Below are 57,671 nucleotides of genomic sequence, written 5' to 3'. Positions count from 1 at the left end.
CTCTGCAACCTTTTTAGTCGTTTGAATGGTTTGTCTGTTTTGCTCCCTGATTTGCTGGCGGTGGATGACTCGCATCATTCTTGCAGCAACGCCCAGGATGACAAGGATGGATACAAGACTGATTTTAGTTTTAGCATTATTTTTCATAGATGAGTCTCCCTATTGTGTCATTGGTCCTATTATACCCTTTGAAAGAAAGGATCGTCAAGTTCATCTTGTGATGACCTAACATGCAGATCTACCTGGGGACAATAGAATTTTATCAGATTTTCATTGACGAAGGTCCCTTTATTTGATAGGCTAGGGGAATAGAACTGATTTCGCAAGAAAAGAAAAAAGGAGCGAGGCAAGTGACACGGATTTTATTAATCGAGGATAATAATGATATCCAAGAAATTTTATACAGTCTCTTAAGTGAAGACCATGAGGTCCTTCAGGCTTTTTCAGGTACAGAAGGGCTGCGGCTCTTCCAGCAAGAAGCTGTTGATTTGGTCCTTCTGGATATCATGCTTCCAGGGAAAAATGGGGACCAGGTCCTTGAGGAGATCCGTTTGCACAGTCAGACACCGGTTATCATGATGACGGCTCTTGGAGACAAACACCTCATTAGCCAGTATCTCCTTGCAGGTGCCAATGATTATATTGTCAAGCCCTTTAATCTGGACGAAGTGGCGGCTCGGGTGACGGTGCAGTTGAGAAATCAACCGACGGTAGCACAGGAACCTCCATCATCGAAAAAGCTGACCTTTAAAAATCTGGTCCTGAACCCAGAAACCTTTGAACTGGAGTCTGGCGAACAGACGCTTCGCTTGGGCAAAAAAGAATTTCAAATTTTTGAGACCTTACTGGCGCATCCAAAGAAGATTTTTACCAAAGAAGAGTTGTATGAAGCGGTCTGGGAAGAAGTCTATCTGCCTGGAGACAATACGCTCAATGCCCAGTTGAGCAACCTCCGAAAGAAAATTGCCCAGCTCGATCCTAATGAGGATTATATTGAAACCGTCTGGGGCTTGGGAGTTCGCTTGAAAGGAGACAAGTAATGTGGGGATTGGTTCTAGTTCTAGTCGTCCTTGTCCTTCTCTTGGGACTGGGTTATGTTCGCTTGCTTTCTGCCTTAAAAGATTTGCAGGAGCAGATTCAACAGAAGCTCCAAAATGGGAGTGGGGTACGGTTAACGTCGCGTGTTTCAAAAAAAGAATTGGTCGCCTTGACCAAGCAGGTCAGTGATCTCTTTGATCAGATCGAGCGGACCAATCGGATTGCCTTTCAAGAGAAGAAAACCTTGGATATGGCCATCAGTAATATTGCTCACGATATCCGGACACCTTTGACCATTGCTTCGGGCTATACCCAACAAATCATCAAAGGAGGGACGCAAGAAGAGGAAAAGCTGAAGAAAATTGCTTCCAATCTTCAAGTCGTCTCAAAACGATTGGAATCTCTCTTGGAGTACAGACGCTTGATGGAGGGAGCCATCCAGCCTCGGCTTTCAGACGTCAATCTTAGTCAAGTCTTGACCCAGCAGTTGTTCCAGTATTACGATAGCTTGTCTGAGGCGGGGATTGCCTTAGAAGTGGAGATAGAGGAGCACCTTCATTATGCTACCGATCCTGAGCTTTGGGAGCGCCTTTTGCAAAATATGCTCAGCAATGTCCTCAAGCATGGGAAGGAGCAGGCCTGTCTGACCCTGATGTCGGACGCGGACACGATTCAGGTTGAGCTGCGCAATATTGTGCAACAACCGATTCAGCACTTAGACCAACTGGCTAGTCGATTCTACTCAGAAAATCTATCGGATACAGAAGAGTCATCTGGCTTGGGTCTCTACATCATTCAAAATTTTGTAGAGATCTTAGGGGGAGACTTGCAACTGGCTACTGAGGCAGACTGGTTTATCTTAACCATTACACTAAGAAAAAAGGCTTGAGCAGTGCTTAAGCCTTTTTGTTATAAATCTTTGTGTTTAAACGTAGTTAGTCCTAGGAAGCCGAAAACAAGGATGAAACCAAGGGCGATCGAGAGGGTGTTATTTGTTGCTGTCGTACTTTGGACCATGGAATATTGGAATTCCAAGTTTAGATAGTGGAGAAGATCAATATCTTTAAAGAAGAGCGCAGGAAGGCTTAAGAAGATATTTCCAATGAAGTAGCCAACGAAGGCCAAGGTGATGGATTGGCTGGCATAAAGGAGGAAGGAAATAATGCTTACCCAAGCCAGGGTGGAGAGGAACTGAATCAGCACGGTCAGTCCAAAATGAGCGAGGAAGTGCTCAGGCATGGTCCCGATTCCATTGTAGAAGGTCGCGAGCAAGAAGACAAGACCATAAGAAACAAGGAATTGGAAGAGAGCAATGGTCAGGACAACTGCACTTTTGGCAAAGTAGTAGCTGGTGCGCGAAACGCCGTAGGCCAGACTATTCTTGTATAAGTTTTGTGTTAAGTCTGTTCCTAGGACCAAGGTGATGACAATAATGGTAAAGAGGATAGTCACACTGATGCTGGAAGAGTAGTTGGTGAAGGCTTTAAAGCCTGTCCAAACTTCGGTCGCTTGGGGCAATTTGGATTCCGTATTGACGCCGACGTGGCCAGTAGCTCCAAAGATGACTCCAGACAGGATGTTGAGAACGAGAATGGCTTCTGTAATCCAAAAACCTTTGGAGCGAAAAAGTCTGTAAAAATCTGCTTGAATGGTATGCAACATGATAAATCTCCTAAATGAAATATGTGGGATAGGTAATAGAGGAAGACGGTGATTGGACTAGTCTACCAAGTCCGTAAAGAATTTTTCTAGATCTTGGCGGGCATAGTAGATTTCGTCCACATCAATATCCGCTTGAACGAGGGCTTTGACAATGACTTTAATATCATGAGTCTGTCCGAAGATATGGATTTCTCCATCCTTATCGATGACCTTGATACGGTGATGGAGTTGATCCTGAATCAGTTGACTCGCAAGGGCTAGCTGGCTAGTCTTGAGGATGATGTAATCTTCTCCTTGCTCTTCGAATTCAGCCTTGCTAATTTCTTTGATCAGGCGTCCTTGGTCGACAATACCAAAGCGGTTGGCAACCAGATAAAGTTCAGAGAGGATGTGACTGGAAATGAGGATGGTCATGCCGAGTTCATCGTTGAGGCGCTTGATCATCTGACGGAATTCCTTGATTCCGACAGGATCGAGACCATTGATGGGTTCGTCCAAAATGAGGAAGTCGGGTTTGGCAATGAGCGCAATCGCAATTCCCAACCGTTGTTTCATCCCCAGTGAAAAATCACGGAATTTCTTCTTACCCGTATTATTCAGGCCAACATAGTTCAAGGTTTCTTTGATGACCTGGTCGGGATTGGGGATATGGCGTGCCTTGCAATAGTAGATTAGGTTTTGATAAGCGGTCATATGCTTGTGAGCCACAGGACTCTCGATGACAGATCCGACCCGTTTCAGGGCTTGTGTCCACTGAGAGCGATTCGTGGAAGAAAAGAGGGAGACGCTTCCGTCAGTTTCTTGAATCAGCTGGGTGATGACCTTGATGAGGGTGGTTTTCCCTGCGCCATTTTTACCGATCAGGCCATAGACGTCGCCTTTGCGAATGGTGAGATTCACATCATTTAAGGCGTATTGATGACCAAATTTTTTACTCAAATGGGAAATTTCTAATACTTTTTCCATGGTTTTCTCCTTCGTCCAAATGACTAGTTATTTTCTTTACACTCTTAGTATACAGCTTGCTTTTCAAATAACTATCAAGCAATTCTCAAATATTTCTAAAAAATTGCGGTAAAGACTTCTTATAAAATAAAAATGTTGAATAGGTGACTCTACAAAGAAATAAAAAGAATTTCTAATGTTGAAATTCAATCCAAAATATATTAAAACTTTCCGCTGTGAGAAAAGTGCTAGAAACGATCATGTTTCTAGCACTCGGGAGTTTTGGAACCTTAGGTCCAAAACTAAGTCATGGAACTTCTTTGAAGTTCGCTGACGTCCGTCCTCACCTAAGGAAAGTTTTAAAAATGACTTTATATATATTAAGAGCAACTGTTCTAAAAGTTAGCCTCTTCATTTTAAAACCCAGCGACAAACTCCTTGATGGCTTGCGCGAGTTCATAGGGTTTCTCTGTATTGAGTAGATGGCCTCCGTCTGCGATTTCTTGATAGCGACCTTTGGGCAGGAGTTTTGCCAACTTCTTAGAAGAAGACTGATTGGCCCAATCTTTGCTGCCACAAATCACCAAGCTAGGGAGAGAGCAAGCTTTAGCAGTATCGGTTAGATTGAGTCCTTTTAATTCGGTCAAGATTTGAAGCATCTGTTGTTTATTGGCATCTTGCTTTTCAAAGACATGCTTGGGAAGCAGACGAAAAAGGAGAATCTGGAGCCGATAGAGGGGATTGGTGTTGAGTTTGTATTGAGTTCCCGCAAGGACCAAGCCCTTGAGTTGCGGGAAGTCTTGTCTGGAGAGATCAAGAGCAAGCACACCACCTAGTGAAAGTCCTACCAGAATAAAGGGTTCGCTCTCTTGCTGGAGGCGCTCCATCAACCTTTCTTTGACTTCCTGATAGCTTTCTTTTGGATGGGAGAAAATATCAAAAGTTTTGGAGTGCAAGGGTGAAAGTGCAAATTGGACTCCTTGCCAAGAGAGGACATCTTGCCCTAGTCCATGTAAAAAAATAAGTTTCATCAGGAATCCTTTCTTTGAAAATCAAGTTCGTAGAGACCACGAATAGCATTGCAGGCATAAATACGATCGGCGTCTGTTAAATCGTTCAGAGTTAAGAGTTTTTCTTCAACCTGCTGGGTCTCAAGAAGATGGCGGCGGTAAATCCCGTCGAGTAAGGGGAGGTGAGCCGGTGGGGTATAGAGTTGTCCCTCTATCTCCAGCACCAGATTGCCAATCGTCGTCTCTAGCAAGCTTCCATCTGGCAGATGGAAAATTTGCTCGTGATCTGACTGGCTGAGATGGTCTCTCTGACTCGTTTTGAAATAAGTAAATGGCGTCGCTAAATCAAGCTTTTGCTCGGTCAGTTGGGCCTGTAGATAGCTAGCGGGCAAGTCTGTCAGCTCCGTGATTACTAGGTGAAAGGTCCCGTTTTTTTGCAAGGCGATCCGACAACGGTAGTCAAGGCTAGGATCTACATGGGCGAGCTCTTCTTGAAGTTCGTTCAGGAGTTTTGGCTCATTAAAAGGATAGGCAAAGTAGCGGCTGGCCTCTCTCAAACGGGTCAGGTGTTGCTCTAGGAAGGTCAGTTCTCCTTGATGGATGCGACCGGTCGTCAAAAGCTCAAATCGAGGCTCTTGCCGGTAAAGGACAGCTGATTTTTGCTTGGTTTCCTGGTATTCACTTTCCCATTTACTGTCCCAAGTGATGCCTCCTCCCACGCCATAGATGGCTTGATCCCCCTGCATTTGAAGGGTCCGGATGGCTACATTAAAAATCCGTTTCCCTTTTGGAAGAAGGATGCCGATCGTTCCACAGTAGACACCTCGAGGAGACTTCTCCGTCTTTTGGATGATTTCCATAGTGGAGATCTTCGGTGCTCCTGTAATCGAGCCACAAGGAAAGAGAGCTCGGAAGGTTTGGATCAGGTCGATTTCAGCTCGTAAGCGACTTTCAATGGTCGAGGTCATCTGCCAAACAGTGGAGTATTGCTCGACTTGGCAGAGATGGGTCACCTGCTCACTTCCAATCTCCGAAATCCGGTTCATGTCATTGCGGAGGAGGTCGACGATCATCATGTTTTCTGCTCGATTTTTCGGGTCGGCTTCTAGCCAAGCAGCCTCTTGAAGATCCTCTTGGTTGGTGAGACCACGGTGCGTCGTTCCTTTCATGGGGCGCGTGGTCAGTAGCCGGTCGTCTTGCTCAAAAAAGAGCTCAGGACTGATGGAGAGGATGGAGACATCATCGTGCTGGATGAAGGCATTGTAATGGGCTTTCTGCTCTACCACCAAGCGATTGTATATAGCCAAAGGATCTGCTTTTAGCTCTTGAGAAAGCTGGACAGTGTAGTTGACCTGGTAGGTATCTCCCTGGCGGATATGGTGATGGATGGTCTCGATGGCTTCTTGATAAGCAGGTGCCTCTACCTCTTCCTTCCAATTGGCTGGAAGATCCACAGCTTCATAGTGCTCTGGGAAAGGAAGGGTTTCGACCTCCTCGTGGATCGTAAAATAGAGGAGATACTCTCCCATAAGAGGTGCTGGATGGACAGCAAACTTCTTCTCAAAAGCAGGAGCAGCCTCATAGCTGACATAGCCAACCGCATAAAAGCCTTGCTCCTGGTAGGCTTCGACTTCTCTAAGAAGATCCTCTACCTGGTCGAGGTTTCTAGTTTTTAATTCCTTTATGGACTTGGTGAAAAGGTAGCGCAAACCAAGCTCTTTAAAATCAATAATCGTTTGTTTATGCATGCTTTTAGTATATCAAAAATAGAGGAAAAAAGGTAGATAAGGATGCAAGATTCCTTGCTTGGCCTTCTCTTTCATGCTAAAATAACCATAGAAACTGCTTTGGGCAAGGAGTAGGACCATGCAAAAGAATCCCCTCTATAACACCTCTAGTATCAGCTTTTTTCAATACCTCTTTGCGATTGCAGTGATTTTGGTGCATAGTGGTCGCTTGACCTCCTATGAGCCACTGCATTTTGGTCTCAAGAGTATGCTCGGCCGGCTAGCGGTTCCATTTTTTATCGTCTGTGCCAGCTTTTTCCTCAAATAATCCCTAGGGAATTCTCAGAAAATGAAGGCCTATCTGGTCAAAATCGTAAAAACCTATTTGTTTTGGAGTTTCGTTTACCTCCCTTATGCCTGGCTCTTTTTCTCCTTCCTGTTTATCTCTTTCCAGCAGGAATCTTGATTGCTCTGGTCTACTTGGGAATGTGCTACCAACTCTGGTATATTCCTGCTTTTTTACTGGGCTTGTTTTTGGTCAATCAATTGGTCAAACGCCTAGGTATGGTTTGGACGGGGGTGATCACTTTTCTTCTTTACTGCTGGGGCTTGATCGAGACCTATTCGGCTTATCTGGACACCACAAGTCTTCTTAAGGGTTACCAGCTCTACAGCAATTTATTTTTTACAGCGCGAAATGGTCTCTTTTACACGCCCATTTTTATCTATATGGGTTATTATCTATATGACCATTTTCATGCACAAACTTTTAGAATTCACCGTTGGCAAAAGCTAGCACTTGCCTTTGGTTTGCTCTGCCTCGAAGGCATCATCATTTTTCAACACGAAGGAATTGATAAGAACTTTTTCTTTCTTCTTCCTTTTGTGACCGTTTATTTGGTCAATGCCTGCCTGCGATCGTCCTTTTTGAAAAGCTATGATTTACAGTATTTAAAGCAAATGAGTATAGCTCTTTACTTTTCGCATCCGATCTTTATCGAGTGGGCTCGCTATGGCTTTAGGACTCTCCCTCCTTCTTATCCAGACAGGGGCAAGCTGATTTTTGTGACTGCCTTGTTTGGTAGTCACCTTTTTGGACTAGCTATGCTGTGGGTACGAGAGAGAAGGGAAAAACAAAAGATTCCTTCAAATGGTGAAGAGTTAGATAAAATAATCAACCAATAGTAGGGTGTACAAAACTCAAGCAGATGTGTTTGAGTTTTTTTGTATGAAGAAAATCAAGGAAGAATAAGAATTGGCAGACTGCTCCTCCTTGTTTATAAATGTTTTATTTTCTTGCCCTTGGATAGAAGAAAGGGGAAATCAGTACCAGATAGTGATTTATAATATAGACATCATTGCAAATAATGTCTATATTATTGAATAGTGATGATTTAATTTGAAAAGCAAAGGATATTTTAAAAAATAAGTGATAAAATTAAAGGGAGGGCCTTTTGTAAGGCTAACAAAAGTAAAGGAGATAAGACATGAAAAAGCTTCGTTCATTATGGAAAGACTTTTTGAAAAAAGGTTTTGCCATTTTAACAATTTTCATGATGCTAGGTCAGCTTGGTCAAGGGGCGATCACAGCCTTTGCCAATGAGCTAGCAGTCGGGGATAATGGGGCCTTGGATGTTACCCTTATGTATGGGGATAAACAGAACCATCCAGATGGGATGTCCTATTACACAGGGGATACCATGTCTGGTTATATCCAGATCACCCCTAAGAATTTGACAACGGATATTAATGAAGTAACGGTGACCTTGAAGGTTCCTGGAAAGTACTTACGAGAAGTTAGTTTCCCTGACTTCAATAGTGCTTCAGAGCATGACAAACCAACGGTTACAAAAGTTGGAGATGATTATCAAGTCACCCTTCACTTTAACAATTACCAAAAGTCAGAGGTCCTGACTTTACCATTTATTGGAAAATTTAAAGTCGGTTATGCACCGACCAATTATTCATTGGATATTACGGGTACCTTGAATATCAATGGTCAAGAAGCAAAACTCAATGATATCATTTGGAAACCCAAGTACAATGACTATCGCTTAACCAAGTATATCAACCAAAACTTGAACGAAGCCATGTCCAAGGACTATGCGGAAGCCATGCCTGGTGTTGTCAAAGGGGCTGACGGAAAAAATTATATTGAAACCCCATCATCTGTTCCATTTGCATTTCAATTGGAGGGAATGCAAGGACAGTATGGGGGACAATATCGTCAATTAGAATCAGTAACGCTTACCGATAAGTTGCCAACCTATACAGATAAAAATGGCAATACCCGGACAGCAGTTTTAGATACAGCTAAGTCTGAAGGTTGGGTAGATAATGGAGATGGCACCGTTTCTAAGACGTTTACAGCAGATGCAAACGGTAATCCAGCAGCTTATCACCAAGAATTCATGGCAAAAATCAAGAATACAAGTTACCTTTACTTGAAGTTTCCTGATTTAGTTTTGGAAAAGGACCAGACTCTCAAAGACGTCCTTAGTAAGGATTTGACAAACTCAGGAAGTATTGTGGGAATTCCTGCCAATCGTGGAGAGGGAGAACCGGATATTACAGCTGAAGATTCTCTTATTTTCCGCTTGACCTCTCGTGACCTGGAAGGGGCTGGAAGTTTTGCCAAAAAAGCAGATGGTGATGTCTATGATTCAACTGAATACAAGGCAGCAAACTATAAATGGATCATCGCTTTTGATAATAAAACTCCTTCGACACAAAAGAATTTTGTTTTCTATGATGAGACAGTGGACTCTCGGTTAAAATTCACCAAGATTGATTACGCTCGTCTTATGCAAGGAAATTACGGTATTGGTGAGTATATTAGCAAATATGTGAAACGCATCATCCTTACTTTAGAAGATGGTAGTCAAAAAGAAGTTCAGCCAGAAACCGATAAAGACGGCAATGGTTTTATCGACTTAACCAAGTATGGAACCGTTGTCGGTTGGCGGATGGAAATGAAGGATGATTTTGTCCTAAAATCTGGTCAAGGAATTCGCTTCAATACCTATACAAGCTTCAAAGATCCAGAGAAGACTCGTTACGATGAAAATGATGCGACCAAGAATGAATTCAAGAATACAGGTCGTGTCACTTATCAAACACAATCAAACCTTGCTAAAGACCAAACATCAGATTGGACCTTTAAGCTGATTCCTTTGAAGGAAAGCTTTGAGATTTCAAAAACGACAGATTACAATGATGTTCGTTATACTGATGGAGAAAATATTCGTTTTGGTTTGATGGCAACCAAAGTGGTCTTGGATCCTGATAAGGATTATGGAGACCTGCGAATCATTGATCTGTATGATCCAAATACCCTTAAAGTCGACTATAAAGATTTTGAAAGAAACCTTGCCTCTAATGAAAAAGGTATGAAATTCTTAAAGAGCTACGATGTCATTGAAAACTACCACAATTCTGGACGGACAGCTCTCATCATGCATTTGGATCAAAAAGAGTTTATTAAGGCTTCTCTTCAAGATCTTAATCGCGTGCGTCTACCATTTATCGTGGCCGATCTGAAAGGGAAAGACGATGGTGGGACCTTCACCAATAAGGTTTATGTCGCTGGAAATGGGATCCACGATCTTGAAAATGCCAACCCTGATCGGGTCACGGAAGATGTGTATGATCTGAACGGAAATGGTTCAACAACGGATAAAATTCCATATGCTCAATCAAACTATACGATTGTTGCTGCTGAAGGAATCTATGCACGCAAATATATCGCTAAAAATGATGACCTGTCAGACGCTTCGATTGTGACACGTACCTTCAAACCAGGTGAAACCTTTAACTACAAACTCACCATTAAAAATAATACGGATAAGGCAGTAGAAGACGGAGTCGTCTATGATGTCCTGCCAAAAGTAAAAGACGTTAACACACTAGACGGATCTGGTCGGATGACAGAATACACGGTCAGCCTTCGTGGACCAGTGACAGCTCCAGAAGGATGGACGGTCTACTATACAACTGATACAGGCGTTACGACAGATACCATGGCGCAAGCTGCTGACAAAGATATCTGGACGACAGCTGTGGCTGATTACAGTCAAGTAACAGGAATCAAGTTAGTTGCAAATGCTGGTACTACGATTCCTGCGCGTGGAGAAGCAAGCTTTGGTGTCCCAGTTGTAAATCCAAGTGAATTGACTGATGAAGTCAAGGCTTTGATGCAAAAACGCACCAAAGATAATGAAGATAACGGCGGTCGTTCTGGTCTTGTTCAAGCCCATAACCAGTTTGGTTACAAGGCGAAAGGTCATGAAGGAAATCGTGAGTCTAATACCGTAACTGCACAAATCTTCTCGGCTGCTTTCCACGTCAAGAAGGTGGACAAGGATGATCCTAAGAAAGTTCTTGAAGGTGCTGAATTTACCTTAACTGATGCAAATGGCGCGGTTGTTGCGACGGCAACTTCTGATAAAAAAGGGGAACTTTCCTTTAACACCTTAACAGAAGGAATCTATACGCTCAAAGAAACCAAAGCACCTGAAAACTACAAGTTGGATGAAACAGAACATGCCGTGGTTGTGACCTATGATGCGGACAAACAAATCTACCACGTGACTGTGGATGGAAAATCAGTCGGATCAAAAGCAGTCCCAGTTGAGATCGCTAATGAAGCAGATATCAAGTATATCGATCTTGAAGCTTCAAAAGTTTGGGATGACCAAGACAACCAAGAAGGGCTTCGCCCAGCAAGTGTGGACTTCCAACTCTATAAGAATGGCAAAGCTCAAGGAAAACCGGTCACGGTTTCAGCCGCAACAGACTGGAAAGCTCACTTTACGAATCTTCCAGATAAAGACGGTGATGGCAAGCTCATCACCTACACTATCAAAGAAGTGAAAGTTCCGACTCATTATACGGTCGATACAGAAGAAGCCAGCTTCACTGATGGAAAAGCAACCATCACCAATAAACGCACTCCTGAGACAACGACAGTTACCGTCAAGAAAGTCTGGGATGATGCCGATAACCAAGATGGTCTTCGTCCTACAACTATCAAAGTTCACCTCTTAGCCAATGGAAAAGAAGTGCAATCAATCGATCTTGCTGGTCAAGGAAATGAATGGAACTATACCTTCACAGACCTCCCCGTCTATAAAGATGGTCAAAAAGTTGTCTACACAGTGACTGAGGACAAAGTGGACAATTATACCACTAAGATTGATGGAACTACGATTACCAATAGCTACAAACCTGGTAAGACAAGCCTCACCGTTACCAAAAACTGGGAAGATGTCAATAACCAAGATGGCCTCCGTCCAAAAACGATTAAGGTTCAATTGTATGCTGGGGATGAAAAAGTTGGTCAAGCTGTTGAATTGTCAGCAGATAACAAATGGACCCATACCTTCTCAAACCTAGACGAGAAGAAAGCTGGCCAAGTTATCAACTATACCGTCAAAGAAATCGATGTCCCAGAAGGCTACACCCAAGCAGTCGAAGCAACGAATCCAGGCCAAGTAGTCGTGACCAATACGCACGCTCCAGAAAAGACCAAGGTAGAAGTGAGCAAGAAGTGGGAAGATGCTGATAACCAAGATGGTCTACGCCCAGCCAGCATTCAAGTTCAATTGTACAAAGATGGTCTTGCGACCGATCAAGTATTAGAACTTTCAGCTGCGAATGACTGGAAAGGTGCATTTGAAAACCTTGATGCCAAGGCAGCTGGAAAAGCAATTGCATATACAGTCAAAGAAGTAACTGTCCCAGATGGTTACAAAGTAACGGTAAATGATAAGGACAAGGCCAATGTTGTCTTGACCAATACGCATGAACCAGCTTTGACAGAGATGAAAGTCACGAAGAAATGGGAAGATGCCAACAACCAAGATGGTCTTCGTCCAAAATCCATTAAGGTTCAACTCTATGCTGGGGATGAAAAAGTAGGAGACCCAGTTGAATTGTCAGCGGACAATCAATGGACTCATACCTTTAGCAAATTAGCTGAAAAGAAAGCTGGTCAAGCTATCAGCTACCGTGTGGAAGAAGTCTCTGTTCCTGAAGGCTACCAAGTCACTGCCGATACCTCTGACGCTGCTCATACGATCTTGACCAATACGCATACGCCAGCGGTGATCGATATTCCAGTGACCAAGATTTGGAATGACCAAGACAATCAAGATGGTCTTCGTCCAGCAAGTATCGTTGTGAATCTTCTTGCCAATGGTGAAAAAGTTGCTCAAAAAGAACTCACGAATGCGACAGATTGGAAAGAAAGTTTCACAGGTCTACCAAAATTCAAGGATGGAAAAGAAATCGTCTATACTCTTCAAGAAGAGAAGGTAGCTGAATATACGACTACAATTGATCAGGCTGCTTATACCATTACCAATACCCATGCACCTGGTAAGACAAGCGTCACGGTCACTAAGAAGTGGGATGATGAGAATGACAAGGATGGAATTCGTCCGAAGAGTATTCGCATTCAACTCTATGCCAATGATCAAAAAGTCGGTCAAGAAGTAGAATTGTCAGCTGAAAACAAGTGGACCCATACCTTTGCAGATTTAGATGAAAAAGCAAATGGAAACACCATCACTTATACAGTGAGAGAAGTCAGTGTTCCAAAGGGCTATGAAGCTCGTAACGACGAGGATGGTAAAGGAAATGTTGTGATTACTAACAAGCATGTTCCAAAAGAAACTCCAAAACAACCAACTCCTCCAAGTTCATCTGAACCGAAAAAGCCGGGTCAACCTGAGCCTAAAAAACCAAGCCAACCTGAGCCAAAAAAACCAGGCAAAATCTTAGGATTCTTACCAAATACGGGTACGACGATCTCCATTATTAGCCTTGTTTTAGCCTTTGTCTTGGCAAGCATTGCAGCTTATATTTTGAAGAAAAAGAAAAAATAAGCTAGTGCTTCCTTTATAAAATGAAACAAACACCAGAGATGGTGTTTGTTCATATTAAAGACAAAGTCATCTTAGAAACTTTCCATAGGTGAGTGCGGACGTCAGCGAACTTCGAAGAAGTTCCATGACTAATTATTGAGCCTAAGGTCTCAATAATTCCGAGTGCTAGAAACATTATTGTTTCTAGCACTTTTCTCACAGAGGAAAGTTTCAGAAGATGGTCGAATAACACTAATAAATAAAACTTTAAAGAAGTTATTAGATTTATATAAAAGAACAATTTTTCTCTGTTCACAACAAACACCAGAAATGGTGTTTGTTTTTTTATAGTAGCCTCTTTTAATCGTCTAGCGATCATTCTCATGGGCGCTTGCTCTATTTTTCAATTCCCGAACGTTTCCAAAAAAATTTCAGGAAATTCTTGACTTCTATGAAAATCGGAGTATGATTAGTTGTGAACTGTTGAACAATCATTTTCAAGAAAATCCCTGATGTCGACTAAGGGATCTGTGAAAGGAGAAGCGGTTCAAATCGAAAATCTATAGAGCGTTGCGTCCGAAAGTCTAAACAGACACGGCTCTTTAAAAACAAAAGGAGAAGATTATGAAAACAGAACCGATTCATCGTACCAGTATGTGGAAATTTAAGTTAAGTGCTGCCACCATGACTTTGATTCCCGCTGCCGTGGGGATTAACTATGTTGCCAAAGCCTTGGCGGAGGGGTTAAAGTTGCCCGTTTGGCTGGGGTCTTTGGGAACCTTTCTTGCCAGCATGTTGGCTGGGCCGGTTGCCGGTGCCATCAGTGGTTTCATCAACAACGTGATCTATGGGCTGACCTTATCGCCAATTTCAACCGTGTATGCGATTACCAGCATCGGAATTGGGATTGCTGTCGGAGTTTTGCACGCCAATGGGTGGTTCTCGTCAGCGCGACGAGTATTTGTTTCTGCTATTATTATTGCCATCGTTTCAGCTGTCATTTCAACGCCACTCAACGTCATCTTTTGGGGTGGTCAGACCGGTATCGCTTGGGGTGACTCATTGTTTGCGGTAATGGTCGCCAATCATGCACCAGTGTGGCTGGCCTCATTTACCGATGAGTTTGTCTTGGATATTTTGGATAAAGTCTGCGTGGCCTACCTGGCATTCTTCATCTATCGTCAGCTACCGAAGCGGATGGTGCACTTCTTTAGCGGTGATAAATGATGACTGATCAAACATTGATTTCTGGAGCGCCACGGGTCAAGCTCAAGTGGTACCAGGTGATCGATCCGATTACTAAGCTCTTGTTCATCTTGGACATGACGTTGTTGAGCTTTGCCAGTATGAATTTATTGCTTCAGGCCGGATTAATTCTTGTCGCAACACTGCTATTGTTATTTTCCAAATTGAGTTCTACCATCTTTAAGGCGCTGGGATTCAGCCTGTTTCTGATTTGCACCATGCTGATCATCCAAGGATTATTTTACAGTCGGAATCAAACTGTGCTGTTTTCTGTGCTTGGGGTGTCGTTCTACAAAGAAGGCCTGATTTACGCCACCACTCTGGGTTGTCGAGTATTGGTGATTATTTTGACCAGTGGCTTTTTTATGGTGACCACGAGTATTTCAGAAAACGCGGCCTATTTGGAACTGTCCGGATTGTCTTATAAAACCGTCTACGTTCTGATGTCGGTGTGTTATATTTTGCCGGAAATGATGCGCAATATGCGGAAAATCCAGCAGGCACAAAAAGTTCGCGGAACCAATCCGCAAAAAACGTTGATTCAGAAATTAAAGTCAGTCCTGCCGGTTCTAATTCCATTGGTGATTAAGACCTTGGATCAATCGATGGCGCGGTCGATTTCTCTCCAACTGAGAGGTTTTGATAATCCCAACCGGACTGTCAGAACCTCCCAGCGCGTGTATCGCCTGTCGCGGACGCTGCACATTGGTCTGACTGGATTGGCAATTTTATTGATTGGGTGGAAGATATGGACGAAGATAAACGGATTGTAATTGAAAATTTGACCACCCGTTATCCGGGTACTGAGCAACCACAACTGCGTCAGATTAACGCGGAGGTTCATACCGGCCAGGTGGTTGGGATTATCGGGAATAGCCACTCCGGCAAATCGACTTTGTGCCGTGTGCTGGCAGGGGTCATTCCCAAAATGGTGTCTGCTGAGATTGAGGGCGACTGGCACATGTTTGGCCAGCGAGTGTCCGACAATTGGCCCGTTTATAATGCCATGAATGGAGTTGTACTGCAAAATCCAGCTGGCCAACTAAGCGGGTTGGCAGACACGGTTGCCGATGAAATTGCCTTTGACTTGATTAATCAGGGAATGGCTGAAGGACTGATTCAAAAACGGGTTGAAGAAGTTGCGACGCAAATGGGGCTGATTGAACAGCTGAATTTTCGTCCCGAGAGCCTTTCCGGTGGTCAGAGCCAGCGGTTGGCAATTGCCACGGCGATTGCGGCTAACCCGGCTGTTTTGATTATGGATGATCCGACCAGTCAGATGGATCCCCTTGGTCGCCGACAATTTTTCCAATGGCTGGCCCAAGTCAAAGAGACGACTGTCTTCATTGTCACCAGTGAAATTGACGATTTGTGCGAAGTCGCCGACGTTGTGTGGGTGCTGCACGAGGGTCAAATGGTAGCCCAGGGCAGGCCGGGTGAGGTGTTTAATCATTTGGAAGCTGACTGGCAGATTCCAGCCCCGACAATCCAGCAACTTGCTCAAAAAATGGATTGGCGCTTGGCTGATGGCCGGTATCCGGTGAATGACGCTGAACTGAAGGAGGTTTGTTATGTCCACAATTGAACTGAACCACCTGACGTTCACTTATCCGGAACGGTCCTTTAGCTTGGATGTTGAAGACAAACTCTTCGCCGATCCGATGGTGGCGATTGTCGGCCAAAATGGTGCCGGCAAATCAACGCTCTTCAAATTGTTGACGGGCTTGCTGACACCACAAACCGGTGTGATTAAGATCGATGGAGAAAATTTTAATGATCTTAAACCAGTCGAAAAGTTACTGAAGGTTGGGATTACTTTTCAGAATCCTGACGATCAGCTTTTCAACCCGACCGTTCAACGAGAGGTGGAGTGGAGTGTCGCGCAGGTCATGGATGACCACGACACGATTACGAGGCGGGCTTTAGCGGCTCTAAAAAGAGTTGGCTTGGATGATAAAACAGCTGAAAGTCCATATGACCTGTCATTGTCGGAACGCAAGCTGTTGAGCGTTGCCACAGTTTTGGCAGTGGATCCGGCGATTTATTTATTTGATGAGCCGATGATGTCGCTTGATTGGGAAAGCCGGCGCAAGTTGACCGCAATTTTCCATCAGTTGGCTGATTCGGGCCACCAAGTTGTGACCATCACCCATGACATGGATTGGGTCGCCGCCGAGTTTGAGTCGGTGTATGTTATGGAACACGGGAAGTTTGGCTTCGCCGGCAGTCCACGGGAATTGTTCAGCGATCACGAACTTGTCCAGCGAGTGGGATTACTACCACCGCGGATTATGGACATAGCGGAGTCGCTGGGTGATTCACAGACATATTTATCGGTTAATGATTATTACCAGAAAAATCGAGATGTATAGAAAAAGTCACCTCTGCGGGTTTTCCAGGTTGAAGGATTAACTTCAGCTTCTGGCAAGAACTCACATGGGTGACTTTTGTGTTTAATAACGTTTCATGATCATCGGGTGCTTCCTCAGATCACTCGGTTTGATGTTACTTTGTTTCATGGTCATAATCATATACCATTTCTTTTGGATCTTTTGTTTGACTAATACAAAATAGGTCTTCATAGGTCTTCGCATTTTTTGCGCCCATTAGGATCATCAGTATAATTTTCTGAATTAGGAGACTGTCCCGTCACTATTCGAATTTCGTCTCCCAACTTACGCTGTTCCCATTCATCCGCGAATCCTTTAAATCGCAATTCTGGAACTTTCTTTTTAACTGAATCATCTATTTTCGACATAGTCCCCACCATTTTATTGGTTTTTCTTGATTTACCTTATCAACAGTCTGGTTGGTTGGTACCAATGGAGTAAGGCAGCTAAGAAAGGCTACTAGTAACAATCAATAAAATACAAGAGGTGGGCATGTTGCCCCACCTCTTTTTGTGATATACTAGAGTAGTTTTTGAGACCTTGTGGAAAAACTCTCATTTCAAAGAAGTAAAAGGAGAAAACATGGAGATCTTTTTGAGGAGCATATCGGGGATTCTCGTCATCCTGGGCATGATTTTAGTGGGCTTCGTCATAGGTGAGAAAGGCTGGTTTGATGACAAGTCACGTGGCCTACTTGCTAAATTGGTCACTCAAGTTGCTCTTCCCTGCTATATGCTCTACACCATCACGCAGCGCTTCACAGCAGCAGATCTGCTTAAAATGTTGCCAGCCTTGCGGTTTCCTGCCTTGTCTATGGTTATTTTGCTTGGCATCGCGACAGCAGTAGCCAAGATCTTTGCAGTAAGACAGGACCGTCGTGGCCTCTTTATTTCCATGTTTTTTAATTCCAATACGATTTTCGTAGGGCTTCCCATCAACCAGGCCCTCTTTGGGGATGCCAGCATTCCCTATGTTTTGATCTATTACATGTGTAATACGACCTTTTTCTGGACTTTGGGAACTTATCTCATCCAGCGGGATGGTGAGGGAGAAGCGCAGTTTGATCTCAAAACCAGTCTGAAAAAAGTCTTTTCTCCGCCCCTCATGGGCTTTCTCTTAGGTCTAGTCATGGTGATGCTACAGATCAAGTTGCCAGCTTTTCTAGCCAGTGATTTGCAGTATCTGGGCAATTTAACGACCCCCTTATCCATGATATTCATCGGTTTGTCAGTGTCTCATGTAGGCGTGAAGCAGTTGGTTCTGGGAAAAGATCAGCTATTGATTCTACTAGGTCGCTTCCTGGTTGCCCCTCTCTTGATGGCCTCCATCGTCTACTGGGTGCCTCTTCCAAGCTTGATGAAGCAAGTCTTTATCATCCAGTCCGCCATGCCTGTGATGACCAATGCGCCAGTTGTTGCCAGACTTTACGGAGCTGATAGTGATTATGCAGCGGTCATGGTGACAGAGACGCCCCTTGCAACCATGGTGGTGATCCCTATTCTCATGCTGTTGATGGCTTAATAAATAAAAAGAGCTCAAGTTTTCATTGAAAAAACCTGAGCTTTTCTTATATGAGAGATAATAAAATTGTAATCACCAGAGCGATGCCTGTTCGAATCAGGTGGTGGGCTGGATGGAAGTTTCCTTTGTGTTTCCCATTCCAATAGGCTCCGTAGCAAATCAAACCACAGCCGATCAACCAAAGGACTAGAGAGACAATCGGTAAAAAGAAGTAGAGGGTGAGAGATAAGGTCGCAAGACTACTTCCGATGAGGAGAAATGTATTTCCTAGAGTGTGATTTCCTTTTTTAACTTCAGAAAGAGAAGCCAATAAGTGAAGAAGAACAAAAGCAAGGGCAAAGATGGCTGTCAAAAAGCCGAGAAGAATGGAGAAGAACATAGGGTTTCCTTTCTAAGATATGATTGCCTGAGTGCTATTTTTTATGACTGATTTTATGAAGAATCATAAATGATACTACAAGATTTAAAATAATAACCAATAAGGTAAAAAGAGAGTAACCATAAAGTTTAATTGGAAATTCATTTTTGAGATTGCAAAGAGCAAACAAACTCGTTAAAATGCCCGTCAACAATCCAGGCACATATTTTCGTATAACGATTGTTTGAATCAGATGTCCGAATACATGGTAGATATAAGCGATTATGATGCTTGCGTAAATGCTATAGTTATTAAACTGGTAACTAAGATATAGCGACGTCATTAGGATCAGAAATTGTTCCAAGACAATAAAGTTGAAAGCAAAAGGAGTGTAATAAGTTAGGATTCGATTGTTTGGATACTGGATTGATATTTTTTTGACAAAGGATGGCATCCAAACGATTTCTTCGAGTTCGTGAAGCATGAAGAGTGATGGAAATAGAAAGTAAAATTGCACGCTGGTCATTGAAAATACTCCCTTCTAGTTCGAGCCCACTTTTAGAATCTCCAAATAAAACTGAACGGCTTCTTGTTCTGTGTAAGATTTGCCTTTTTTCAACCACCAGCTGAGGGTTTCGATGAAATGGCTGACGACCAGGTGTTTGAGATAGGAGTGGGGAATGTTAGGGTACGATTGGATGAGTTCGTCGGCTACCATTGGGTAGACATCGTGTTCTAGTTCTTTTCGCAGTTGCCGGATGAAATAATCGTTTTTAGAGAGCAAGAGACTGGTCACATGATCTTGATTTTTCTTGAAATGCTGAAAGATATGAGCTAGATAGTCTTGTGGTGAGAGGTGTTCAGCACGCTCAAAGAGATGGTGAAAGAGCTTTTGACAGAGTTCATCTAGCAATAATTCCTTACTCTCGTAATGGCTGTAAAAGGTCGAGCGCCCCACATCAGCAAGGTCTATGATTTCTTGAACCGTGATGGCCTCGTAGTCTTTTTGGTTGAGTAAGTGTAAGAAAGCTTGATAGATAGCTTTTCGAGTTTTGGTGATGCGACGATCCTGTGCAGTCATATGGACACTTTGAACAAACTGTTCAGTAACGTACACCCTAAACAGTTTGCCCCTATCCTTTCTGTTGTGGTTGTTAGATAATGATAATGAACATGATGTTCATGAATCTATTATATCAGAGGATTTAGAATTATGAAGACAAAACATGCGGTCTGGATCGCTTTTTTCTTGAATTTGAGTTATGCCATTGTTGAGTTTATTGCAGGAGGGATTTTTGGATCCAGCGCTGTCCTTGCGGATTCGGTCCATGACTTGGGGGATGCGATCGCTATTGGGATCTCCGCCTTTTTGGAGAGCATTTCTAACCGTGAAGAAGACAGCCACTATACCTTGGGCTACAAGCGCTTTAGCCTTTTAGGGGCCATGGTAACGGCAGTGATTCTCATGACAGGGTCCGTTCTGGTTATTTTAGAAAATATAACGAAAATATTTCACCCACAACCTGTCAACGATGAGGGCATTCTCTGGCTTGGAATCATAGCCGTCAGCATCAATGTGCTAGCGAGTCTCGTCATTCGCAAGGGGCAAACCAAGAACGAATCCATTCTCAGCCTGCATTTTCTGGAAGATACTCTGGGCTGGGTGGCTGTCATCCTAATGGCCATTGTCCTCCGATTTACCGACTGGTATATTCTGGATCCGCTCTTATCTCTTGCCATTTCCATCTTTATTCTGTCAAAAGCCATTCCACGTTTTTGGAGCACGCTCAAGATTTTCTTGGATGCCGTGCCAGAAGGAGTAGATATCCAGCAAGTCAAGAGTGATTTGGAGCGGTTGGACCATGTCGCTAGTATCAATCAGCTCAATCTTTGGACCATGGATGGTTTGGAAAAAAACGCCATTGTCCATGTTTGTCTGGAGCATGTCAAGCATATGGAGGTCTGTAAAGAGTCTATCCGCACCTTGCTCAAAGAGAGTGGATTTCAAAATGTTACCATCGAAGTGGATGAAGACTTGGCGACCCACCGCGCCCACAAGCGAAATATCGAAGAGCTGGAAGCCAGTCAAAGTCATGGGCATGATCATTCATAAGAAGTTGATTATCCATTTGTTGAATTGTAAATTTAACATATTTACTCCAGTATGAAATTATGATAGACTACTTATAACACTGAAAGGATAGAACCCGTGTTACAGCTACAACATATTTCAAAAGTTTATCATACAGCTAGTCAAGAGTTTCACGCGCTCAAAGACATCTCGATTCGCTTCCGTGAAAATGAGTTTGTCTCCATTCTCGGACAATCGGGTTCTGGGAAAACCACCCTATTAAATATCATCGGTGGACTCGACCAATACACATCGGGTGATTTACTCATCCAAGGAAAATCAACAAAGCAATTTAAAGACCGCGATTGGGATAGCTACAGAAACCACACGATTGGTTTCGTCTTCCAGTCCGATAATCTCATCGGCCATCAAACGGCACTCTCAAACGTCGAGATTGCGATGACGCTCTCTGGTGTTTTTGTTTGGAGAAAGCAAGCAGATTTTGGCTGTGTGTAGTATAATAATGTATGAGAGTTTGAACGTTGGAGGAAGAAAATGAAGACATGGATGAAACTAGCGCTGATGTCACTGGTTTCCGTTGCGCTTGTAGCTTGCGGTGGCGGTGGTTTGCAAAAAATCTCACTGCCAGAAGCGTTGCAAACGACGGATACAGTATGGATGGATGTGCATCACGGAGAGAGTGTAGTGCTGGATCAATATAACACGGTGACGGCGGTCTATCATTTTGATGGAAAAGGGAATGTGCTTGCCTATACAGGATTGGATTTGAACCTCGGGGATTTAGGAGGAAAGAATGAAAAACAAATTTTAGAACTAGCCCAAAAACAGTTTGAACGCAATTTCTATCGCCAAAAACAACAACTCAGAGAAAAGTTGGAAGTTCAAATAAAGTCATTGAAAAAGGAAAACATCAAGCTATGGCTGAGTGCAAAGGCTTCTTCGGAAACAGACAAGAAATTTGAACAATTAGATAAACAAATCAAAGACGTGCAAGAAAAATTCAATGCAGTGGATGCAGCAGAATATGAGTCTCCAAAGGCGATGCCAGTTAGTTACTCTTTTGGTACTTACGACGAAGACGAGTATAGAAAAGACAAAACGCAGCTGGTTGTAACGTTTTCGGTGCAACAGCTTGCTAAAGAGTCTATGGATTTTCAAACCGTGACTGTTCAAAAAATCTTGAGAGAAGGGTTCTTTGATTCAAACGCAAGTGAGGTTAAAGGTTCTTACTATGTAGGCCTCACAGAAGCAGGACTAGAAGGTGATGAGCCTGGAGATTACCATGACTTTATGATGCTAGTGAAAAAAGGACATAAAGGAATTGAATTGAAACAATAATATTTAAAAGTCAAAGAAGTAGCGAAAGCTGCTTCTTTCTGTGTTGAAAAGCAAAAAATATATAAAATATAGTTTTTTGATATAATAAATGTAATAAAAATCCGAGGTGATTATATGAAATCAGCGATTTATACGGAAGCGGGAACCATTGGGTTAACAACAATGGACCGTCCAAAGATTATGGATGCTAAAGATGTCATTCTCCGCATCGTTCGTACCTGTGTCTGTGGATCCGATCTATGGAGCTACCGCAATCCTGATATTGAAGCAGGTCATCAAAATAGTGGTCACGAAGCTATTGGTATCGTCGAAGAAATCGGAGAAGCCATTACAACGGTTAAACCAGGAGACTTTGTTATCGCGCCTTTCACCCATGGTTGTGGGGAGTGTGATGCCTGTCGTGCTGGTTATGATGGGACTTGTGACCGCCATATCGGCACCAACTGGTCTGACGGGGTGCAAGCAGAGTACATCCGTTTCCACTTTGCCAATTGGGCCCTTGTCAAAATTCCAGGGCAACCATCTGATTATACAGAAGCCATGCTCAAATCCTTCTTGACGCTGGCTGATGTCATGCCGACGGGCTATCATGCAGCGCGTGTAGCTAATGTGCAAAAAGGTGACAAGGTTGTCGTTATTGGTGACGGTGCTGTTGGCCAATGTGCTGTCATTGCAGCTAAGATGCGTGGTGCATCGCAAATCGTCCTTATGAGTCGCCACCAAGACCGTCAACAAATGGCCTTGGAGTCAGGTGCGACAGCTGTTGTGGCTGAGCGTGGTGAAGAAGGGATTGCCAAGGTCCGTGAAATCCTTGGAGGCGGAGCAGATGCAGCTCTCGAATGTGTCGGTACAGAAGCAGCTGTTGAGCAAGCTCTCGGAGTCCTCCATAATGGAGGACGCATGGGATTTGTGGGCGTTCCTCATTACAATAACCGTGCCCTTGGTTCGACCTTTGCTCAAAATATCTCAGTGGCAGGTGGAGCAGCCTCAGTTACTACTTATGACAAACAAGTTTTGTTAAAAGCGGTCCTTGATGGTGATATCAATCCGGGTCGTGTCTTTACCTCAAGCTATAAACTGGAAGATATCGACCAAGCTTATAAGGACATGGATGAACGTAAGACTATTAAGGCTATGATTGTACTTGACTAACAAAAAAATTCTAGTAGAGGCTGTCTACTAGAATTTTTTGTAGTGAAATAAAATCTTATTTCAAATCCGACATCACTTGTTTCTTGGTGAAGGTGCGCTCTTGTTTGTTGGCTAGGGCCTTGATGCGCGCATCAAGGAGAATGGCACGGCCTTCGGCACTTCGGGTATAGACGAGGTCATACTTGCCCAGACTCTTTCGAATTTGCGCCACAAAGGCTTGGGCATCCTCTTTCCGTTTGTCAAAGAGGCTTGGTACTGCGAAATATTCTGTCTGATCGGACACCTTTTCCTGTGCTTTCAGGATATAGCGCTGATTTTCAATTGGAGCGAAAAACTCGATCATGGTTTGCGAGAAGAGTTCCTTCTCCCGCATGGTTCCGCCCTTCAAATAGATTAGCGTGTTGATGGCATCCTTTCTGTCTCGTACGACTTGGATGCGGGTTGCTTGAGTCTGGATCTGCCCAGAACGGAGTAGGGCTTGGTGGATAGCCTGGCCGAAGACTTCTAGCCGTTTATAAGGACTCTTATAGAGATAGTAGCGGAGCCAAGCAAGGAGAGCGAGAACAGCTAAAACGACTAGAAGAATTAGAGACGCTTTATTCCATCCTCCTCTATGTGAATAGTAGATCAGGTTGGCGAAAGCATCGGTCAAAGTGGCGGCCGTCAGCCAACGAGCTAGCTTTCTAGCGTCAAAAAATAGGGCCAGGGGTAGGAAGTGTTTATCCACTTGGACCTCGTTTGCAATCTCCATATTCTCCAGAATCGGAAGGGCTTTTTGCCAGCCGTCTCGGAGTTCTTGACGATGGGTGGAGCGCTCTAAGGTTTCTTCATTGAGTTTTTGCAACTGTTTTTTGGTATAGCGGATATTGTCAAAGGCTAGACGTTCAATACCGGATTCGATAAAGGGCTCCTTGTAATGGAGGCCTAAAAATTGCTTCATCCGCCTTTCTAAGAGTTCCAGATCAGGACTGTATTCTTTCAGCTGATCAGTGAGGGCTTCGATCTCTTCCTTTTCAAGATCGGACTTTTCATACCATTTCTTTAGGGAAAGATTGATGGAGACCAGGTGCCAGATGTTGCTAGTCTTGTCTGGATTCTCAGGCCACACTCGAATGGCACGACCCCGCATTTGGTTGCTGAGCATAAAGCTGCCGACAAAGCTCGCTAGGATCAGGGAATTAACGCAAGGAGCATCCCAGCCTTCCCCTAGAAGTGACTTGGTTCCAATGACGACTTGGATGAGCCCTTCTTGAAAGAGCTGGGTCACGGCTGTCACCAAATCATGTTGAGACCCGACCAGGCGAACCTTGAGAAAGTCATCTGGAGATAATTGGCCGACACTTTGGTAAGTCAATCGATTCTCTCCTAGAAGTTCTTCTAATCTTGGCTTAGAGACCGTCGGGATGATGACGATGCTGCCGGTTAAGACAGCGATGGCGGGAGGAGTTGCTTGCTCTAAGCTTTCCCTGCGAATCGATTCAAAATAGGAGAGTACTCCCAATTGAGTAAATTGGGCGTCCTTATCCCCGAGATGAACTTCAAAGTCTTGACGAATATAGTCTGTTAAGACCAGTTGTCGTAGTTGGCTTCCAAGGGCCTGGTATTCGGCCTTGAAAATCTCTCGAACCGCATTGAGTTTTCCGAGGGATTGGTTGAGTAGAAGGTCTTGTTTTTTGTTGCGGACCAGTTTGACTTGTTTTCGATCGATCAAGCTGGCTGCTTTTAATTCATGAAGCAGTTGCTTCTCGTATTCCTCAGGTAGATTGTACCAGTGAGGCACCTGAAAGAGCAGACCTTGCAGGAGAATTTCAAGCCAGTCCAGGGTGAAAGCAGGTAGTTTCTTGGCTCCTAAAAGGTCCTGGAAACGTTTGGGAAAGTCAATTCCCTTGCTTCGAAGAAAGATCAGGGTAGCAGAGAGATACTTGGGCTCATTGAGCAATTCATCGTCGCTGATCTGACCAGATAAGGCTTGGCAGTTTTGGAGGTGTTGGCAAAAGAGGGGATCGGAAGTCAGTTGTTGCAAGAGAGCATTCTTTTGTTGGCTAAAGGCATCCAATTGCTCTTGCTCTTCCTTGGTTGGAAAGGCGAAGTAGACATAGTCCTGATGGGGACAAAGGGTGTCTTCCTTGACCAATTCGGGTACCGTAATTTCCTCATCGATCTCACCACACATGCGGATATAGCGATCCCAAAGGGCAGGATCCCCTTCATAGGGCGGGGTGGCGGTAAGGGAGATCATCTTTAAGTCAGGGAAGGCTTGACGAAAAGCTTCCAAGCTCTTCCACCATTCATTGCGTAAGTGGTGGCACTCATCTAAACAAAGGGTCCCAAGTGAGATGGCCTTGAAAGTAGTAAAGATATCAAAGCCTTTGAAATCAAATGTTTCAATCTCTGCCTGGTCATCGGTATCCTCAGATTGTGATTGACCGACGACTTGGGTCATGGCGCTGTGTAGGGCCTGATAGGTAGCCACTGTAATCAGCTTAGGATGTTTTAAGTCTTGTGAAATCAGTTGTTCTGCTTGGCTTTCATCACTCAAGAATGCCTGGATAATCCGGTCCACCCATTGTTGACGAATGGTGACCGTAGGAGCCAAGATCAGGGTTGGCTGGCCAAAGCGTCTGATAAATTCGATTCCCAGGGTTGTTTTTCCAGAGCCAGGAGCTGCTACCAAATGCAGGTGGCCATCCGCCATAAAAGCGTCACTCTTATCGAGAACGCGTTTTTGATAGTGTCTCCATTGGCCTGTAAAGGCTAGTTCTTGTAACATTGGTTTCCTCCCTTGTACTGTCTCCATTATATCATAGCGGAGGACAAGAATCTTTTGTTAGAATCTGAAGAGTTCTACTTTCAAATGAAAATAGCAAAGGGGAAATTATGAGTGATAAAAAGCCCAATCAACGGATTAGGCTTTTTCATGTTAGTCTTTCTTTGTTTTACGAGAGAGTCCAAAGGCAGCACTCATGCTAAGAAGACCAAGACCTAGAGTCGTCAAGGCAATTGAGGTCTTGCTTCCTGTATTTGGAAGACTTGCTTCTTTTTGAGGAAGAGCTGCTGGTGCAATATAAACTTCCGTTTTCACAGGCTCGTTTTTAGCAGGTGTAAATACGGTCGGTTTCGCAGGTGTTACAACAGCCGGTTTTTGAGGAGTAGGAGTCGGTGTTGCAGGCGTTTGGATGCTAGATGTTTGTGGTTTTGCTTTCGCCACACGATGAGATTTTGAGATCAACTCATACTTGTCTGTTTGGACTTTGAAGACACGACCTTTTTGGACAGTTTCAACGACTTTATTGGCAAATTGAACGTTCAACAAGTTAGCAAAGTTTTTGTCGATATCTAGGTAGAGACCATTTGTTCCATTGACCAATGGATCAAAGTCTTTTTTTTCACGTGTTTCACCAACCACTGTCAAAGAGATACCAGCATCTTGAAGGGCTTTCAGTGTCGCTTCTTTGGTTGGTGTATCCTTTGTAAGATCAATGTCCTCATCTGTAATCAAGAAAGCAAAGCGATGGTTGTTTGCCCCAGTCCCCCAGTTGTAGTCTCCTGAAGTAGCGATATGATGCAATGGAACAGTAGCATTTTCATAGTAGCCTTTAGTTTTGATGGTTTTCAAAGCAGAAATGAAACTTTCTGGATCACTTGTGAACTTAGATCCATTGAAATCATGGTATTTAACTTCACTAGCTCTTTCGTATTCAACCAATCCTAAACGAGCTTGAATATTTTTTGCCGATAGATTGCGAACGAAGGTCTCGACATTCTTCATCGTATCCCTGATGTGAGAATCCATTGAAGTTGATTTGTCAATGACAAAGACGATGTCTGATGTTGCTTGAACTTCTTTTTTATTGACCACATCGGCTTCTTTTGTCACTTCGACTACAGTTGTTTTATTAACTGTTTCAGTTGTTGTCTCAGTGTAGTCAGCTGTCTCTTTGGTAGATGTAGCTGTCTTAGTAGATGAGACCGGTTTTGAAGTGCCAACAGGTGTGTTTGGATCTGCTAAGCTAGTCGTTTTGATGGTTGCTGTTGAAGTAGTGGTGGTGTCTGCACCGTCTGTTTTAGCAGATGGGCCAGTTTTTTTGACGTCCACAGCGATGATATCCCCAGTTTTTGCTTTATCAGCAGGAACAACTGGTGTATTGGCTTTGGCGTTGATTTCTTCTGTTGCAGCCGTGATAGGTGATTTTGCTGCTGTAGTGGCTGCAGGAGCAGCTTGGGTTGTGCTAGGTGCAACGTCATCAGCAGAAGCAATAGTCGTTCCTGTGAAGACAGTTCCTAAAACAACGGAAGCTAAAGTTAAAGTTTGTTTACGTGAAATAGTATATTTTTTCAAAATACGTCCCCTTTTTAATAAACTTTTTTCTATCATACAGGTTTTTGAAAAACTTGTCAACGGTATAATAATCAAGGGTTTCCGAGCTTTTTATATCTCTAATTATTAATAAAAAGTCGAATAAGTGAAATATACACAAAATAATTTAATTATACAATACATGCGAAAGAAAATAGGATTCCTAGCAATTTGCAGGAATCCTTATTTTATCGGCATTTCTACTCTATTTTTTAGTCGTAAAAAATACTAGCTAGTCACTTTATTTATGTTTCTGCATTAGCACTAAGAACAAAGACTACGACTAGTTTAGTAATTTTTCAAAGAATTGGATGACCTCCGGTTTGAGATTACTTTCCTTCGGTTCAACTAGTGAAACGTAAAAGCTGATCCGTTCATTTTCTGCCATCGGAATCGCGATCAGTTCTTCTTCACCATCTGTTAGTGCAAGATCTGCTAGTAAACTGATCCCCACTTGTTTACGAAGGAGTTGTTTTAGAAGCTGAATATCATCCGTCTGAAAGAAGGGCGTAGCCTCATGGTGATAGCGCTCATTCAACTGTTCAAAGGCTTTTAAATGAACAAAGTGCTCGTCTGGAATGATAAAATCTTCATCGATGACGTCTGAAAATTGTAATACTTTTTTTGAGGCTAGTGGATGGTTGTGATGAAGGATATAGAAGAGATCTCGTTTGGCCATTTCTCTTACCTGGAAGCGATGATCTTTAATCGGTTCTAAACTCCCTAAAAAACTAGCATCTAGTTCTCCTTTGGAAAGCATTTCTAAAAGTTCAACAGATCCTTCTTGGACAGGATGGATACTTTGAAGAGCTGCAACATTACTGATAAAGGCGGGTTGTTTTCGGACAAGATAGTCAATGATGATTGGTGGGAAACCAACCGTATTGAATTGAGAGAGACTCCGGAGGATCTCTTTTTTGGCCCCTTGAATCTCAGGTAAGACCTTTTGAATATGTCGTAGCAAGATTTCTCCTTGGGGCGTCAATTTGAAAGTACGATGAGAAGGATCGTGCGCGATTAATGGACAGTGAAATTCCTTTTCTAGTCGTTTAATCGCATAGGAAACGGATGGTTGACTGATCCCGTGTTTTTGGGCAACCCCAGTAAAGGATTGCTGTTGACTAAGATCAAAAAAATAATAAAAGTCCTTAAGATTCATTGGGCTCCCTCTTCTAAATAGACAGACATGGATAAGCAAAAATTATCCGTGATAGCTAATTTGACTATATGATTTTTTGTTTGTTACAATCTGAGGTGAGTCAGAGGACAATTAAAGGCTATCTAAAAGATCTTCAAAAATCGTTAGGATCTTTTCCCTTTTTCCAACTGGAAGTTGTTTAATTTTCATGTTTACTCTCTTAAGTGAAAGGCTGTCAGTAGGATCTGAAGACGCTTCGAGTGAATCAAAATTGAAGAATTCTTCAGGCGTTAACTCAAGAGCAGAAATGACTTTTTCAAGACTGTGAATGGTCAGATTCACGTTTTGATTTTCCAATTGATTGATGTATTTTAATCCAAGATCTGCCCGTTCCGATAGCTCCTCTTGACTCATGTTTTGTTTTTTTCGCAAATATTTGACCTTTTGCGCTATATACCGTTGTAAATAATGTTTTGTTTTCATGTAACCAGAATACAAGTTTTAAATGACAAAAATAACACCTTAAACAAAACAAAGTATTTTATAACAAACATATTTTAGATTTATTATCTATGGTTTTTATAGGTATTGATCATCATAAGTGGAAAAAAGAGTACCTGAAAACAGTGGATCTTTTGATGAGAATAACCTTCTAAAAGGTGGAAAGGAACAGGCTTTTTTAAGAGATGACCGTGACTATCTAGGAAGTGATGGATAAACCTATTATTTTGTTATCTATTGAAATCGCATCATTTTCGGTTGTATCGCCTGAACTTTCATTGAGTGATTCATTCATATTGTATCATATATAGAACAAAGTGTCATTTAATGCAAATAAGTGGTATAATAAATTAAACTAATAAGGAGGTCACATGATGACTGCACATGATATTTTAAACAACCCTTTCCTCAATAAAGGAACTGCCTTTACTTTAGAGGAACGTAAGCAACTAGGTCTCATTGGCCTCCTACCACCTTACGTTCAAACCATTGAAGAACAAGCAGCGCAAACTTATGCGCAAATGCAAACAAAGGTTAATGATTTGGAAAAACGTTTGTTCCTAATGGAAATTTTTAATACAAATCGTACTCTATTTTACTACCTATTTGCTCAACATTTGGAAGAGTTTAATCCCATTGTTTATGATCCAACTATTGCCGATACCATCGAAGGCTATAGCGATCTTTTTGTAGACCCACAATATGCGGCCTATCTTGACATCAATCACCCTGAAAATATCGAAGCGACTTTGAAAAATGCAGCGGGTGATCGTGAAATTCGTCTTATTGTTGTGACAGATGCAGAAGGTATTCTCGGTATTGGTGACTGGGGTACAAATGGTGTCGATATTTCTGTTGGGAAACTGATGGTCTATACTGGAGCTGCAGGAATTGATCCTTCAATGGTACTTCCTTTGGTCATTGACGCAGGTACCAATCGTGAAGAACTTCGTAACAATCCTAATTACTTGGGAAATCGCCACGAACGTGTGCGTGGTGATCGTTACTATGATTTTATCGATCAATTTGTCCAAACTGCAGAACGTCTTTTCCCTAAACTCTACCTTCACTGGGAAGATTTCGGTCGCTTAAATGCTGCCAACATCCTTGAAAAATATCGAAAACAAATCCCAACCTTTAACGATGATATCCAAGGAACTGGTATTGTAACCCTTGGTGGGATCTTTGGGGCATTGGATATTACAGGTGAAAAATTAACGGATCAAGTTTATCTCTGCTATGGTGGTGGAACTGCTGGTGCAGGGATTGCTTCTCGTGTCCTTCGTGAAATGGTTAGTGAAGGTCTGCCTGAAGAAGAAGCTTATAAACGCTTCTTTATGGTCGACAAACAAGGTCTCCTTTTTGATGATATGGATGACTTAACGCCGCAACAAAAACCATTTGCTAAGAAACGTTCTGATTTTGCCAATGCAGATCAGTTGACGGACCTTCTTGAAGTAGTGAAGACGGTTAAACCAACCATTCTTGTGGGAACTTCAACTCAGCCAAATACTTTCACAAAAGAAATTGTAGAAGCTATGTGTGAAAACACTGAACGTCCTATCATTTTCCCATTGTCAAACCCAACCAAACTAGCTGAAGCAAGTGCCAAAGATTTGATCGAATGGTCAGACGGAAAAGCATTTGTTGCAACAGGAATTCCAGCTGGTACAGTTTCCTATAAAGGTGTGGACTACGTGATTGGTCAAGCGAATAACGCACTGATTTATCCAGGTCTTGGACTTGGTATGCTGGCTTCTGAAGCGAGTCTGTTGACGGATGAAATGATTGGCGCTGCCGCACATTCATTGAGTGGTATTGTCAATCCAGGCGAACCAGGAGCACCAGTCTTACCTCCATTCAAGTATGTAGCTGATGTGTCTATCAAAGTAGCAGAAGCAGTTGCTAAAAAAGCGCAAGAACAAGGTCTTGCGCGTGCTCAAGAAACAGATATGGCTAAAGCGGTCCGTGATTTGAAATGGTACCCAGAATATAAATAAGTAAATGGGAATGGGGTGTACGAGTGCGACGGGATGCCTCGTACACCTTTTGTGTATGTCTTGTTAGATAGAAAGGGAGACTATGGAAATCTTTTTAACGTCAATTCAGAGTATTGTACCCATTATCGTCATCATCATTCTTGGTTATTTCTTGCAAGTCCGCGGTTGGTTCCAAGAGAGTTTCGGAAATGACTTGTCTAAGCTCATTATGAACGTGGCCATGCCTGTTGCAATTTTCACCTCTGTTCTTAAATATTTAACTTTAGATAAGCTGATTAGCTTGTCTGGCGGTTTGTTGTACACGTTTATCGCCTTCATTCTTGGTTACCTAGCGGCCTTTATCGCAGTGAAAGTTTTTAAAGTGCGCCTAGGTCGTCGAGGGACTATGATTAATACCTTTGTTAATGCCAATACCATATTTATTGGTTTGCCTTTAAATATCGCTTTGTTTGGAAATCAAGCCCTTCCTTACTTCTTGGTTTATTATATTACAAATACAGTATCTACTTGGACATTAGGTGTCTATCTGATGACTTCTGATAGTAAAGAAGGGGCTTCAAAACAGGCTCAAACATTTAATTGGAAGAAGCTTTTCCCAGCTCCTTTATTAGGTTTTCTCGTAGCCCTCGTCTTTTTGGTGTTGCGTATTCCTGTTCCAAGTTTTGCGGAAAGTACCTTGACTTATATTGGTAGTTTAACAACGCCCTTATCTCTTGTCTATATCGGTATCGTCCTAGCTAAGGCAGGACTTAAGACGATTCGCTTTGATAAAGATACCATTATCACACTGGTTGGTCGTTTTATTCTTGCACCGGTCATCATGCTCTTGGTTCTCAAGTTCTTCTCTCCAAATATGGTGGCACCAGAATTTAGAACCTTTATGATTCAATCAGCAACACCAGCCTTGGCAGTTCTTCCTATCCTTGCCAATCAAGGTAAAGGCGATGTTGAGTTTTCAACGAATGTGGTCACTCTCAGCACAGTCTTATTTGTGATTGTGGTTCCAATTCTGCAGACATTGTTGGGATAGCATTTATATGAAAATGATGTAGTTTTAGTGCTATACATTCGTCAAAAAGGACGTCGGGTATTATACTCGACGTCCTTTTTAAACGGATGACTAGATCAACACATAGGTTTCAACCGCTTGCCCAGCCCCGTTTTCATTATTGTCCTTTGTCACGACTGCTGCTTCGTCTTTCACCTCTTGAGGAGCGTTGCCCATAGCGACACCGATGCCTGCTTTTTTGAGCATAGGAAGGTCATTGAAGTTGTCCCCCATGGTGAGGACTTCTTCTAAGCTCAAGTGGTAGTGGTTGGCGAGTTCAACCAGAGCATCCTCTTTAGAGACGTGCTTAGCAGTAACTTCTAGGTAGTTGGCTTTGGAGAGATAAAAGGCGGTAGAAGGGAAGTCATCGGCAGAAATAGCACGATAGAGGGCTTGGATCTCTTCTGCATCTCCAATTAAGAGCAATTTGTGGAGGGGCTTTGTCATATCCAGCAAAGGATCCAATAGGGGAAGAATAAGAGGTTTTTCCCCTGTAATCCGGGCTTCCTCTCGGCTCCATTGGTCGAGATGATCGGTCATCCAGTCTTTTCCTCTATAGAGGTTGATCGAAACTTGAGGGAAGTGTTGGTTGGCCCAGTCGATAAACTGACGAGCTTCATTCTTGTCTAAGGGATGCTCAAACAGAACCTGCTCGCCTTTTTGAATCAAGGCCCCGTTGTAGCAGGCCATGGGGCAGTCTTCTATACCGAGTTCTTTGGCAATGGGTGCCATTCCTTTGGGGGAGCGAGCAGAGGCTAGCACGAAAGGGATCTCTTCACGCTTTAAATCTGGGATCAATGCTGCCAACTCTGGGTCAATCTGATGGTGGTCATTTAAGATGGTGCCATCGATATCGCTGATGATGAGACGAATGTGAGACATAAAGATTACCTCCTAATAGAGAATAGTGGTTTCGTTGCCGACTTGTTTAAGGATGTCAGGGCTTGGTTTTTGATCAGTAATCCAATAGTCAAATTGTTGGAGACGAGCGAGATAGTAGTTGGCATGTTGGTGGAACTTGGTACTTTCTGCCACCAGCACCTTGGTACGAGTCCGCTCAAAAACGAGAGACTTGACTGCAACGTCTTCAGCATCCTCAAAGGTGACTTCGCCATTGGCTAAGCTACTCGCTCCAAAAAAAGCGAGATCAAAGCGAAGATTGTCCAGTATTTGTGCTTGATTCGCGTCATAGTAGAAGCGGTTTTTAGGGTAGAATTTTCCTCCTAAAAGATGAAAGTCAACCTGGGAATGGCTACTGAGCTGGATGGTATTGTCAAGGGAATGCGAATAGACTGTGACTTCCTTATTAAGCAAGCCAGCAAGCAGGGTCATCGAGGTAGAAACGTCGAGAAAGATCACTTGGCCATCTTGGATCAATTGCAGGGCCTTTTGAGCCATAGCAGTCTTTTCCTTGTTGGCTTTCTGACTACGGTCTAGGTAAGAAGGGCCGGGTTCTTTGTTTAAGGGGAGGAGTCCACCATGGGTCCTGCGGACCAGCTGGCGCTGACTAAGGAGAGCGAAGTCTCGACGGATGGTATCTTTTGAGACCTTGAAATAGTCGACCATTTCTTTAGCCGATAGCTGTTTTCGCTCTTCTAAGAGTTCTAATATTTTTTCGAGTCGTTGTTCCTGATACATGAGCTCGCTCCTTGTTTCTGTTCTTGCCTATATTCTACATCATTTATTAAGTTAATGCAAGTGTTTTTAATTATTTTTAAGCATTTATGATCTTTTTCCTTGTAAAGCCTTATTCTGACGTTTGTTTTAAAGGGGAAATTCTGCTATAATATGTCAAAATAACGTGGAGGTTTCCTTATGGCCAGTGAATATGAAAAAATGATTGCGGGTGACTATTATAGACCTGCGGACCCTGAATTACGGGCTTTGGCAAAAGCCTCTCGGGAGAAACAAGAGGCCTTTAACCAAGAGGTGGATCCTAAAAAGGGGGCATCCATCATCAAAGAGTGGTTTGGATCAACCGGTGAAAACCTCTATCTCAATCGCCAGGTTCTTGTGGATTATGGGGGCAACATCCATATAGGAGAAAATTTCTATGCCAATTACAATTTGACCATGTTGGATATTTGTCCCATTACGATCGGAAAGAATGCCATGATTGGTCCTAATTGCCAATTTTTGACACCCTTGCACCCACTGGATCCAGACGAGCGCAATTCTGGTCTGGAGTATGGGGCACCAATTACGATAGGAGACAACTTCTGGGCAGGAGGAGGGGTCACCATCCTTCCTGGTGTCACGCTGGGTGACAATGTGGTCGCTGGCGCAGGAGCAGTGGTCACAAAATCCTTTGGAGACAATGTGGTCCTTGCAGGAAACCCAGCCCGTGTCATCAAAGAAATACCCATTAAAAAGGAGAAGGGATGATCCAAAAACATGAAATTCCTATTTTAGAGTTTGATGACAACCCGCAGGCAGTCATTATGCCGACCCATGAGGGACTTGATCTGCACCTACCTGAAAAATGTGTGTATGCTTTCTTGGAGGATGAGATTGATCGCTTTGCCAAAACTGTTGGAGCTGAGCAAGTGGCTACCTTTGTTTCAGCTACCAAGGCTTATCCAGTCTATGTTCTGGAGCACCAAGGGGAGAAAGTCTGCTTGGCACAAGCGCCAGTTGGATCTGCACCTGCTGCCCAATTCATGGATTGGTTGATTGGCTATGGGGTGAGGAAAATCATTTCCTCAGGAAGCTGTGGCGTCTTGGTGGACATAGAAGAAAATGCCTTTTTGATCCCGACCAAGGCCTTGCGAGATGAGGGAGCCAGTTACCATTATGTAGCGCCTTCTCGTTATATCGAAGTGGACAGTCGTGCACTGACCGCCATTGAAACTGTCTTGAAAGGAAAAGATATTCCTTATCAAGAGGTCATGACCTGGTCGACGGACGGTTTTTATAGAGAAACACCTGACAAGGTGGCCTATCGCATTGAAGAAGGGTGTCGTGTTGTGGAGATGGAGTGTGCCTCACTTGCAGCAGTCGCCCAGCTTCGTGATGCAGTTTGGGGCTTGCTCCTATTTACCGCAGATTCTCTTGCAGACCTAGAAAATTATGACCAGCGTGACTGGGGGGCTGAAGCTTTTGAGAAGGCCCTAGAATTGTGCCTAGAGATGGTTCATCACTTGTAGGTCTTTTCACTTTTTATGATACAATGAAGCTATGTTAGTCAAATTATTTTTTAAACAATGGCAGGCCAAAATTAAAAGCCTGTCTCCGGCAAGGCGAATCTTTCTCAGCTTTGCCTTGGTTATCCTGGTGGGCTCGCTCTTATTGAGTCTGCCTTTTGTCCAGCAAGCGAGCTCAAAAGCAGGCTATATCGACCACCTCTTTACAGCGGTCTCCATGGTCTGTGTGACGGGGCTCTTTACCCAGTCGGTGGCTTCGACCTATAATGGTTTGGGGCAATTGATCTGTATGCTCTTGATCCAGATCGGAGGCCTAGGGATCTTGACCTTTATCGGTCTCTTCTTTATGGAAGGTCGTCAAAAGCTCAGCTACAAGGACCGACAGACCATCCGGGACAGCTTTAGCTTTAGCAATAACCAGAGCTTAGCCCGTTTTGTCCGCTCCATCTTCATTACCACCTTTACCATCGAAGGGGTGGGGGCCTTGCTCCTCATGAGCCGCTTTATCCCTCGCTTTGGCTGGGGGCATGGGATCTTTAACTCCATCTTTGTTGCGGTCTCGGCCTTTTGTAATGCGGGCTTTGATAATTTTGGAGGCGATAGTATGATGAGCTTCCAGACCGATTGGTTGGTCAATCTGACCTTGTCTGCCCTTATTATTACTGGGGGCTTGGGCTTCATGGTCTGGTTTGACCTAGCGACCAAGGCCCGCAACCAATCTGGACGCCGGACTCTTCGCTTTCATACCAAGGTGGTTCTCTGGTTAACGGCTGCTATCCTTCTGTTTGGGACAGTAACCAGTCTCTTGACAGAGTTTGATAATCCAGCAACGATTGGCTCCCTGCCATTGGGAGAGAAGATTTTGGTCAGCTTCTTCCAAACTGTCAGCATGCGGACGGCTGGCTTTGCCTCACTGGATTATACAGCAGTCCGACCTGTGACACTCTTTGTCTATATCCTCCAGATGTTCCTAGGTGGGGCACCAGGTGGGACAGCAGGAGGGATGAAGATCACCACCTTCTTGGTCTTGATCCTCTTAGCTCGCAAGGAATTGCTCGGGTTGCCTCATACCAACCTAGGCAAACGAACCATCGCACCAGACTTGGTGCAACGTTCTTTGGGCACAGCAGTGATTTTCCAGTTGACCTTTATCCTGGGGCTCTTTGGCCTTTGTCTTGTGACGCCGGATGGTCAACGTTTTCTGTACTTGGTCTTTGAGGTGGTATCGGCTTTAGCGACAGTGGGCGTAACGGCCAATGTGACCTCGACCTTAAATGGAGCAGGGCTGGGGATCATCATGGTGCTCATGTTTATCGGTCGGATCGGCCCCTTGACCCTTATGGTCAGCTTGAACAATTACAAAGCCAAAAAAGCAGATGCCTTGCAATATGCCAAGGCAGACATCATTATCGGATAGGAGAGACTTATGGCAAATCGAACCATTGGAATTCTGGGCTTAGGGATTTTTGGACAGAGTGTCTTAAAAACCCTGCAGGACCAGGATGTGGATATCATTGCAATTGACGATCATGAAGATGTGATCAACCAGTATGAATCTATGATTACAACTGGGATTGTTGGAGACATTACGGAAATGGACCTCTTGGATGCGGCAGATATTGGGAACTGTGACACAGTCGTCATTGCGACGGGAGAAAACTTGGAATCAAGTGTCCTGGCGGTCATGCACTGTAAGGCACTTGGCGTCGAGCACGTCATTGCCAAGGTCAAGAATGAAGTGACCAAGGAAGTCCTTGAGAAGATTGGAGCTGATTTGGTCATCCTACCAGAGGTAGAAGCGGGGATGTCCCTCGCTAAGATGATCCTCTTCCAACACGGGATTGAAGTCTTCCAGTTGGATGAAGCAGTGGTGGTGGCTGAGTTTACGGTTCCAGCTAGCTGGGTAGGAAAAAGCCTTCAGGACTTGGCTGTCAGAGAGGAGTACCATCTCAATATTATCGGCTATCGAGATGCGGAAGACCAACCGCTTCATATTCAGATTGGTCCCGACTTTATCTGGCCTGAAGGGGTGCGCGTGATGGCAGTGACAGACAACCAATATTTAGATAGAATCCAAGATTTGTTAGACTAATAGTGTAATGGAAACGGCCCAAAGGTCGTTTTTTTCTTCTCTAGGTTAACTCTTCTTTAAGCATTGATTGCTAAAGTAAGAGAAACAAAAATACTTCCATTGTGGGAATAGAAGGATGAAAGATGACATTTTTTAACAGAATACGACCCAAACAGCCCTTAAAAGAGCTCAAATGGTTTGATATTGGCATTGTGACGGTCATTCTCTTTGGGCAATTCATTGTCCGCTCGACCCAGCTGTTTTTAGCCAGTTTTCAGCCAGTTGCGCAGACTGCAGTAGCCACAAGCAGTAGCAGTACTGCAAGTGAAGGAGCTGCTTATTCCAGCAATATGACCCTGCAATTGATCTTGCTGGCTCTAGCCCTTCTTTACTTGCTGCTCCGTCGCTTTGATTTTAAACAATTGCCGATCCGCTTCAAGTGGTCCACCTTGATCTGGGTGCCCCTGCTCTTTGCAGCGATGGGACTTTTTGGAGATGTGATCTCAACGGTTTCGGGTGAATACAATTACCTAAGTCCGAGTCTTTGGCCTTTTATCGATCCTATGCAGATCCTCCATAAGTTCATGGCTTTGAGTCCCATGGCAATTGCTTATGGTTTGCTCAATGGATTTTATGAAGAATTTTTCTTTTTGGGCTTAATGACTTCGGTAAGTGAGAAGAACAAATGGAAGGCGCTGGCCTTTTCAACTCTGATCCGTTTTTCTTTCCACACCTATCAGGGGCTTCTCTGGGCCCTTGTGATTGGCGTCATTTATGGACTCTTTTATTACTTCATGTACAAGAAGGTCGTCAAGAATCTCTTGCCATTTTTCCTCATGCATGCCTTGGGAGATATGTTTGGCTCGAGTCTTATGTATCTCTTGATCAATTGGGGAAGTTGATCTTATAAAATTTTAGGAAAGACTCTGTCAAGTGTTGACAGGCCTTTTTTTGAGTGCTATAGTAAAATCGTAAGCGCTTACCTAGTGAAGCGGAGCAGATAAAAAGCGGGCAGTCAGATGCCCTATAAAAAGAGGAGGAAAGACAAATGGCAGGATCAGTGATACAGGGAGATAACTACCGAATCTCCGTATTAACGGAATCTTTGGTTCGCTTAGAATACTCAGAGGATGGTGTTTTTGAAGATGGTCAGACGCAAGTTGTGCAAAATCGTGATTTTGGACCTGTTGCTTATGAGGTCGTAGAGACAGAAGAGGTCCTCGATCTGCATACGGAGCATCTCCACCTTCATTTTGAAAAGGGACCTTTTACACCGGATCGGCTTTTTATTGAGCTCAAGGGTCAGTATGCAGTCTATGGTAGCCGGTGGCACTATGGAGATCAGCCTGAGACCTTGAAAGGTACCAGTCGGACGCTTGACGAGGTCGATGGAGCTATGGAGTTGGAAGATGGGATCTTGAGCAAGGCCGGTTATGCTCTTTTGGACGATTCCAGTTCCTACTTGTATGATGTCGAAAGCGGATTTAGAGCACGGTCATGTTCAGAAGTGGATCTGTATTTCTTCGGTTATGGGCGCGATTATCTAGGGGCCTTGAAAGATTTTTACCATCTGACGGGACAACCACCCCTCTTGCCACGTTATGCTCTGGGAAACTGGTGGAGTCGGTATTGGCCTTATACCAGTCAGGAGTACACAGATTTAATGGATCGTTTCAAAGCTGAAGGGGTGCCTTTGGCTGTCAGTGTGATCGATATGGACTGGCACAAGACAGCAATTCCTGCTCGCTTTGGAAGTGGTTGGACGGGCTATAGTTGGAACCGGGACTTGATTCCTGATCCAGCTGCCTTCTTACATGGTCTGCATGAGCGTGGTTTAAAGGTGACCTTAAATGTCCATCCAGCAGATGGCATTCGCGCCTTCGAAGATGCTTACCCCAAGGTCGCAAAACGCTTGGGATTAGATGCGGAAAAAGAAGAAGCGGCTAGCTTTGACTTTTACAGTCCAGCCTTTCGCGAAGCTTATTTCGAAGATGTCCACCATCCCTTGGAAAATCAAGGAGTCGACTTTTGGTGGATTGATTGGCAACAGGGAAGTCATGGCAAGATGGATCCCCTTTGGTTGTTAAATCACTATCATTATCTAGACAATTGCCGAAAAGGCCAAGCTGGTCTCATCTTATCGCGTTATGGGGGTCCTGGCAGCCACCGGTATCCGATCGGTTTTTCAGGGGATACCATTGTGACTTGGGAATCCCTAGCCTTTCAACCCTATTTTACCAGCACAGCTTCAAATATCGGCTATACGTGGTGGAGTCACGATATTGGTGGCCATATGCGGGGTTACTATGATGAAGACTTGGCTCTTCGCTGGTTGCAGTTTGGGGTCTTTAGTCCGATCAATCGTCTCCATAGTTCTTGTAATGCCTTTAACAGCAAGGAACCGTGGTTTTACTCGCCTGAGACCTGTCGCTGGATGAAGCAGTATTTGCGCCTGCGTCACAGCTTACTGCCTTATCTTTACACCATGAATGTGGCGACGCATGAAGAAGGACTGCCTTTGGTTCAGCCCCTCTATTACCATTACCCAAACGAAGAAGAGGCTTATGAGGCTAAAAATCAATATTTCTTTGGTAGTGAACTCATGGTGGCCCCAATTACCGAATCGCTGGATCCGGTCTTTCATAGTGCTTCTGTGAGTGTTTGGTTCCCAGACGGAGTTTGGTATGATTTCTTCCATGATTGGAAGTACGAAGGAAAAGGCAAGCTTACAGTCTTTAGAGCTAGCCAGGATATTCCGGTCTTTGCGCGTGCAGGAGCCATCATCCCTATGGATGCACAACCGCAGACAGGGGTAGAGCTCCCAGAAATGCTGGACTGGCATCTTTTCCCAGGTGACAATCGTTCCTTCGTACTCGTTGAAGGAGAAGGAGATAACAGGGTTGAAACCCGCCTAACTGTCAATTGGGATGAAAGAAAGATTAGGCTGGATTTAACAGGTGATCTAACGTTGCTTCCTGAAAAGAGACAGCACCGGTTCTTCCTCCATACCTTAAAGACAGCCCCTATCTTAGTAGACAATCAAAGTCAAGAAATTGCGATGGGTGAGCTGCAATCGCGTCCTACTGCAAAAGAAGATCGGATGTTTGAGCTCTTGAAATCTGCCAACCTGGCCTACGATAGGAAGAATGAATTATTTGCGGCTTGTTCAACAGCCAAGGATTGGAAACAGTTGATGAAGATCATTACACCTTTAGAGGAAGGTTTGCGTCAACGTCTCTTTGAAGTGATTTATTCCAGTGAAGAGAATGAAGACTTGTAAATTCTTGCAATTTTACCCCTATTTTTGTATGATGAAAGTGATTTCACAATCATAAAGGAGAAGAAAAAATGGAACAAAAATGGTGGCATAATGCCGTAATTTACCAAGTTTATCCAAAGAGTTTCAAGGATAGTAATGGCGATGGCATCGGAGATCTCAAGGGGATCACGAGCAAGCTAGACTACTTGGAAAAATTAGGGGTTACAGCGATCTGGCTCTCACCAGTCTACAAGAGTCCCATGGACGATAACGGCTATGACATCTCGGATTACGAGGATATTGCCTCCATCTTTGGTAGCATGGAAGATATGGAAGAATTGATCGCAGAAGGCCATAAACGCAAGATCAAAATCATCATGGATTTGGTGGTCAACCATACCTCTGATGAGCATGCTTGGTTTATCGAGGCGCGTGAAAACCCAGACAGTCCAAAGCGGGATTTCTATATTTGGCGCGATGAGCCCAATGGCATCATTTCTGCTTTTAGTGGCTCTGCTTGGGAATTTGATGAAGCATCAGGCCAATACTACCTGCATAACTTCAGTAAGAAGCAACCAGACCTCAACTGGGAAAACGAGGAGCTTCGTCATCAGATCTATGACATGATGAATTTCTGGATTGACAAGGGAATTGGTGGCTTCCGTATGGATGTCATCGATATGATCGGTAAGATCCCAGATCAGGAAATCATCAGCAATGGTCCCATGCTCCATCCTTATTTGAAGGAAATGAATCAAGCGACCTTTGGCGATAAGGATCTGCTCACCGTGGGAGAAACTTGGGGAGCGACTCCAGAGATTGCTAAGCAATATTCCAATCCAAAAAATCAAGAATTGTCCATGGTCTTCCAATTTGAACACATTGGTCTTCAATACCAACCGGGTCAACCAAAATGGCACTACGCCAAGGAATTGGATGTGCCAAAATTGAAAGAAATTTTCACCAAGTGGCAGACGGAATTAGGAAAAGACGAAGGCTGGAATTCCCTCTTTTGGAACAACCACGATCTCCCACGGATTGTGTCAACTTGGGGGGATGATGGCGACTACCGTGTCAAATCTGCCAAGGCTTTAGCTATTCTGCTTCACTTGATGAAGGGAACTCCGTATATCTATCAAGGGGAAGAAATTGGGATGACCAATTATCCATTTAAGACCCTCGAGGATGTGGAAGATATCGAGTCAATCAACTATGCCCATGAAGCCTTAGAAAAAGGAGTGCCACTCGAAGTGATCATGGATCAGATCCGCCATATTGGTCGGGACAATGCACGGACACCGATGCAGTGGAATGATGAAGCAGAAGCTGGCTTTACGACAGGTCAACCATGGCTTGCTGTCAACCCAAACTACAAAGAGATCAATGTTGAGGCTGCTCTAGCAGATCCAGACTCCATTTTCTATACCTACCAAGCTCTGGTGGCCTTGAGAAAAGAGCATCCTTGGCTTGTGACGGCTGATTATGAATTGGTGGACGCGGCAGATAAGATTTTTGCTTACAAGCGGGTAGAAAGAGAGCAAGCCTACCTCGTCGTTGTCAATCTCTCAAGTCAAGAGCAAGACTTACCGCTTGTCAATGGAGTTGAAGAGGTTCTCATTGCCAATACCAAGGTGGAGCAAGTCCTCGAATCAGGCAAGTTAGCCCCTTGGGATGCCTTCTGTGTCAAATTAGCCTAATACAAGTAAAAAAATAGAGGAAATTCCTTCCTCGTAGAAGCAGGTCTTTCTCAGTAGAGAAGGCCTGTCAGAATGAGGACGAAGTCATCTAAAAAACTTTCCTTAGGTGAATACGGACGTCAGCGAACTTCGAAGAAGTTCCATGACTTAGTTTTGAGCCTAAGGTCTCAAAACTCCCGAGTGCTAGAAACAAAAGTGTTTCTAGCACTTTTCTCACGGCGGAAAGTTTCAGTAGTTGATAGAATCATTCTAACGAACACATTTTTATAGAATTTCTTAGATTTGTAAACAGAAGCAGTTTGTTTATGCTTGCACAGGTCTTTCTCGATAGAGAAGGCCTGCTTTACTTTTTAGAGGCCGTCCTTCTAGCGGAATCCGCTCAAAATCTGCTCAAAAATGGTTTAGGGACGCTTGGGCTATAGGAAATATTTATAAGGAGTCCTAGTTTTTGCTTTTGAGCTCTGGTCTCAAGGCCCATTAAATCTGTGTTATAGTTTTTGGCTATATCAAAATTCGTGTAAAAGCAATTATACAAGATGCCTATCTTCTGATATGATAGTGTCAATTAGAATTTTTGGAGGACACAACATGTCAACTACAATTATCGGTTTCCCACGTTTGGGTGAATTCCGTGAATTAAAATTTACAACTGAAAAATACTTTAGAAAAGAAATCTCAGCAGACGAGCTCTTGGCAGCTGCTAAAGACTTGCGTGCTAAACACTGGAACATTGTTAAAGAACAAGGCATCTCAGAGATTCCTTCAAATGACTTCTCACACTACGACAATTTCCTTGATGCAGCCTTCCTTTTCAACGTCGTGCCTGCATCTGTTCAAAACTTGGATTTGACAGACCTTGAACAATACTTCGCTTTGGCGCGTGGTTACCAAGGTGAAAAAGGGGATGTGCGTGCCCTTCCAATGAAAAAATGGTTCAACACCAACTACCATTACATCGTTCCTAAATTTGAAAAAACAACAGAAGTGAAATTGGCTGGTCACAAGATTTTTGATGAGTACCAAGAAGCTAAAGAATTGGGGATCAACACTCGTCCAGTAGTCGTTGGACCATTCACTTTCCTTCAATTATCTGACTTTGAAGATGGTGTGAAAGATGAGGACTTCGTCGACAGCTTGGTTGCTGCTTACCAAGAAGTCTTTGCCAAATTGGCTGAGCTTGGTGCGACTCGTATTCAACTCGATGAGCCAGCTCTTGTCAAAGATTTGTCAGCTGAAGAAAAAGCTCTCTTCTTGAACCTCTACAACAAACTCTTGGCTGACAAGAAAGGTCTTGAAGTCTTGATCCAAACTTACTTTGGTGATGTTCGTGATGTCTACAATGACCTTGTAAACTTGCCAGTAGATGGTATTGGTCTTGACTTTGTTGAAGGCAAGAAAACACTTGAATTGGTGAAAGGTGGCTTCCCAGCTGATAAGACCCTTTATGCAGGTATTGTCAATGGGAAAAACATCTGGCGCAACAACTATGAAAAGAGCTTGGAAATCTTGGATCAAGTTCCAGCTGAAAAGGTTGTCTTGACGACTTCTTGCTCCCTTCTTCATGTGCCATTTACAACGGCTAACGAAGATTTTGAACCAGCTATTTTGAACCACTTCGCCTTTGCAGTTGAAAAATTGGGTGAATTGCGTGACTTGGATGCCATCCGCAATGGTCAAGGGGCAGAAGCTCTTGCTGCCAACAAAGAACTCTTTGCAACAGAACGCGTTGGAGCAAATGCTGAACTTCATGCTCGTATCGCAGCTTTGACAGAAGCAGACTACACTCGTTTGCCAGCTTTCGCAGAACGGGAAGAAATCCAAAAAGAAGCCTTCAAGCTTCCAGCACTTCCAACAACTACCATCGGATCCTTCCCTCAAACTAAGGAAGTACGTGCCAAACGTTTGGCCTTCCGTAAGGGTGAATTGACACAAGAAGAATACGATGCCTTCCTTGCTGAAACGATCGACGAATGGATCAAATGGCAAGAAGAAGTTGGATTTGACGTGCTTGTACACGGTGAATTCGAGCGGAACGATATGGTTGAGTACTTCGGTCAAAACTTGTCTGGTTACCTCTTCTCTAAAAACGGTTGGGTACAATCATACGGTATGCGTGGGGTGAAACCACCAATCATCTGGGGTGATGTGACTCGTCTTAACCCAATCACTGTCAAATGGTCTAGCTACGCACAAAGTCGTACGGATAAACCTGTTAAAGGGATGTTGACTGGACCTGTTACCATTCTTAACTGGTCATTCCCACGCGAAGATATCTCTATCAAGGATTCTACTCTTCAAATCGCTCTTGCTATCAAGGATGAAGTTCTTGACCTTGAAGCTGCAGGCGTGAAAATCATCCAAATCGACGAGGCTGCTCTTCGTGAGAAATTGCCACTTCGTCGTAGCGACTGGTACGAAGATTACCTTGACTGGGCGATTCCAGCCTTCCGTTTGGTACACTCAACTGTAGCGCCAGATACACAAATCCACACTCACATGTGTTACTCAGAATTTACAGATATCATCCCTGCTATCGACAACTTGGATGCAGACGTTATCTCATTTGAGGCAAGCCGTTCAAACCTTGAAATCTTGGATGAGTTGAAAGCGAAAAACTTCCAAACAGAAGTTGGACCTGGGGTTTACGATATCCACTCACCACGTGTCCCACAAGACGGTGAAATTGATCACACCATCGAAGCAATCTTGGCCAAAGTACCAAGTGGCAAAGTTTGGATCAACCCTGACTGTGGTTTGAAGACTCGCGGAATTAAAGAAACAAAAGAAAGCTTGATCAAACTAGTGAATGCCGCTAAAGAAGCGCGTGAACACTTGTAAGAAATGTTTCGAGGACCTTCTATCATCGTGTAGAGGGTTTTCGACTCATCCCTTATCCTAGAAATAGTGGCTCAGAGTTCTTGATCAAAGAAACAAAAGAAAAGGATAGAATATGTCACAACACACACCGTCTCTGTCATTTGAAGTTTTTCCTCCAAATCCTGAAGTAGGCAATGCCAAGCTCTTACGTGCCTTGGCCAATATGCAGGAGCTAGCTCCTCACTTTATTAGTGTGACTGCTAGCAATAATAAATACAATATCAAAGAGACGACGGTTGCTTTAGCCAATTACATTCAAAATGAATTGTCTATTCCGACGATTGCTCACTTGCCAGCCGTCTATTTGAGCAAGGAAAAAGTGGCCGATACTCTTCATGAGTTAGATGAAGTAGGGGTTCATCGGATTTTGGCTCTGCGTGGGGATATTATCCCTGGTGTGGAACCTTTAAAAGACTTTCGTTATGCAACGGATCTGATTGAATTTATTAAAAGAGAAGCTCCTCATTTTGAGGTGATTGGTGCTTGCTATCCTGAGGGACACCCAGATTCTCCAAACCAAATTTCAGATATTCAAAATCTTAAAAAGAAGGTAGATGCAGGGTGCTCTAGCTTGGTCACTCAACTTTTCTTTGACAATGAGCGTTTCTATGATTTTCAGGATAAGTGTACCTTGGCTGGGATCGATGTTCCTATTCATGCAGGAGTGATGCCGATTCTCAACCGTAATCAGGCTCTTCGTCTCCTTAAGACTTGTGAAAATGTTCATATCCCACGGAAGTTTAAAGCCATTCTGGACAAGTACGAGCATGATCCAAAGTCTCTTCGCGCAGCTGGCTTGGCTTATGCAGTCGATCAAATCGTTGATTTGGTTACTCAAGATGTGGCAGGTGTCCATCTTTACACCATGAACAATGAAGATGTCGCTTACCACGTCTACCAAGCGACAAAGGATTTATTTGCTCATCAACCGAATTTTGAAGTGAATTAATCAACACTTTTAGTAGGAAGTGTAGAGATTGAGAAAGAATCGTTCTCAATCTCTTTTTATTTGGATAAATCACTTGCTAAAAGCCAACTTTTTTTTTATAGTATAACTAAGACGATTTTGGAGGCGCTTGCAATGAAGAAAGATCTCACATTAAAGTTATTTGGACCCCCTAAGGTTGTTTTCAATCAGAAAGATATTCGGTTTTCTTTTTCGAAGATGGAGGCCTTGCTTTATTATTTAGCGGTCATGGGCCAAGTTAACCGTGATGAAATAGCCGGTATCCTTTGGGGAGCTAAGGAAAACCAAGTAGCTCGCAAAAACTTACGGAATACGGTTTACCAAGCCAATAAAATCTTTGAAGGAGATATCATTGTCTCTCCAAGTCGGAGCAGTTTGGCCCTTAATCCTGACTTGAATCTTTCGCTGGATGTTCAGCTCTTTGAAAGAGATCCACTAAGTGCCTTGGATCTCTATCGGGGGGATTTTTTGGAGGGCTTCTATGTCAAGGATGATGAAGACTTTGATCAGTGGGCTTCTCGTAAACGAGATGCTTATAGGAAGCTCTATGTCGAAAGTTGCTATCAAAAAATTGAGCAGGTCGGTTTTGCAGATCCTAGTATAGAACTCTTGCTCCATCATTTGGTAGAGCTGGATGAATTTGAAGAGAAAAACTACCAGCTCTTGATGGAGTACTATAGCTTCCATCATCAGCTAGGAAAATTTTTTGAGACCTATTATAAACTAGTCGATTTATTGGATCGCGAGCTTAGTGTGCGTCCCAGTCGAGCAATTGAGGAACTTTATCACTCCGTTTTGGAAGCCAAACGAACTCATAAACTGAGTCATCGCTTAAATATCCATGAACTTCCCTTCTTTGGTCGGAAGCAAGAACTCTCGCAGCTCGAGGAATACCTCTCTTTAGTCGAGAGGGGTGAAGCGGTAGGCCCTTTTCTGGTGATGGGGCAATCTGGAACAGGTAAGAAACGTCTCTTGCGGCAGTTGGTCTTGATGTCCAATCGCAGTTTTAATTTTATCAAGGTGGAAGGAAAAGCTACTAGCCAGCGCTACGAGGGAAGCAACTGGAATGATCTCAGACAAGCGCTAGAGAAACTGGGGGATGAGATGGGGATTTCCCTTCTGGAAGAGGAGGATGATCTCATTTCGGTATGGAATCAGCTTCAGGGCCTTAGCAAAGAAAAACCGCTCCTGATTCTGCTTGAAAACGCCCAGTGGATCGATGCAGTGTCTCTAGAAAAAGTGAAACAACTAGAGGAGCGAAGAAACCAGGAGAAATGGCAACTAATTTTTACAGCTGAAGAGCCTCTGCCAGCTTCCTTCGTCAACTTCTTGGGGAGCTTGAAGGTAGAGAAAAGGCTGTCTCAACTAGAGTTGACCAATTTTGAGCCAAGTGAAAGTCGTGCTCTCTTGAAGGGGGAACTGGGAGCAATAGAGCCGGCAGTGATGGAGCAGATGGTCGAATGGAGTGAAGGCAGTCCGTTCTTACTGTCCAGCTATATCGAAGAGTGGAAAGAAAATGAAAATTTAGAACCCTTGCCTGATATCATTCAAGCTTATCTTACTCAGGAGCTTGGGGATATGAGCAGCGAGGAAGAGGCTCTTCTACACTACCTATCTTGTTTTCATAAGCCGATTTCTCTGTCTATCTTGGCAGAATTGACGGCTACAGAGCTTCCTGTTTTGACAGAATTAATCGAGCCTTTATCTGAAAGAGCGATCGTCTCAATCGTAGAAGAAGGAGAGGCTCTCATGGTTCAATTCTGCAAGCAATTGGTAGCCATGTACTTTTACCAACTCCTCTCGCCAGCTAGACGGCGCCTCTTCCACCAACAAATTGCGCAAAAATTGGAAGAAAGCTTAGAAGATTCGACGGACCTTCTTCTTTATAAGGAAATTGCCTACCAATACAAGCAATCCCAAAATCTTTTGCGTTCCATATCTTTTGAGTTGACCTATTTAGAAGAAATCCTTCAGCTGGAGCATGAGCTGTTTCCGATTTATTCCAAGGCAGATGAGGGGTTCCTATCAGATGGTACAAATAGCCATTTGGACATTTTTGGAGAGCTATCCCGCATACACCAAGAATTAGATAACCTCTTTTCAAGGCATCAAAGAGATAGAGAATACAAGTATTTACAACTGCGTTACTTGTACTTAGAAGGTCGCTATTTTATTCGAAGTGGGGAGTATCAAAAGGGGATTCATGATATCCAAAAAGTCATCTCCTATGCGCGGGAACTCAAGCAATCCGACTTCCTCTTAGAGGGTTATCGGCAAATCATTTATTATTGCATTCAAACGGAAAATATCTCTGAGATGGCCTATTATACAGATTTAGCTTTGGAAGATGCCATCCAAGCTAATAATCATGAGGTCATCGCGATCCAGTTGCGTTTGAAGGGCTTGTATCACCTGATGGTTGGGGATGAGGAGCAGGCGACCCGGCATCTGTATCGCTCCATTGATTGCTTTAGTTTGACCAATAGCATGCAGGCCAAGTATGCCATTCAAATTGCGGCTTCTTTGGCCTACCTCGCTGAAATCGAGCAAGTGAGAGGCCATTTCCAAGTAGCCGTCACCCACTTAGAAGAGGTTCTGCGTTTAGTGGGGGATCAAGCTGTTGATTCCGTCCGTGTCGTCTTTGATATTGATCTTGGGATCGCCTATTATTGGAAGGGAGATTTGATCCAAGCTCGCCTCTGTTTTGATAGAGCCCAGAAGATTTTATCCAGTGTTCGATTCCCTTGGAAGGAAGAATTGCTCGAATTTTACCAATCCTTGATTGCTTGTCAGCAAGGGGATCAGGAGAAGGTTGCGGCTTATCTGGCTCGAAAAGAAAGGACGATGAATCCATCTGCCAATTCGCGGGATAAGGGGATGGTTCATTATCTATTAGCTTTCTTATCTGATCAAAAGGAGAAAGGAGAAGAGCTCGCTCCTGCCCTGATCACCTTCTTGAAAGAAGATAAGAATTACTACAAGAAGGTGGCAGAGCAACACTTGAATCCCTACAGAGATCGTCAGTTTCTTAAGAAATTAAAAGACATGTAGTGTCTCTTATCTAAATCATAAGTGAAGGATAAGAGGCCATGCCTCCTTTCAGGCAAAGATCAGTGTGCCTGAAAATGAAGAAAAAGCATAGAAATACCCTAGCAATGGTGATTTCTATGCTTTTTATGTGTGTAAAAATTTCTTAGTTCAGTTTTTGTTGCGCCAATATTTGGGTCAAGTAAAAGATAAAGGTCGCAGCAAGATTTGAAGTATGGTTGTCAATGTCATGAGGAGGAGAAACTTCCACGACATCAAATCCGATTAGCTTGCCACTAGCAGCAATGTGTTGGAGAAGCAGAAGGGCTAGTTTAGGATCGACACCAAGTGATTGGATGGCGCTAACACCAGGAGCAGAGCCGACCGCAAAGCAATCCATATCAATAGACAGATAGATCGCGGTTTGGTTTTCTAAAAATTGATCGATTCGATCCAGAATGGCTTGGTGGCTCATCTGGAAGAGATCTTGGCCTGTTAAGAAATCAATGCTTGGTGTTTTAGCAACGTAATTAAAGAGGAAGAGGTTATTATTGTGCTCTTGGATCCCAAGGATGAGGTAAGGGAAGTCCTGACCTTTTTCTTTGGCATGATCAGCCATTTGACGAAAACCTGTTCCAGAGTTGGGCCCGGTTTGGTCGTAAGGACGCAAATCAAAGTGGGCATCCAGATTGATTACAGCCAGTTGTTCATCTTTTTCTAAACTGGATTGAATCCCTAGATAGTGGCCGTAAGCAGTTCCGTGACCGCCTCCTAGGACAATGGGTTGGATCCCTAATTGGTACATGCGCTGGATCGCTTGTGAGAGACTTTCTTGGAGTTCTTCTAGTGAATGGTTGGGCCCGTCAATATTTCCCACATCATACACTGTCACATTGGTTCCCCAGTGCCATGGAAGTTTAGCGATTTGAGAACGGATGGCTGTAGGCCCCTCGACTGCTCCTACGCGCCCGTTGTTGATATAGACTCCTTTGTCGCTCTTAAAGCCGATGATCCCAAAGGTCATCCCCTCAAATGGAGTGAGGGTCTCGTCGTTCAGGTCTAAAAATTTGGTGACCATTCCCCATTTGGCAGTGTAGGGATTGTCCTCGATGCTACCTTGGTAGTAGCTATAGGTCATTGGATAGTAGTTTGTGAGCAAGCTTGTCGCCTCCCTTATTTTTCTGAAAGCAGGCAGAGGCTGAGAAGATCGCCAGCCTCTGTTTTTGCTTTATCTTTACTGTATCAGTATTGAATCTTTAAGTCAACTGCTTTTTCGATGGTTGCTAAGAATTCTTCGCTTTCGACAACAGCAGATGCTTTATTGAGTTCTTCAAAGATTTCGATATCTTTGTCAAATTCAATGAAGTTCAGTTTTTGACGAATCAGCTCATAAGCTGCTTTTGTACCTTTACCAAGTTCATGATTTTCTGGTTTGAGATCCAAGGCTTGGCAAGCTGCCATGATTTCAGTAGCAACGATGCGACGGGAGTTTTTAAGAATTTCTGCTGCTTTACGAGCGGCAGTCGTTCCCATGCTGACGAAATCTTCTTGGTTTTCACAAGATGGAATAGAATCGACACTAGCAGGGTGAGCCAAAATTTTATTTTCCGATGCAAGGGATGCACAAGCATACTGGGTAATCATGAAGCCTGAGTTGAGTCCAGGGTGTTTGACCAAGAAGGATGGTAATTTACTGAGTTGGCTGTTGACCAAGCGTTCCACCCGACGTTCAGATACGTTCCCAATTTCAGAAAGAGCGATTCCTAGGAAGTCAAATGGTTGTGCCATCGGTTCACCGTGGAAGTTCCCGCCGGAGATGACGTGTCCTTCTTTGGTAATGATTGGGTTATCTGTGACAGAGTTGATTTCGATTTCAACTTTTTCTTTTACGTAAGCAATAGAATCCTTGCTGGCTCCATGTATTTGAGGGATACAGCGAAGTGTATAAGGATCTTGGACCCGTTGTTGGGTTGCAACGGTTGTGTTCTTGCTTCCTTCAAGGAGGTTACGGATGTTGCGAGCGGTTGCCAATTGTCCACTTTGTGGGCGGATGGTATGAAGGTCTTCTTCAAATGGGCTGGTAATCCCATTGTGAACTTCCATTGAGAGAGCACCAGCGATATCAGAGAGTTTGAGCAATTGGATACCATCGTAAGTCGCAAGAGCACCGATACCCGTTAGGACGGTTGTACCGTTGATCAAGGCAAGCCCTTCTTTGGCAGCCAATTGGATCTTTTCAATTCCAGCACGATCTAAGGCTTCCTGGCCACTGAGAAGTTCTCCTTTGTAGTAGGCACGTCCAAGGCCCAACATTGGTAAAACCATATGAGAAAGAGGAGCAAGGTCTCCAGAAGCTCCGAGAGAGCCTTTTTCAGGAATATAAGGAGTGACTCCTTTGTTAAGCAATTCTAACAGTTTTTCAACGGTTGACAGACGAATGCCAGAATAGCCTTTCAAGAGCGAGTTGATACGGATCAGCATGATGGCACGAACGGCATCTTCAGGAAGTGGATCACCGAAGCCAGATGAGTGAGTCCGGATCAGGTTTTCTTGCAGTTGAACAGTATCTTCTGGAGAGATGCTGACATTACAGAGGGAACCAAAGCCAGTAGTTACACCATAGACGACTCGTTTTTCCCGGACAATGTCATCAACGATTTTACGGGATGCGATAACGGCTTCTTTGGCTTGTTCATCAAGCTCACATTGGGCACCGTGACGAGCTACAGCGATGACTTCTTCGAGTGTTAAGCTATTACCATCTAAATGAATCAATTGAGTCATATAAAACCTCCGATTATGAATAGTTGTTCTGTGGAAGTAGTGTTGTTTACTTCGGTTTGAATACCAAACATGGGCCCATTGTCTATTGATCATAAAAATTGAAAAGAGTCATAGAGAAAAGGGCTCAGGTTTGACATTCGTGGAGTCCTAGATGGGTTAGGGAGCAAAACCGAGCTTCGCTCCCGTCTCTGTTCCCATCTACTGTGTAAAGAAAATTAGTGAGGAAGGGCTTTAGATTTGTGTAGTTTATCACCGTGGAAAACAAAGTAGAGTCCACTTGCGATCACTAGACCGATGGCACCCCAAACAAAGTTCATCATGTTGTCCCCTGCAATCATCAAGATACTGATGACAACAGCTAGAACTGGGATAACAGGACCAAATGGAACTCGGAAGGTAACCTTTTTGTCTGGGTACATTTTTCTGAGTTTGATGGCTGCCAAAGCAGTTGGAATGTATTGGAAGAAACGGAAGACAACACTGAAGGTTGCTAATGATTCAAAAGAGCCAGATAACAAGAGTAAGAAAGCGAAGATACCAGAGATGATAATGGCAATGACAGGGGCATTCTTAGAGTTTGTTTTTCCAAGCCCTTCTGGCAAGAGTTTTTCAGTTGCTAATGCGGCACCAAAACGAGGGACCATGATGGATTCACCGATGTTTAGACCGGCGATTGAAATGAGGGCTCCGTAAGAAACGAGTGGAGCTCCGATAGGGCCAATCATTTCGACAAATGCGTCTTGTACCGGTGCACCAGTTTGCATAATGCGACCACCAAGCATGGCGATTGTTCCGGCGATGATCAACATGTAGAGAACAGATACAATACTGATAGAACCTAGAATAGCACGGGGAACGTTCTTTTCAGGGTTGCGCATTTCCCCTGCAACGATAGACATGGTTTCAAATCCGATGAAACCGTAGAAGATGTAGACAGCTGTACTAGAAATAGAACTGAAGAGACTTGTTCCACTTTCCAATTGAAGGAAAGGTGTGAAGTTGCCCTTGCTCACGCCACCGGAAATGAAGAAGATGGCAAAGAGTGAGAAGAGGACAATTGGAATTAATTTTGCAACAGTAGCTGTCAGAGTAAACATCTTAGAGGTTTTCAGACCGGCAATGTTCATCAGACTCAAGAGAATCAGCATACCGATACTGATCGGAAGGTTGTAGCCTTCAAATGCTGGGAAGGTGATGATGAAGATCTTAGCAAAGCCGGCTAACATGGCAGCCCAAGCGATAACAGTAACGGCCCAACCGAGAATCCCAACGTTAAAGCCAACGAAGTCTCCGAAAGCGGCTTTTGAGTATTGCATGGCTCCACCGTTTTTGTCAAAGTAGCCAGCTGTTTCAGCCAGACAGGCTGATAGTAGCATGACGAGAATGGCAACCCCGAACATGACGGCTAGAGAAGCTGGTCCGAGGCCGGAATAAATTTTTTGAGGGAGGAGGAAGATACCAGATCCGATCACGGCATTGATACCGTAAAGAGTGGCACCGCTAAAGCTGAATTTGGCTTTTTCTTGTTCCTCAATCGACTGTTTATGTGCTCCGTTCATAATGTTTCTCCTTTGTGAACATTATTGTAGTCCAGTCCAGATAGCAATCGGTTGCTCCCCAGACTGATGGGGTAAAAACGTGATTGTCATCTCTTGAAGAGGAGATGCTTGTTCGATCACCAGGAGCTCGTGAGTTTGGAGGGTTTGAGAATGATTGGTTCCCCATTTGAGTGTTAGCGGACAGAGAGCATAGATCAATTGATAGCGACTCTGACTTTTGACACTCTCTTTTGGGGATATAGCACTCATATGCCCCTGATAAGAAGGTTTGTAGATCAAATTAAAGTCTTGACAAGTCCCTTGGCTAGATACAGGATCTCCCCCATCAAAGAAGTAGCTTTGAAAGGGGTTCAAAACCACTTCTTTATGGTGATGGGTGAGCCTAATGGAGGCATTCAAGGGCATCAAGATTCGGTGGTAGCCGGTAAGATCGGTAAAGTTACTTTTTTCAACCTCTACCGTTGCAGTAGAGAGGCGAAAGTCAAATGTCCGATCTGGATAGCTTCCTCCCTCTGGGGAGAGAAAGAGTTGGGTGGTTTGGCCACCAGACCAAGTAGAAATTTGATAATCTGCGGGGGTAAGATGAAGGAGAGTCACCATAGGACGCCTTCTTTCTTAAAAGAGACCCGTGATATTGCCGTGGGCATCGATATCAATCTTTTCACTGGCAGGAACTTTAGGTAGGCCAGGCATGGTCATAATGGTACCAGTGAGAGCCACGATGAAGCCAGCTCCGGCAGCCACCTTAAGGTTACTGATTTTAACTGTGAAGTCTTTAGGTGCTCCCATCTTCTTCGCATCATCTGAGAAGGAGTATTGGGTTTTGGCCATACAGATTGGATAGTTTGAGAAGCCCAGAGCTTCCAATTCTTTCAGTTCGCGTTTGGCTGCTGGTGTTAAGCTGATGCCTTTACCACCATAGACTTTTGTGACGATCTTGGTCAATTTTGTTTCAATGCTGTCTTCTTCATCATAGACATAAGAGAAGTGGTTTTCTTCTTGAGCCAGTTGAATGACTTTTTCAGCCAAGTCACGACCACCAGCCCCACCTTTTGCCCAGACATCCGAAATGACCACATCTACATGGCGTTTCTTACAAGATTCATAGACAGCTTCTAGCTCAGCTTCTGTATCCAGTGGGAATTTGTTAATGGCAACGACCACAGGTAGACCATAGACTTCTTGGATGTTGGCCAAGTGTTTGTCTAGGTTTGGTAGACCATCGATAACAGCTTGGACATTTTCCGTAGCCAAGTCTGCTTTAGCAACTCCACCATGCATTTTGAGGGCACGAATGGTTGCGACGAGGACAACGGCAGCAGGTTTGAGCTCGGCCATACGGCACTTGATATCGATGAATTTTTCAGCACCGAGGTCTGCTCCGAAGCCAGCTTCTGTCACGACATAGTCTGCATATTTGAGGGCTAGTTTAGTAGCCAGCACACTGTTACAGCCATGAGCAATATTGGCAAATGGTCCGCCGTGGATGATGGCAGGAGTATGCTCCAAGGTTTGCACCAAGTTTGGATGAATGGCATCTTTAAGGACGGCAGCCATAGCACCGCCCGCTTTGAGGTCTTTGGCTGTCACTGGTTGTCCTTGGTAGTTGTACCCAATGATGATGCGATCGAGGCGTTCTTTGAGGTCAAGGATATTTTCTGAGAGACAGAGAATAGCCATGATTTCAGAAGCCACTGTGATGTCAAAGCCATCTTCACGAGGAACCCCGTTTGTTTTTCCTTGAAGGCCGTCGACAATATGGCGGAGTTGACGGTCGTTCATGTCGACCACCCGTTTCCAGGTGATGCGACGAGAATCGATGCCCAACTCATTGCCATGATGGATGTGGTTGTCAATCAAGGCTGCAAGCAAGTTGTTGGCAATCCCAATGGCATGGAAGTCTCCGGTAAAGTGAAGGTTGATATCTTCCATTGGAACCACTTGGGCGTACCCGCCACCGGCAGCTCCACCCTTGATCCCAAAGACAGGGCCAAGAGAAGGCTCGCGCAAGGCAATGACGGCTTTTTCACCAATAGCTGAAAGAGCATCGACCAAGCCAACAGAGGTGGTTGTCTTTCCTTCTCCAGCAGGTGTTGGTGAGATGGCTGTCACGAGGATCAGCTTTCCATCTTCCTTATCCTTGAGTTGTTCCAGTTGGTTGCTATCAATTTTTGCCTTGTATTTTCCGTAGAGCGAAATGTCGTCTTCAGTCAATCCAAGTTCAGCAGCGATATCGGTGATGGGCTTCATTTGGACAGAATTGGCAATTTCAATATCCGATAAAACCATAGAATCCCTTCTTTCTTTATTTTTATTTGCTAGGTTTAAGATAGACTTTCTAAAATGGTTTGGTAAATATTATCTGCAAGATCAGAACCGGTTTGGAGAAGTTTGAGTCCCTTGCCGTGGTATTCTTGGATGAAGTCTTGGTCCTTGATTCCTGAAATGTTGATCAAGACATTGAGCCAAGCACCTTGAAGGCCAGCTTTAAGATTCAGAGCAGCTACCCCTAGGTCACTAGCCGCATTGGTGTTGGACTTGCCAACAGCTTCTTTGGTGGTTTCAAGAGCTTCAACGATGAGTTCCATCATAGAGAAAGGAGATACTGTCGCATGTTTCAGAGCTTTTTGCATGGCTTCACGACGAGCAGCTTTCTCTTCTTCGGTTTCTTTTGGAAGATCAAAGACAGCTGATACGACGTTGAAAGCTTCTGTATCCTTGTCGATGGCTTCTAGTAATTGGTCTTGGAGTTGAGCGCTTTTTTCATGAACCCCTTTGATATGGTCTTCAAATTCTGCGTATTTTTTCTTTCCAATGGTCAGTTCACAGACCATTTTTGTAAGGGAAATCCCATTCGCAGCAGATAGAGCAGCAGCAGAACCACCACCTGGAGCTGGAGCATCTGAACCAAGAACTTTGGCAAACTCCGTAATACTTAAGTCAACTAGTTTCATAGAACTCCCTTTCTAACCCAACAAGTGATTTTCCAAGACTTGTTTGCTGTAGTCAAAGTCTTCTAATTGCAAGTAGTATTCAGCAGAGTCGATCAAAGCCTTAGCAGGAGCCAGTCCAATGAGTTCTGTTCCGATGATGCGAACACCATAGCGTTGCGCTTCGAAACGAACGGTTTCAACGACACGATACAATGGGAATTGTTCCAAGTTGACCATGTTGATGGAGACTTGGGCGATGTTACGATCTTCTAGCATGACACCGATCGCTTTACAGTATTTGTATCCACCGCTTGATCCACGAATGATTTTAGAAATCTTATTGGCAATCTCTAGGTCGTCTGTGTCAAGGTTGATATTGAAAGCAACGAGTGGCATCCGGACACCAACAGCTGTAACCCCTGCAGTTGGGTGAATCTTGCGTTCACCGTAGTCTGGCTTCCAGTCTTCTTCCAACAATTTTTCTGGCATTCCTTCAAATTGTCCTTTACGCACTTTCGCCAAGTTCTTCCGTTCTGGACGAGTTGCAGCATCTTCATAAAGGAAGATTGGAATACCTAATTCACGATTAATGCGTTCGGCTACTTTATTAGCGATCTCAACGCATTCAGCTGTAGTGATATCTTTAACCGGAACAAATGGACAAACGTCTGTTGCTCCCATACGAGGGTGTTCGCCTTCGTGCTTGGTCATATCAATGTTTTCAGAAGCGTATTTCACCAATTGGAAAGCCACTTCTTGAATGCTTTCTTCATCCCCAACGAGTGTAAAGACGCTGCGGTTGTGGCTGGCATCAGACGAGTAGTCTAGTAAAGTGACACCTGGAATACTTTTTGCTGTAGCTGCTAATCCGTCGATCACAGCCTGATTGCGTCCTTCAGAGAAGTTTGGAATACACTCAACAATTTTTGCCATATGATTACCTCTTTTTATAGGAGAAGTTGGGGA

The 57,671-nt window shown here is 43.8% G+C and carries 47 protein-coding genes and 1 pseudogene (1 of these 48 cut by a window edge); 26 read left to right on the top strand and 22 right to left on the bottom strand.

All coding sequences use genetic code 11. The features are described 5' to 3' along the window. Positions 1 to 147 carry the start of a hypothetical protein gene (locus tag HMPREF2685_RS09460; RefSeq protein WP_024055193.1) on the bottom strand. Its footprint begins 387 nt before the window's first position, so only the first 147 of its 534 coding nucleotides appear in the window; the start codon lies at positions 145 to 147; the stop codon falls past the left edge of the window. A 203-nt stretch (positions 148 to 350) separates the two neighbouring features. On the opposite strand from HMPREF2685_RS09460, the gene HMPREF2685_RS09455 reads away from it, so the two are divergent. Then, the gene (locus HMPREF2685_RS09455) at positions 351 to 1,040 is read left to right on the top strand and encodes a response regulator transcription factor (protein ID WP_070466558.1); all 690 of its coding nucleotides are present in this window, start codon (positions 351 to 353) and stop codon (positions 1,038 to 1,040) included. Further along, complete coding sequence (locus tag HMPREF2685_RS09450; protein WP_070466556.1) at positions 1,040 to 1,927, top strand: sensor histidine kinase; 888 nt, start codon at positions 1,040 to 1,042, stop codon at positions 1,925 to 1,927. The genes HMPREF2685_RS09455 and HMPREF2685_RS09450 overlap by 1 nt, the downstream gene beginning before the upstream one ends. Positions 1,928 to 1,947: 20 nt before the next feature. On the opposite strand, the gene HMPREF2685_RS09445 is transcribed toward HMPREF2685_RS09450, so the two are convergent. The 4 genes from HMPREF2685_RS09445 to pabB form a co-directional block, all read right to left on the bottom strand. After that, positions 1,948 to 2,700, bottom strand: a complete 753-nt coding sequence (locus HMPREF2685_RS09445; protein ID WP_070466554.1) for an ABC transporter permease — start codon at positions 2,698 to 2,700, stop codon at positions 1,948 to 1,950. A 57-nt stretch (positions 2,701 to 2,757) separates the two neighbouring features. After that, the gene (locus HMPREF2685_RS09440; protein WP_049474128.1) at positions 2,758 to 3,666 is read right to left on the bottom strand and encodes an ABC transporter ATP-binding protein; all 909 of its coding nucleotides are present in this window, start codon (positions 3,664 to 3,666) and stop codon (positions 2,758 to 2,760) included. Between the two features lie 395 nt (positions 3,667 to 4,061). Then, positions 4,062 to 4,676 carry an alpha/beta fold hydrolase gene (locus tag HMPREF2685_RS09435; RefSeq protein ID WP_070466552.1) on the bottom strand — a complete coding sequence of 205 codons (615 nt, stop codon included), beginning with the start codon at positions 4,674 to 4,676 and terminating at the stop codon, positions 4,062 to 4,064. Continuing rightward, positions 4,676 to 6,403 (bottom strand): aminodeoxychorismate synthase component I, encoded by a 1,728-nt coding sequence (pabB, locus tag HMPREF2685_RS09430; protein WP_070466550.1) that lies wholly within the window; start codon positions 6,401 to 6,403, stop codon positions 4,676 to 4,678. Before pabB ends, HMPREF2685_RS09435 begins: the two co-directional genes overlap by 1 nt. A gap of 118 nt (positions 6,404 to 6,521) precedes the next feature. On the opposite strand from pabB, the gene HMPREF2685_RS10900 reads away from it, so the two are divergent. From HMPREF2685_RS10900 to HMPREF2685_RS09395, 7 genes are all read left to right on the top strand, one after another. Continuing rightward, positions 6,522 to 6,710 carry a hypothetical protein gene (locus HMPREF2685_RS10900; protein ID WP_223344859.1) on the top strand — a complete coding sequence of 63 codons (189 nt, stop codon included), beginning with the start codon at positions 6,522 to 6,524 and terminating at the stop codon, positions 6,708 to 6,710. 62 nt (positions 6,711 to 6,772) lie between these two features. Then, the gene (locus HMPREF2685_RS09425; RefSeq protein ID WP_261710619.1) at positions 6,773 to 7,567 is read left to right on the top strand and encodes an acyltransferase; all 795 of its coding nucleotides are present in this window, start codon (positions 6,773 to 6,775) and stop codon (positions 7,565 to 7,567) included. Positions 7,568 to 7,869: 302 nt separating this feature from the next. Beyond that, a complete protein-coding gene (locus tag HMPREF2685_RS09420) occupies positions 7,870 to 13,269 on the top strand; it encodes a Cna B-type domain-containing protein (RefSeq protein ID WP_070466548.1) in 5,400 nt (1,799 codons plus the stop codon). 603 nt (positions 13,270 to 13,872) lie between these two features. Beyond that, positions 13,873 to 14,475 (top strand): hypothetical protein, encoded by a 603-nt coding sequence (locus HMPREF2685_RS09410; protein WP_021153833.1) that lies wholly within the window; start codon positions 13,873 to 13,875, stop codon positions 14,473 to 14,475. Further along, on the top strand, positions 14,475 to 15,266 hold the full coding sequence (locus tag HMPREF2685_RS09405; RefSeq protein ID WP_171963570.1) for an energy-coupling factor transporter transmembrane component T: 792 nt from the start codon (positions 14,475 to 14,477) through the stop codon (positions 15,264 to 15,266). The genes HMPREF2685_RS09410 and HMPREF2685_RS09405 overlap by 1 nt, the downstream gene beginning before the upstream one ends. Next, a complete protein-coding gene (locus HMPREF2685_RS09400; protein WP_070466545.1) occupies positions 15,242 to 16,078 on the top strand; it encodes an ABC transporter ATP-binding protein in 837 nt (278 codons plus the stop codon). Before HMPREF2685_RS09405 ends, HMPREF2685_RS09400 begins: the two co-directional genes overlap by 25 nt. After that, positions 16,065 to 16,865 (top strand): energy-coupling factor ABC transporter ATP-binding protein, encoded by an 801-nt coding sequence (locus HMPREF2685_RS09395; protein ID WP_024054603.1) that lies wholly within the window; start codon positions 16,065 to 16,067, stop codon positions 16,863 to 16,865. Before HMPREF2685_RS09400 ends, HMPREF2685_RS09395 begins: the two co-directional genes overlap by 14 nt. A 206-nt stretch (positions 16,866 to 17,071) precedes the next feature. On the opposite strand, the gene HMPREF2685_RS09390 is transcribed toward HMPREF2685_RS09395, so the two are convergent. Beyond that, the gene (locus HMPREF2685_RS09390) at positions 17,072 to 17,251 is read right to left on the bottom strand and encodes a hypothetical protein (protein ID WP_186821447.1); all 180 of its coding nucleotides are present in this window, start codon (positions 17,249 to 17,251) and stop codon (positions 17,072 to 17,074) included. Between the two features lie 214 nt (positions 17,252 to 17,465). Here HMPREF2685_RS09390 and HMPREF2685_RS09385 point away from each other — a divergent pair, with 214 nt between their 5' ends. Then, on the top strand, positions 17,466 to 18,404 hold the full coding sequence (locus HMPREF2685_RS09385) for an AEC family transporter (RefSeq protein WP_070466541.1): 939 nt from the start codon (positions 17,466 to 17,468) through the stop codon (positions 18,402 to 18,404). A 46-nt stretch (positions 18,405 to 18,450) separates the two neighbouring features. Here HMPREF2685_RS09385 and HMPREF2685_RS09380 read toward each other — a convergent pair whose 3' ends face one another. The 3 genes from HMPREF2685_RS09380 to HMPREF2685_RS09370 are packed head-to-tail and all read right to left on the bottom strand — an operon-like array spanning position 18,451 to position 19,843. Then, positions 18,451 to 18,783, bottom strand: coding sequence for a glucuronide permease (locus HMPREF2685_RS09380; protein ID WP_070466539.1), 333 nt, complete (start codon positions 18,781 to 18,783; stop codon positions 18,451 to 18,453). Between the two features lie 34 nt (positions 18,784 to 18,817). Beyond that, positions 18,818 to 19,288 (bottom strand): HXXEE domain-containing protein, encoded by a 471-nt coding sequence (locus tag HMPREF2685_RS09375; RefSeq protein WP_024054601.1) that lies wholly within the window; start codon positions 19,286 to 19,288, stop codon positions 18,818 to 18,820. A gap of 15 nt (positions 19,289 to 19,303) precedes the next feature. Beyond that, the gene (locus HMPREF2685_RS09370; protein WP_070466537.1) at positions 19,304 to 19,843 is read right to left on the bottom strand and encodes a TetR/AcrR family transcriptional regulator; all 540 of its coding nucleotides are present in this window, start codon (positions 19,841 to 19,843) and stop codon (positions 19,304 to 19,306) included. Between the two features lie 132 nt (positions 19,844 to 19,975). On the opposite strand from HMPREF2685_RS09370, the gene HMPREF2685_RS09365 reads away from it, so the two are divergent. From HMPREF2685_RS09365 to HMPREF2685_RS09350, 4 genes and pseudogenes are all read left to right on the top strand, one after another. Then, a complete protein-coding gene (locus HMPREF2685_RS09365) occupies positions 19,976 to 20,875 on the top strand; it encodes a cation diffusion facilitator family transporter (protein ID WP_070466535.1) in 900 nt (299 codons plus the stop codon). Between the two features lie 96 nt (positions 20,876 to 20,971). Then, positions 20,972 to 21,310 (top strand): annotated as a pseudogene (locus HMPREF2685_RS09360) (ATP-binding cassette domain-containing protein); the annotation flags it as partial. Positions 21,311 to 21,388: 78 nt separating this feature from the next. Next, positions 21,389 to 22,192, top strand: coding sequence for a hypothetical protein (locus HMPREF2685_RS09355; protein WP_070466531.1), 804 nt, complete (start codon positions 21,389 to 21,391; stop codon positions 22,190 to 22,192). A gap of 114 nt (positions 22,193 to 22,306) precedes the next feature. Next, on the top strand, positions 22,307 to 23,344 hold the full coding sequence (locus tag HMPREF2685_RS09350) for a zinc-binding dehydrogenase (RefSeq protein WP_070466529.1): 1,038 nt from the start codon (positions 22,307 to 22,309) through the stop codon (positions 23,342 to 23,344). Positions 23,345 to 23,399: 55 nt separating this feature from the next. On the opposite strand, the gene HMPREF2685_RS09345 is transcribed toward HMPREF2685_RS09350, so the two are convergent. From HMPREF2685_RS09345 to HMPREF2685_RS09330, 4 genes are all read right to left on the bottom strand, one after another. After that, positions 23,400 to 26,114 (bottom strand): DEAD/DEAH box helicase family protein, encoded by a 2,715-nt coding sequence (locus tag HMPREF2685_RS09345; RefSeq protein ID WP_070466527.1) that lies wholly within the window; start codon positions 26,112 to 26,114, stop codon positions 23,400 to 23,402. Between the two features lie 150 nt (positions 26,115 to 26,264). Then, positions 26,265 to 27,683 (bottom strand): VWA domain-containing protein, encoded by a 1,419-nt coding sequence (locus HMPREF2685_RS09340; protein ID WP_070675308.1) that lies wholly within the window; start codon positions 27,681 to 27,683, stop codon positions 26,265 to 26,267. Positions 27,684 to 27,984: 301 nt separating this feature from the next. Next, positions 27,985 to 28,860 (bottom strand): LysR family transcriptional regulator, encoded by an 876-nt coding sequence (locus HMPREF2685_RS09335; RefSeq protein WP_070466523.1) that lies wholly within the window; start codon positions 28,858 to 28,860, stop codon positions 27,985 to 27,987. 111 nt (positions 28,861 to 28,971) lie between these two features. After that, positions 28,972 to 29,322 (bottom strand): helix-turn-helix domain-containing protein, encoded by a 351-nt coding sequence (locus HMPREF2685_RS09330; protein ID WP_023919061.1) that lies wholly within the window; start codon positions 29,320 to 29,322, stop codon positions 28,972 to 28,974. Positions 29,323 to 29,714: 392 nt separating this feature from the next. Here HMPREF2685_RS09330 and HMPREF2685_RS09325 point away from each other — a divergent pair, with 392 nt between their 5' ends. Together HMPREF2685_RS09325 and HMPREF2685_RS09320 are read left to right on the top strand one after the other, a co-directional pair. Further along, a complete protein-coding gene (locus HMPREF2685_RS09325) occupies positions 29,715 to 31,340 on the top strand; it encodes a malolactic enzyme (RefSeq protein ID WP_070466726.1) in 1,626 nt (541 codons plus the stop codon). 82 nt (positions 31,341 to 31,422) lie between these two features. Beyond that, a complete protein-coding gene (locus HMPREF2685_RS09320; RefSeq protein WP_070466521.1) occupies positions 31,423 to 32,370 on the top strand; it encodes an AEC family transporter in 948 nt (315 codons plus the stop codon). A gap of 90 nt (positions 32,371 to 32,460) precedes the next feature. On the opposite strand, the gene HMPREF2685_RS09315 is transcribed toward HMPREF2685_RS09320, so the two are convergent. Beyond that, positions 32,461 to 33,270, bottom strand: a complete 810-nt coding sequence (locus HMPREF2685_RS09315) for a Cof-type HAD-IIB family hydrolase (protein ID WP_070466519.1) — start codon at positions 33,268 to 33,270, stop codon at positions 32,461 to 32,463. A 12-nt stretch (positions 33,271 to 33,282) separates the two neighbouring features. After that, a complete protein-coding gene (locus tag HMPREF2685_RS09310; protein ID WP_070466517.1) occupies positions 33,283 to 34,026 on the bottom strand; it encodes a DeoR/GlpR family DNA-binding transcription regulator in 744 nt (247 codons plus the stop codon). 177 nt (positions 34,027 to 34,203) lie between these two features. On the opposite strand from HMPREF2685_RS09310, the gene HMPREF2685_RS09305 reads away from it, so the two are divergent. From HMPREF2685_RS09305 to HMPREF2685_RS09260, 10 genes are all read left to right on the top strand, one after another. Beyond that, complete coding sequence (locus tag HMPREF2685_RS09305) at positions 34,204 to 34,773, top strand: sugar O-acetyltransferase (RefSeq protein WP_049474101.1); 570 nt, start codon at positions 34,204 to 34,206, stop codon at positions 34,771 to 34,773. After that, positions 34,770 to 35,534: a nucleoside phosphorylase gene (locus HMPREF2685_RS09300; RefSeq protein WP_070466515.1), complete on the top strand. Its 765-nt coding sequence runs from the start codon at positions 34,770 to 34,772 to the stop codon at positions 35,532 to 35,534. Before HMPREF2685_RS09305 ends, HMPREF2685_RS09300 begins: the two co-directional genes overlap by 4 nt. A 31-nt stretch (positions 35,535 to 35,565) precedes the next feature. Continuing rightward, positions 35,566 to 36,948 carry a TrkH family potassium uptake protein gene (locus HMPREF2685_RS09295; RefSeq protein ID WP_070466513.1) on the top strand — a complete coding sequence of 461 codons (1,383 nt, stop codon included), beginning with the start codon at positions 35,566 to 35,568 and terminating at the stop codon, positions 36,946 to 36,948. 9 nt (positions 36,949 to 36,957) lie between these two features. Next, positions 36,958 to 37,623 (top strand): potassium channel family protein, encoded by a 666-nt coding sequence (locus HMPREF2685_RS09290; RefSeq protein WP_003008667.1) that lies wholly within the window; start codon positions 36,958 to 36,960, stop codon positions 37,621 to 37,623. Between the two features lie 122 nt (positions 37,624 to 37,745). After that, positions 37,746 to 38,504 (top strand): CPBP family intramembrane glutamic endopeptidase, encoded by a 759-nt coding sequence (locus HMPREF2685_RS09285; protein WP_024055058.1) that lies wholly within the window; start codon positions 37,746 to 37,748, stop codon positions 38,502 to 38,504. A gap of 146 nt (positions 38,505 to 38,650) precedes the next feature. Then, the gene (locus tag HMPREF2685_RS09280; RefSeq protein ID WP_024055057.1) at positions 38,651 to 40,882 is read left to right on the top strand and encodes a glycoside hydrolase family 31 protein; all 2,232 of its coding nucleotides are present in this window, start codon (positions 38,651 to 38,653) and stop codon (positions 40,880 to 40,882) included. Positions 40,883 to 40,950: 68 nt separating this feature from the next. After that, positions 40,951 to 42,558, top strand: coding sequence for an alpha-glucosidase (locus tag HMPREF2685_RS09275; RefSeq protein ID WP_024055056.1), 1,608 nt, complete (start codon positions 40,951 to 40,953; stop codon positions 42,556 to 42,558). A gap of 588 nt (positions 42,559 to 43,146) precedes the next feature. After that, positions 43,147 to 45,396 (top strand): 5-methyltetrahydropteroyltriglutamate--homocysteine S-methyltransferase, encoded by a 2,250-nt coding sequence (gene metE, locus HMPREF2685_RS09270; protein ID WP_021153812.1) that lies wholly within the window; start codon positions 43,147 to 43,149, stop codon positions 45,394 to 45,396. 112 nt (positions 45,397 to 45,508) lie between these two features. Then, entirely contained in the window at positions 45,509 to 46,384 is an 876-nt protein-coding gene (gene metF / locus HMPREF2685_RS09265) for a methylenetetrahydrofolate reductase [NAD(P)H] (protein WP_021153811.1), read from the top strand. A gap of 132 nt (positions 46,385 to 46,516) precedes the next feature. Further along, positions 46,517 to 49,453, top strand: a complete 2,937-nt coding sequence (locus HMPREF2685_RS09260) for an ATP-binding protein (RefSeq protein ID WP_070466511.1) — start codon at positions 46,517 to 46,519, stop codon at positions 49,451 to 49,453. Between the two features lie 142 nt (positions 49,454 to 49,595). Here the strand turns inward: HMPREF2685_RS09260 and hutG are convergent, their stop codons facing one another. The 7 genes from hutG to ftcD form a co-directional block, all read right to left on the bottom strand. Continuing rightward, on the bottom strand, positions 49,596 to 50,588 hold the full coding sequence (gene hutG / locus HMPREF2685_RS09255) for a formimidoylglutamase (RefSeq protein ID WP_024054987.1): 993 nt from the start codon (positions 50,586 to 50,588) through the stop codon (positions 49,596 to 49,598). 83 nt (positions 50,589 to 50,671) lie between these two features. Further along, positions 50,672 to 52,213, bottom strand: a complete 1,542-nt coding sequence (gene hutH, locus HMPREF2685_RS09250) for a histidine ammonia-lyase (RefSeq protein WP_070466509.1) — start codon at positions 52,211 to 52,213, stop codon at positions 50,672 to 50,674. A 215-nt stretch (positions 52,214 to 52,428) separates the two neighbouring features. After that, positions 52,429 to 53,772 (bottom strand): APC family permease, encoded by a 1,344-nt coding sequence (locus HMPREF2685_RS09245; RefSeq protein WP_049483793.1) that lies wholly within the window; start codon positions 53,770 to 53,772, stop codon positions 52,429 to 52,431. 21 nt (positions 53,773 to 53,793) lie between these two features. Continuing rightward, entirely contained in the window at positions 53,794 to 54,372 is a 579-nt protein-coding gene (locus tag HMPREF2685_RS09240) for a HutD/Ves family protein (RefSeq protein ID WP_049483794.1), read from the bottom strand. A gap of 15 nt (positions 54,373 to 54,387) precedes the next feature. Continuing rightward, the gene (locus tag HMPREF2685_RS09235) at positions 54,388 to 56,061 is read right to left on the bottom strand and encodes a formate--tetrahydrofolate ligase (protein WP_070466507.1); all 1,674 of its coding nucleotides are present in this window, start codon (positions 56,059 to 56,061) and stop codon (positions 54,388 to 54,390) included. A 35-nt stretch (positions 56,062 to 56,096) separates the two neighbouring features. Then, positions 56,097 to 56,726 carry a cyclodeaminase/cyclohydrolase family protein gene (locus HMPREF2685_RS09230; RefSeq protein WP_070466505.1) on the bottom strand — a complete coding sequence of 210 codons (630 nt, stop codon included), beginning with the start codon at positions 56,724 to 56,726 and terminating at the stop codon, positions 56,097 to 56,099. A gap of 12 nt (positions 56,727 to 56,738) precedes the next feature. Beyond that, entirely contained in the window at positions 56,739 to 57,638 is a 900-nt protein-coding gene (gene ftcD / locus HMPREF2685_RS09225; protein ID WP_003008641.1) for a glutamate formimidoyltransferase, read from the bottom strand. Positions 57,639 to 57,671 lie beyond the last annotated feature (33 nt).

Origin of the sequence: Streptococcus sp. HMSC074F05 (assembly GCF_001808725.1) — a bacterium.
Taxonomy (GTDB): domain Bacteria; phylum Bacillota; class Bacilli; order Lactobacillales; family Streptococcaceae; genus Streptococcus; species Streptococcus parasanguinis_I.
Note: the sequence above shows the minus strand (reverse complement) of the source record. Positions and strands in the feature narration are given on the sequence as shown.

Excerpts from the sequence above, each read along its gene's own strand:
- metF (WP_021153811.1), top strand. The coding sequence starts at position 45,509 with ATGTCACAACACACACCGTCTCTGTCATTTGAAGTTTTTCCTCCAAAT.
- HMPREF2685_RS09385 (WP_070466541.1), top strand. The coding sequence starts at position 17,466 with ATGGAGATCTTTTTGAGGAGCATATCGGGGATTCTCGTCATCCTGGGC.
- HMPREF2685_RS09315 (WP_070466519.1), bottom strand. The coding sequence starts at position 33,270 with ATGTCTCACATTCGTCTCATCATCAGCGATATCGATGGCACCATCTTA.
- HMPREF2685_RS09420 (WP_070466548.1), top strand. The coding sequence starts at position 7,870 with ATGAAAAAGCTTCGTTCATTATGGAAAGACTTTTTGAAAAAAGGTTTT.
- HMPREF2685_RS09355 (WP_070466531.1), top strand. The coding sequence starts at position 21,389 with ATGAAGACATGGATGAAACTAGCGCTGATGTCACTGGTTTCCGTTGCG.
- HMPREF2685_RS09435 (WP_070466552.1), bottom strand. The coding sequence starts at position 4,676 with ATGAAACTTATTTTTTTACATGGACTAGGGCAAGATGTCCTCTCTTGG.
- HMPREF2685_RS09245 (WP_049483793.1), bottom strand. The coding sequence starts at position 53,772 with ATGAACGGAGCACATAAACAGTCGATTGAGGAACAAGAAAAAGCCAAA.
- HMPREF2685_RS09375 (WP_024054601.1), bottom strand. The coding sequence starts at position 19,288 with ATGACCAGCGTGCAATTTTACTTTCTATTTCCATCACTCTTCATGCTT.
- HMPREF2685_RS09410 (WP_021153833.1), top strand. The coding sequence starts at position 13,873 with ATGAAAACAGAACCGATTCATCGTACCAGTATGTGGAAATTTAAGTTA.
- HMPREF2685_RS09335 (WP_070466523.1), bottom strand. The coding sequence starts at position 28,860 with ATGAATCTTAAGGACTTTTATTATTTTTTTGATCTTAGTCAACAGCAA.
- hutH (WP_070466509.1), bottom strand. The coding sequence starts at position 52,213 with ATGACTCAATTGATTCATTTAGATGGTAATAGCTTAACACTCGAAGAA.
- HMPREF2685_RS09395 (WP_024054603.1), top strand. The coding sequence starts at position 16,065 with ATGTCCACAATTGAACTGAACCACCTGACGTTCACTTATCCGGAACGG.
- pabB (WP_070466550.1), bottom strand. The coding sequence starts at position 6,403 with ATGCATAAACAAACGATTATTGATTTTAAAGAGCTTGGTTTGCGCTAC.
- HMPREF2685_RS09230 (WP_070466505.1), bottom strand. The coding sequence starts at position 56,726 with ATGAAACTAGTTGACTTAAGTATTACGGAGTTTGCCAAAGTTCTTGGT.
- HMPREF2685_RS09380 (WP_070466539.1), bottom strand. The coding sequence starts at position 18,783 with ATGTTCTTCTCCATTCTTCTCGGCTTTTTGACAGCCATCTTTGCCCTT.
- HMPREF2685_RS09390 (WP_186821447.1), bottom strand. The coding sequence starts at position 17,251 with ATGTCGAAAATAGATGATTCAGTTAAAAAGAAAGTTCCAGAATTGCGA.
- metE (WP_021153812.1), top strand. The coding sequence starts at position 43,147 with ATGTCAACTACAATTATCGGTTTCCCACGTTTGGGTGAATTCCGTGAA.
- HMPREF2685_RS10900 (WP_223344859.1), top strand. The coding sequence starts at position 6,522 with ATGCAAAAGAATCCCCTCTATAACACCTCTAGTATCAGCTTTTTTCAA.
- HMPREF2685_RS09405 (WP_171963570.1), top strand. The coding sequence starts at position 14,475 with ATGACTGATCAAACATTGATTTCTGGAGCGCCACGGGTCAAGCTCAAG.
- HMPREF2685_RS09300 (WP_070466515.1), top strand. The coding sequence starts at position 34,770 with ATGATCCAAAAACATGAAATTCCTATTTTAGAGTTTGATGACAACCCG.
- ftcD (WP_003008641.1), bottom strand. The coding sequence starts at position 57,638 with ATGGCAAAAATTGTTGAGTGTATTCCAAACTTCTCTGAAGGACGCAAT.
- HMPREF2685_RS09275 (WP_024055056.1), top strand. The coding sequence starts at position 40,951 with ATGGAACAAAAATGGTGGCATAATGCCGTAATTTACCAAGTTTATCCA.
- HMPREF2685_RS09235 (WP_070466507.1), bottom strand. The coding sequence starts at position 56,061 with ATGGTTTTATCGGATATTGAAATTGCCAATTCTGTCCAAATGAAGCCC.
- HMPREF2685_RS09285 (WP_024055058.1), top strand. The coding sequence starts at position 37,746 with ATGACATTTTTTAACAGAATACGACCCAAACAGCCCTTAAAAGAGCTC.
- HMPREF2685_RS09295 (WP_070466513.1), top strand. The coding sequence starts at position 35,566 with ATGTTAGTCAAATTATTTTTTAAACAATGGCAGGCCAAAATTAAAAGC.
- HMPREF2685_RS09240 (WP_049483794.1), bottom strand. The coding sequence starts at position 54,372 with ATGGTGACTCTCCTTCATCTTACCCCCGCAGATTATCAAATTTCTACT.
- HMPREF2685_RS09400 (WP_070466545.1), top strand. The coding sequence starts at position 15,242 with ATGGACGAAGATAAACGGATTGTAATTGAAAATTTGACCACCCGTTAT.
- HMPREF2685_RS09320 (WP_070466521.1), top strand. The coding sequence starts at position 31,423 with ATGGAAATCTTTTTAACGTCAATTCAGAGTATTGTACCCATTATCGTC.
- HMPREF2685_RS09345 (WP_070466527.1), bottom strand. The coding sequence starts at position 26,114 with ATGTTACAAGAACTAGCCTTTACAGGCCAATGGAGACACTATCAAAAA.
- HMPREF2685_RS09310 (WP_070466517.1), bottom strand. The coding sequence starts at position 34,026 with ATGTATCAGGAACAACGACTCGAAAAAATATTAGAACTCTTAGAAGAG.
- HMPREF2685_RS09260 (WP_070466511.1), top strand. The coding sequence starts at position 46,517 with ATGAAGAAAGATCTCACATTAAAGTTATTTGGACCCCCTAAGGTTGTT.
- HMPREF2685_RS09305 (WP_049474101.1), top strand. The coding sequence starts at position 34,204 with ATGGCCAGTGAATATGAAAAAATGATTGCGGGTGACTATTATAGACCT.
- HMPREF2685_RS09440 (WP_049474128.1), bottom strand. The coding sequence starts at position 3,666 with ATGGAAAAAGTATTAGAAATTTCCCATTTGAGTAAAAAATTTGGTCAT.
- HMPREF2685_RS09370 (WP_070466537.1), bottom strand. The coding sequence starts at position 19,843 with ATGACTGCACAGGATCGTCGCATCACCAAAACTCGAAAAGCTATCTAT.
- HMPREF2685_RS09350 (WP_070466529.1), top strand. The coding sequence starts at position 22,307 with ATGAAATCAGCGATTTATACGGAAGCGGGAACCATTGGGTTAACAACA.
- HMPREF2685_RS09280 (WP_024055057.1), top strand. The coding sequence starts at position 38,651 with ATGGCAGGATCAGTGATACAGGGAGATAACTACCGAATCTCCGTATTA.
- HMPREF2685_RS09290 (WP_003008667.1), top strand. The coding sequence starts at position 36,958 with ATGGCAAATCGAACCATTGGAATTCTGGGCTTAGGGATTTTTGGACAG.
- HMPREF2685_RS09450 (WP_070466556.1), top strand. The coding sequence starts at position 1,040 with ATGTGGGGATTGGTTCTAGTTCTAGTCGTCCTTGTCCTTCTCTTGGGA.
- HMPREF2685_RS09445 (WP_070466554.1), bottom strand. The coding sequence starts at position 2,700 with ATGTTGCATACCATTCAAGCAGATTTTTACAGACTTTTTCGCTCCAAA.
- HMPREF2685_RS09325 (WP_070466726.1), top strand. The coding sequence starts at position 29,715 with ATGACTGCACATGATATTTTAAACAACCCTTTCCTCAATAAAGGAACT.
- HMPREF2685_RS09330 (WP_023919061.1), bottom strand. The coding sequence starts at position 29,322 with ATGAAAACAAAACATTATTTACAACGGTATATAGCGCAAAAGGTCAAA.
- HMPREF2685_RS09365 (WP_070466535.1), top strand. The coding sequence starts at position 19,976 with ATGAAGACAAAACATGCGGTCTGGATCGCTTTTTTCTTGAATTTGAGT.